The following is a 56,555-nucleotide window of genomic DNA, read 5'->3' on the forward strand; positions in this document are numbered from 1 at the left end:
CACTCTGCCCGCGGAGATCCGGACGGTGTTGCGCCAGCCGCGGTTCAAGCTGTTCTTCAGCAGCTCCTTCACCGTGGACAACGCGACACGGTGGACGCATCCGGTCCCCGTGCTCAGGGGCCCGGAGGACGATCCCGACCTCTGCGTCGACCTGCACGGAATGATCGGTGTGGACGAGACGGCGGTCCTCGCGCTGGACCGGCTCAGAAGGGCACTGGAGGACAACCTTCTGGGAGGGGTTCTGCAGGCGGGCTCGCTGCTGATCGTCGACAACAACGCGGCCGTGCACGGCAGGACGGGGTTCGTCCCCCGCTACGACGGGTCCGACCGGTGGCTCAGGCGCTGCTTCGTCACCAAGGATCTGCGCCGTGTCAGGGGCGACATCGTCCAAGGGCGCATGCTGCGCAGCCGGGAGCGTTCGTCACACGGGTGACGGAGGATCGGCCCGGGCCGGTTTCGGACCGGTTCGGGCCGTCCTCCCTCCACCGGTGCAGGAGCCGTCGACCGCGGACGGCTCCTGCACTCGTGTGGGGCTCAACGCCTCGCGGAGCAGGGCCCGTTGTGCTCGATCGGCAGGCCGGGCCAGACCCCGCGACCCCCGGCGAGATCCAAACGAGAGGCCCTACGCCTTTCCGATCGCCTGCTTGTCCTTGGCATGTGACGTGCCGCCCGGACCGCCCGGCATGTCCTGCTCCTCGAGGATGCCGAGCAGGGTGTCGGCCGACGCGTGCAGCGCTCGACGGCCCTTGCGCGTAATGGCGATCTGGTAGGCGCGGCCGTCGGAGTCGGCGCGGTGCCGCTCGACCATCCCGCGCTCCTCCAGCTGGCTGACGAGCCGGGAGACGCGTGGCTGCGACCTGTCGATGTCCTTGCAGAGCTGTGTCAGAGGGGTCCTCCCGCGCTGGGACGCCAGGAGATAGAGGACTTCATAACCGGTGATGCAGAGCGAGTGGCGCAGGGTGAGTTCGTTCTCGATGCGGGCGTTCAGCTGCTCGATCGGCCTGACAATCGCCTTCCAGCGGCCGAGCGCCTCATACGCCTCATCCTGTGACTCCATGGCGACCTCCTTACGCGCTGGGTGTGCCGCGCATTGACGCCAAGGATACCGCCAACTCGCCCCGGTACAGGTGGCCCCATGAGTAGTATGCTCGGGCATGGAGTTCCATGCGCGGGTATGTAGTTGGCTTCGTGGTGCGGATGTGAATGGAGAGTCTGATGTCGGTGGAACCTGAGGAAGACACCCGGTCGCTCACACAGGACGCGCCCGACCGTGTACCGGATCAGCCGTGGAGCGCGCTGGCGGTCGTCGGCCTCGCGCAGATGCTGGTCATGCTCGACTCGACCGTGGTCAACGTGGCGTTACCGTCGATCGGCGACGACATCGACGCGGGCGCCAAGGCCTTGCAGTGGACGATCAGCGGATACGTCCTCACCTACGGTTCCCTGCTGCTCTTCGGAGGGCGCCTCGCCGATGTCCGAGGCCGGCGCGCGATGTTCCTTCTCGGCGTCGCGATCTTCTCCCTCGCCTCCTTCGTCGCGGGCCTGGCCGGGAACGGCGCCGTCCTTGTCATGTCGCGCGTGACGCAGGGCGTCGGTACCGCGGTCCTCTCGGCGGCGGCCCTGTCGATCATCATCGCGACGTACCGGTCGGAACGTCAGATGAAGATCGCACTCACCGCGTGGAGCGGACTCGGTGTCATCGGGGCGGGCATCGGCGTCATCGCGGGCGGTGTCATCGTGGAGTACGTCTCCTGGCGCTGGGTGTTCCTGATCAACCTCCCGATCGGAGCCGCCCTCACCCTGGCCGCGATCCGTGTGGTCGCGCCGATGGCGCGGCAGTCCGGCGCCCCCGCCCTGTCGCTGCGCCTGCCCACCGCGGCCCTGGTGACGATCGCTCTGAGCTGTGTCTCCTACTCCTTCATCGGTATGCAGGAAGGGTTCGACGACCTGACCTCCTGGATCTTCCTGGCCGCCGGGATCGTGCTCCTCGCCGTCGTGATCCGTTTCGAACGTCGCGCCGAGGACCCCCTGTTGCCGCTGTTCCTGATGAAGATCAAGACCTACGGCCTGGCCTGCGCGGGCATGGTGATGGCCGCGACGCTGCTGCTCGGCTCCATCTACCTGGGGAGCAACTACTTCCAGCGGGCGGCCGAACTCTCGCCGCTGGAGACGGGCTTCGCCCTGCTCCCGCTGTGTCTGGGGTCGCTGGTCTCCGCCTTCGGGATCCCGCATCTGGCAGGCAGGATCGGCATGCCGAAGATCTATCTGTCGGGTGTCGTGGTCCAGCTCGTGTGCAGTGTTGTACTCGCCGCCCTCGCCTGGAGTGCCGACGAGTCGGTCCCCGTCGCCGTCGTGATCGTGGTGCTCGGCGTCTTCGGCCTCGGACTGCCGTCGATGTTCGTACCGCTCTACACCTTCGGGGCCGCCGAGATCCCCGCAGAGCACAGCGGAACCGGATCCGGGCTGCTCAACACCTTCAACGAGGCGGGCGCGGGCATGGGTCTCGCCATCGTCGCGCCCCTCGCCGCGTACATCGGCAGCAGTGAGCACGACGACGGAACAGCACGGACCGTCGCCGAGTCCCACGGCATCGGGGTGGCCTGGACCGCTCTCGCCGTGTGCTCCCTCGTCGCGGCGGTCATCGCCTCCGCGATCGTCCGCGCGACCCGCGTCCAGAGCCGTGGGGCGTGAGGCGTGACCGACTTCTTCCAGCAGGTCAAACCGCGTCTGGTGAGCGAGTCCGTGATCACGGGAGTTGGGTACAGGGGGCCCGGCCGGTCGCGCAGGGTGTGTCTTACGTGCGCGACCGGGTTCCCTCGGCGAAGAACCCTTCAGTCGCATCTGTCGTTGATCCACTTCCACAGCGGATAGAGCTGCTCGGCAAGACTGCGACCGGATTCCGTGAGTCCGTATTGGACGCCGGGTGGTCGTGTGTCGAGAACTTCACGGCCTATCAGCCCCTCTTCCTCGAGAAGTTTGAGAGTCAGTGTCAACGTCTTGGTGTTCGTACACTGCATCTCTTTCTGGATCTCGGAGAATCTGAGCTGGCCGGGGAAGAGCGTGAGGAGAATGCTGACCGACCACTTTTTGGCCAGTACGGCGAACAATTTGTGTACGTAGGCCCACTCGCCGCCGGAGGCCGCTTCTGCCGCGATAGCCATCTGCTTCTTCTTGATGTCCACGTGCGGTTTGATGTCCACGTGCGGTAATCCTCGGATCTCGTGGCGGCCGGCAGCCGGCCCGCCCGCGCGTGAGGGCATGCGGGCGGACTTCGGCTTCGCGGGCGCCGGTGGATTGTGGAGGTCGGGGCGCGGGCGGGACCGGATCCGGGCATGCGTCCGGGTCCTCGTCGGCGCCCTCGTCTCGGCTGCGGCCGTATCCGCGGATGTGGTGTCAGCCGGGCCCCGGAACGGAAAGGTGAAGGGGCGACAGCGATCTGTCCGCTGCCGCGGTCACCTGTCCTGCCGGTGCCGTCGGCCCTGCCGCACGGCACGACCGCGCCGCACCGTGCCGACCACAGGCAACCATGCGCGTCCCGCGCACACTGAATGAAGGCCTGGACAACGGCCGATCCCCCCACCCGTTAGAGATCAACTGTGCTCCCACGGAAGCGCATTGAGGCTTCCGTGGCGCCTGATACAGCGTAAAGTTGCTGAAGTCACCGACCAAGCACTTCTCAGCCACCTTGCGAGAATCTCCCCACGATCAATTTGTGAATCCGGGGTCGGTCTGTGCCGGTGGCCCCCCGCAATTCCAGCCGGACGACTTTGTCGATTTCCCGGTACGGGCGGTCAAGGAGGCGAGGTGCGCCAGGCGTTCAGGAACAGCGCCGCAATGCCAGTACCGCATTGTGTCCCCCGAACCCGAACGAACTGCTCAGCGCGACATCCGCAGGCGGCAGCGGACGCGGGGCCCCGGTGACGATGTCCAGGCCGAGCCCCTCCTCCGGGTCGTCGCAGCCGAGGGTGGGCGGGATCAGGGCCTCGCTGAGGGTCAGTGCGGTGACGATGGCCTCCACACCTCCGGCGGCGCCCTGCATGTGGCCGAAGTGGCCCTTGCTGGCGGTCACCGGGACGGGCCCGTAGGAGGTCTGGCCGTCGAGGACTTCGCACATCGCGAGGGCTTCGGCGCGGTCGCCCTCGACGGTCGCCGTCGCGTGGGCGTTCACGTGCGCGACCGAGGCGGCGGGGGCGCCCGCGTCGGCCAGGGCGTGGCGCAGGGCGAGCGCGATCCCGGCGCCGGTCGCGTCGGGGGCCGCGATGTGGTGGGCGTCCGCGGAGAGTCCCCAGCCGGCGGCCTCGCAGTAGACGCGCGCACCGCGGGCGCGGGCGTGCTCCTCCGACTCCAGGACCAGCACTCCGGCGCCCTCCCCGCAGACGAAGCCGTCGCGGTTGCGGTCGAAGGGGCGGGAGGCGCTCGCCGGGTCGTCGTTGCGGGTGGACAGGGCCCGCATGGCGGCGAAGGCGGCCATGACCACCGGGGTGATGACGGCCTCGGCGCCGCCGGCCAGGACGACGTCGAGGTGTCCGTGGCGGATCCGGTCGATGGCCTGGCCGATGGCCTCGGTGCCGGAGGCGCAGGCGCTGGTCACGGTGCGGGCCTCGCCGGTGATGTGCAGATCGAGGGAGATCTGGGAGGCGGCCTGCGAGGGCACGGTCATCGGATTGGTCAGCGGCGAGACCCCGCGCGGGCCCTTCGCGCGCAGCGTGCGGTCGCTGGCCACCATGACCGGTGTGCCGCCGATGATGGTGCCCATGCTGACGCCGACCCGGTCCGGTGCCAGCCCGCTCGGCACCGTCCCCGCCGGGTCGAAACCGGCGTCCTGCCACGCCTCTTGGGCGGCAAGCACCGCGAACTGCGCGGCCCGGTTCATCCGCCGCGCCCGCGAGCGCGGCAGCCGCGACGCCGGGTCGGGTGCGGTGGCGGCGATCCGTACGGGCTGCTCGGCGAACTCCTCGTCGAGCAGGGTGTGCACTCCGCAGTGGCCCTTGAGCATGCCCTGCCAGAGCTCGGCGACCGTCGCGCCCAGCGGGGTCATGGCGCCGAGACCGGTGATCACGACCCTGCGCGGGGGATGCGCCGCGTATCCGGGGGGAGTGTCCGGCAGGGGCCGTACCTTGCTGCGCGCGTTCTCGGCTTCCGGCATCTCACTGCACCTCGCGGTCGTCGCTCGGGGTGAAGGTTGCCCGGTATCGGCATGATGTCACCGTTTGTCGATGCTACTGCGAGCGGCGTGGACCGGCTCTTCGTGGGCCGGGAGCGAGGTTCTGTGCCAGGTGAGCGGGGTGGGGGGCCGGGTCAGTCGACGGGGAAACCGGCGACCCGTGCGGTGATCCGGGCGATACGGCGGGCGGACTCCTCCGGGGAGTCCACCGGGAGCACGATGTGGCTCACGGTGAGTCGCACGATCGTCTCCACCGCGAGGCTGCGCCACTGGGCCTCGACCTCGGGCCAGTATTCGAGCGCATAGGCCTCGAGCATCGCGGTGGCGGTGTTGAAGACCGGCTCGGGCCGGGTCGTCAGATAGGAGAGCAGTTCCTCGTCGCCGCCCCTGGCGTAGGTGAGGATCGCCTTGATCAGGGCGTTGTCCGCGGCCTCGCGGAGGGTGAATCCGACGCCGGCCGTGGCGGCCGCCTGGAGGTCGTTGGCGTGGGGGCGCAGTTCGCGCTCGATGCCCACCAGGAAGCGCTCGGCCTCGCGCTCCACCAGTGCGCGGCCGATGGCTTCCTTGGATCCGAACTCGTTGTAGAGGGTCTGCCGGCTGATGCCCGCCTCGCGTGCGATGCCCGCAAGCTTGAGACCCGCCCAGCCCTGGGCGGTCACGAGTGCGTACGCCGCGTCCAACACCCGCTCTCGGAGGAGGGATCGGACGTTCTCCCGAAAGGTAGTCATCGTGTTCCCACCCTATCGATCGGAGCCTTGTCAAAAGTATTGACGGTCTTCTCGACTGTGCCTACCTTCTGGACACTCCCCCTGTGAAGTGTCCAATGAAGGTGAGGCGGACATGTCAACGACCAGTGGTACGGGTGCCACGGCCGAGGCCACCTGGCGCGATCCCAAGCGCTATCTCTGGCTCCTGGGGCTCATCGTCCCCCTGTTCCCGTTCCTCGCCTGGGCCGCGGTCGAGGCCACCGGCTGGGGAATCTTCTGGTGGAGCGGCATCATCCTGCTCTACGTGATCTTCCCGGTCATCGACCTCGTGATCGGCAAGGACAGCGAGAACCCGCCGGAGGCCGCGCTGGCCTGGCTGGAACAGGACCGCTACTACCGCTGGTGCACCTTCGCGTACCTGCCCGTCCAGTACGGGGGACTCGTCTTCGGCTGCTGGCTGCTGACCAACGGGGATCTGTCCTTCGTGGACAAGCTCGCCGTCGCGACCACCCTCGGTGGCGTCGCGGGCATCGGTATCAACACCGCGCACGAACTCGGCCACAAGAAGGAGTCCGTCGAACGCTGGCTCTCCAAGATCGGCCTGGCGCAGACGTGTTACGGCCACTTCTTCATCGAGCACAACCGCGGCCACCACGTACGGGTCGCCACTCCGGAGGACCCCGCGAGCGCACGTCTGGGGGAGAGCTTCTGGGCCTTCTGGCCACGTACCGTCCGCGGCAGCCTGAGCTCGGCCTGGGGCCTGGAGCGCAAGCGGATGGAGCGCCTCGGCAAGAGCCCCTGGTCGCTGCGGAACGACGTACTCAACTCCTGGCTCATGTCCCTGGTCCTGTTCGGCGCGCTCACCGTGGCCTTCGGACCCGAGCTGCTGCCGTGGCTGCTCTACCAGGCGGTGTTCGGCTTCACGCTGCTCGAAGTCATCAACTACACCGAGCACTACGGCCTGTTGCGCCGGCGCACCGAGAGCGGACGCTACGAACGCTGCGCCCCGCGGCACAGCTGGAACAGCGACAACCTCGCCACCAACGTCTTCCTCTACCACCTCCAGCGGCACAGCGACCACCACGCCAACCCGACCCGCCGCTACCAGGCCCTGCGCCACTTCGAGGAAGCACCCGAACTGCCCACCGGATACGCCGGGATGATCGTGCTCGCCTACTTCCCGCCGCTGTGGCGCAGGGTGATGGATCACCGCGTGATCGCCCACTACGACGGCGACGTCCGGCGCGCTAACATCCACCCGTCCAAGCGTGAAGCGCTGCTCGCCCGGTACGGATCCGCGGTATGAGCCGGTTCGTCTGCCCGGTCTGCGACTACGTGTACGACGAGGAGAGCGGCGCTCCCCACGAGGGGTTCCCCGCGGGTACCGGCTGGAGTGCGATCCCCGACGACTGGTGCTGCCCCGACTGCGGGGTGCGCGAGAAGATCGACTTCGAACCAGAGAACGGCTGAGGACCAGATGAAGAAGTGGCAGTGCCTGGTGTGCGGGTTCATCTACGACGAGGCCGAGGGCTGGCCGGAGGAGGGCATCGCCCCCGGGACCCGCTGGGAGGACATCCCGGACGACTGGTCCTGCCCCGACTGCGGCGCGGCCAAGGCCGACTTCGAGATGACCGAGGTCACGCATGCCTGAGCCCGCTCCGGGTTCCCCGACGCATACGGACGGTGACCGGCCCCTGGTCGTCGTGGGCTCGGGCGTGGCCGGTGCCACCGCCGCCCTGACCCTGCGCGCCGAGGGCTATACCGGCCCCCTCGTCCTGATCGGCCAGGACCCCGAACTCCCTTACCGCAGGCCGCCGTTGTCCAAGGACGTGCTGCGCGGCAAGCAGTCCGCCGAGCGCACCGCGCTGCGGCCCGCGACCGCCTGGGCCGAGCAGGGCATCGAGGTGCGCACCGGGACCACGGTGACCCGCCTCGACCCCGCCGCCCGGACCCTCGTCCTCGAAGGTGGCGGTGAACTGCCGTACGAGCGGCTGTTGTTGGCCACCGGCGGCCGGGTCCGCCGGGTGGCCGCCGCCGAAGGGATCGACGGCGTACACCAGTTGCGCACCCTCGCCGACGCGCTCGCCCTGCGCGACGCGCTGACGGGCGGCGGCTCGCTGCTCGTGGTCGGCGCGGGCCTCATCGGCCTCGAAGTCGCCGCCGTGGCAAGGGAGTCGGGCTGGGAGGTCACCGTCGCCGAGACCGCGCCCGAGCCGCTCGGCCGTGTGCTGCCTGCCCGGCTCGCCCGCGCGGTGACCGCCCTGCACGCCTCGCACGGGGTTGAGGTACGCACCGGAGTCCTTCTCGACCGCTTCGAGGCCCACGAGCAGGGCGTGGCCGCCTACCTGGGGCAGGACCTGTTCCACAAGGCCGACCGGGTCGTCGTCGCGGTCGGCACTAGTCCGGACACCGCACTCGCCGAGCGCGCCGGACTGGCCGTGGACGACGGCATTCTGGTGGACGCGTACGGGGCCACCAGTGACCCGTACATCCACGCCGCCGGTGACGTGGCCCGCCGCCCGCACCCGTTCGGCGAGGGAACCTGCCGCGCCGAGAACTGGACTCCCGCACAGGACCAGGGTGCCGCGGTCGCCCGCAACATGCTCGGCAAGGGCGTCCCGTACACGGCGGTGCCCTGGTACTGGACCCACCACTACGGCCTGAATCTCCAGGTGGCCGGGTACCCGCAGCTCGCCGACCGGATCCAAGTCACCGGAAGCATCGAGGAGTTGGACTTCGCCGCCCTGCTGTGGCGCGGTGACCGGCTGGTCAGCGCCGTCTGCGCCAACCGTCCGCGTGCCTTCCGCCCGCTCAAGGACTTGGTGGGCGGCGGGCCGGGCCCGGGCCGCGAGGAACTCGCCGAGTTCCGGGCCGTGCTGGCAGAACCGCTCGGCTGATACGAGGGCCCGACTGCGACGATCGGACTACGAGGGCCCGACTGCGACGGCCCGACTGCGAGGACCGGACTACGAGGGCCTGCAAAAGCGGGGGTGCGGTTCCGTCAGCCGGAACCGCACCCCCGCTCGCCTCTCCGTCCGCTCAACTCCCTTACTGTGTCCGGCCGTTCAGCGCTCCGCGTCGCTACCGGCCGCCGCCTCCAGGACGATGCCGGACACCACGAAGCCGCCGCGCACCAGCCACCGGCCGTGGAACACGCCGACCCGTTCGCCTGTCACCAGCGGCCCCGGCACCAGGAGCCGTGCGCTGAAGGTGCCCGTGTCCGGATCGATGTCGAGTTCGGCCTCGTCGAAGTCGAGCTCCTCGCCGGTGAGCGGGTACCAGGTCTTGAAGACCGACTCCTTGGCGCTGAACAGCAGCCGGTCCCAGGACACTTCGGGCCGCAGCTCGGCCAGCCGGGCGAGCTGCCGTGCCTCGGCCGGACGCGTGACGACCTCGAGAACGCCCTCGGGCAAGGGCAGGTTGGGCTCCGCGTCGATGCCGAGCGAGGTGACGTCCTCGGCCCGGGCGACGGCCGCGGCCCGGAACCCGGCGCAGTGGGTCATGCTGCCCACCACCCCGGACGGCCAGGCGGTGGCGCCGCGCTTGCCCGGCACCAACGGCACCGGTTCGACGCCCAGTTGCTTCAGGGCGCGCCGCGCGCAGATCCGTACCGTGGTGAACTCCTGGCGCCGCTTGGCGACCGCCCTGGTGATCACGGCCTCCTCGGCCGGGAACAGGGTCCCGGGCGCCTCGTCGGCCAGGTCGCCCAGCGACGAGGCGCAGGCCACTTTTCCGGGCAGGATGTCCTCGATCATGTCCGCCGCCTCCTCACGCGGGCTCGGGCAGAATCTGCCGCAGCGGCTTGCGCGGCGGCCTGGGGCGCCACTCGCGCGGATAGCCGATGGACACCTCCTCGAAGCGCACCCCGTCGTGCCAGGTGACCCGGGGGATGTGCAGGTGTCCGTAGACCATCGCCGCGGCGCGGAAGCGGACATGCCAGTCGGCGGTCCGCTCGGTGCCGCACCACTGCGCGAACTGCGGGAAGCGCAGGATCCGGGTGGGCTCGCGGACCAGGGGATAGTGGTTGACCAGGACCGTGCGGTGCTCCGGATCGATGGCGCCGAGCCGCTTCTCGGTCAGCGCGATCCGGTCCTCGCACCACGCCTCGCGGCTCGGATACGGGTCCGGGTGCAGCAGGTACTCGTCGGTGCACACGACCCCCGAGTCGTGGGCGATCTTCAGCGACTCCTCCTTGTTCCGCGCCCCGGGGGCGAGGAAGGAGTAGTCGTACAGGGTGAACAGCGGGGCCACGGTCACCGGGAACGCGCCGCCCTCCCAGACCGGGTACGGGTCCTCGGGGGTCACCACGCCCACCCGGCGGCACATCTCGACCAGGGCGTCGTAGCGCTCCACGCCGCGCACGGTGACCGGGTCCTGGGGGTGTGTCCACAGTTCGTGGTTTCCGGGCGACCAGATCACCTTGGCGAATCGGTCGGCGAGCAGCGTCAGCGCCCATTCGATGTCGGCGAACTTCTCGGCGACATCACCGGCCACGATCAGCCAGTCCTCGTCCGACTCGGGCCGCATGGACTCGGTGATCCGGCGGTTCTCCGCATGGGTGACGTGCTGGTCGCTGACCGCGAGCAGTTTTCCTCCGGGCACTAGGACCTCTCGTTTGGATCTTGTTGGGGGTCGCGGGGTCTGGCACGCACTCCCCCAGCCTTCGGCCGGGAGGTGCCCCCAGCGGCGTTGTCGTCAATCACCATGGCTCCGCCATGATTCAATCCTCCGCCTTGCAGCTGCACGCACCAGACCCCGCTCGGGTTGGACATAGAGTGCTGTTGGCCACACCAACCAGATCCAAACGAAAGGTCCTGGGCTCCTTTCGCCGGTATGGACGCCGCCTCCGGTCGGGCGGCGTCCCTGCTGTTGTGGGGGCCGGGGCTCAGGCTCAGGCCGACAGAAGCCGCTCGGTGACGCTCTTGTTGATCGCCGCCTGATGGTTGACCAGGTAGAAGTGGCCGCCGCGGTAGACGTCGAGGGCGAACGGGCCGCTGGTGTGCTCACCCCAGGCGCGGGCCTCGTCCTCGGTCACCATCGGGTCGTCGTCGCCGGTCAGCGCGTACACCGGGCAGGTCAGCGAGCGACCGGGACGGTAGCGGTAGGTCTCGGCGGCCTTGTAGTCGCCGCGCACCGCCGGCAGGGTCAGCCGCAGCAGTTCCTCGTCTTCCAGGACCTGGGAGTCGGTGCCGCTCAACCCCTTGATCAGCGCGATGAGTTCGTCGTCCGTGCCGAGGTGCACCGTGCCGCCCTCGCGCTGCCGGGACGGCGCGGGACGGGCCGAGGCGAACAGCGCCCGGGGCGCCCGACCGGCCTCCTCCAGACGGCGGGCCACTTCGAAGGCGAGGGAGGCGCCCATGCTGTGCCCGAACAGGGCGAAGGGGCCCTCGAGCCGGTCGAGGAGCAACGGGAAGAGCTGGTCGGCCAGTTCGTCGACCGATTCGAGGAGCTTCTCGGAGCGGCGGTCCTGCCTGCCCGGGTACTGGATCGCGAGGACCTCGACGCGCGGGGCCAGTGCCCGGGACATCGGGAAGTAGAAGGTGCCGCTGCCGCCCGCGTGCGGCAGGACCACCAGTTTGGGCGCGCCGGGATCGGCTGGGTGGTAACGGCGTATCCACAGCTCGTCGGTCTTCTCGGTGGCCGTCATGAGGTGGGCATTTCCTTCCGTGCGGTGCGGCGCCCCGCCGTCCGGGTCGGGGCGGACAGTGGCGGTTTGGCGGTCACCGGAGTGCCTCGGGGGCGATCCGGGCGTACGCGTCCTGGAGTTCGGTCACCGCGGGGTGGTCGGCCGGGAAGCGTACGGACCCGATGGCGGCCAGCGGGCGGACGCCGACGGCGGCGTTGGTCGCGAACGCGGCGCGCAGGGAGGGGAGTTGGGCGAGGGTCACCGGGCCGGTGTGCTGCACCACCGTGGTGCGGCTCAGCAGTTCCCGGGTGGTCCCGGGGAGTTGCTCGGCCTGCGGCCAGAGCACCCGTTCCCCGTCGTGGAACCCGATGTTCCAGGTGGCGCCCTCGCTGATCTCTCCGTCCGGGGAGACGAACAGCGCGTCGTCGAAGCCCTCCAGCTGTGCGGCCCTGCGCAGATGCAGGGACTCGAAGAGTCCGGTGTGCTTGACGGCGGCGACCTGGCGCAGATAGGTCACCGGCCGTACCCGCAAAGGGGGTTGGGGCACCTCGGGTGCGGGGCGGGTGGTGACCAGGACGCGCGGGTGGGCGGGCGCCGCCGGATGGGCGAGGCCGAGCGCGGGGTCGAAGACCGTGACCCGGGCGATCACCGTGCCCTCGGCGTCCGGCAGGGCGTGCCGCAGATGCGCGCGTACCGCGTCGAGGTCGAGTGCGGTGCCGAAGACCGCCCGGCAGTCCCGCGCCAGACGGTCGAGATGCAGACCGAGTCCGCGTACGGCGCCGTTCTCGACCCGCATGGTGGTGAAGTGGCCGTAACCGGTCAGCGCGAGCGACGCCAGCGCGTCGGTGCTCACCGGCCCCCCGTCGAGCTCTCCCATGCCCGCCAGTGTTCCACCTGGTGGGCGCACCGGGTGGCAGGTGACGGTGATGATTGTCACGCGCCGCCGGGAGCGGTGGCGCGGGCCCGGGGCATACGACACGATCACGCTCCACGGGCGGGCGCGGCCGAGGCCCCGAAGCGAAGGCGCGGACGGGGGTCTTCGGGTGGTGACAGGGCTTCGTACTACCGGCGTGCGCCGCGCCGCACGCCCTCCGCGCCCCGGCACAATCCAGACGGCCGGATTGCTCCGCTCCCCGGCTTCCGGGCCGCTGCAAAGCGCCTTTTCTCAGACCCGTTCAACTTCCTTAATGGGTAAGGAAATTGGGGATGAGCTGCGACGATGCCACCCGTCCAGGGGGCTGCGAGCAAGTTTGAGTCAACTGCAACGCTCGCAAGCGGGAAGTGCCCTTCCCCGGTGGGTAGCATGCCCGGAACCAGCCGGAGGTTTCCGCGTACCTGACCACTCACGGAGCGTCAATGGCCAAGCAGGACCGTGCAGTCCGTACCCGTCAGGAGTTGATCCGCTCCGCTGCCGAGACTTTTCTCCAGGGCGGTTTCGCCCTGGCCTCGCTGAACGGGATCAGCGCCAGGTCGGGGGTCAGCACGGGGGCCCTGCACTTCCACTTCAGGAGCAAGCGCGAACTCGGGCAGGCCGTCGAGGAGAAGGCCGCGAGCACACTGCGGCAACTCCTCACCGCGGCCTCGCGCGGCGGTTCGCCGTCCCTGGCGCGACTGGCGGAGACCTCGCAGCGGCTGGCCGACCTACTGGTCGACGACGTCGTTCTGCGCGCCGGGTTCTGCCTCGGCGTGGACGCGACCTGGCACTCCGAGTCGCTGCTCTGGGAGATCTGGCGCGACTGGGTCAGATCCGTCCTGGTCCGCGCCCGGCACGAGGGCCGTCTCGCCGTCGACGTGGACCTGGAGGACACCGTCTTCGCGGTGACCGCCGCGGTGGTCGGATTCGAGGTGCTCGGCCGCCGGGACGCCGCCTGGTCCTCGCCCCGGGTCCTGGACGGCTACTGGCAGATCATGCTGCCGCGACTGTCCGGCAAGCCGCCGGGTCAGGCGGTGCCCGGTCCCTGTCCGGCCACCGCGCCCGCACCGAGAAAGCCGCCGACGGTTGTGGTGAAACCGGCCGGGTCGTCCAGCCACGGGTAGTGCCCCGCCCCCGGCTGGACCACGAGCTCGGAGTCCGGGAACAACTCCGAGATGTGAGTGGCCACTTGAGGAAGCGGTCCGCTGTAAGGCAGCTTTGGCGCGCGCAACGCACAGACGCTGTGACGAGCGCGACATTTGTTGCTCCGTGCCGTCGCGCCCCTTAGGGTCGGCGCCGACACAGCTCGGTGGACTCGTCCCGGTCCACGCAGGGCTTCCCGGAGTGCGAAGTGAGTCGGTGACCAGGTGAGTACGGCGTGCGCACTCTGCTGATCGACAACTACGACTCCTACACCTACAACCTGTTCCACCTACTCGGACAGGTCAACGGCGAGGAGCCGGAGGTGCTCCGCAACGACGCTCCGGACCTGCCCGACTTCGACGCGTACGACAATGTCGTCATCTCGCCGGGCCCTGGACACCCGGCCCGCCCCCGCGACTTCGGCATCTCGATGGACGTGCTGCGCAAGACCGACCTGCCCGTCCTCGGCGTGTGCCTCGGCCATCAGGGTCTGGCCGTCTCGGAGGGCGGCGAGGTGGTGCAGGCCCCCCGCGCGCGGCACGGACACGTGAGCACCGTCCGCCACGACGGCGACGCCCTCTTCGCGGGCATACCCGAGTCCTTCGGCGCCGTGCGCTACCACTCGCTGTGCGTCACCGAGCCGCTGCCGCGCGACCTGGTGGCGATCGCCCGTTCCGAGGACGGCGTGATCCAGGCACTGCGGCACCGCCGACTGCCGCGCTGGGGCGTGCAGTTCCACCCCGAGTCCGTGGAGACCGAGCACGGGCTGCGGATGATGGCGAACTTCCGTGATCTCACGCGCGCCGAGCGGGGCGGCGCGGGGCGCGTGGTCGTTCCCCGCCCGGCGGCGCACACCGGAACCGGGACCGCTCCGTCTCGTAACGCGTCTACGGTGGCCAACTCCCTTTCTCCGAAGCTCCGTTACCGGCTTCACGTACGGGAGATCGACGGTGCCGTGGACACCGAAGCGGCGTTCGCGGCGCTGTACGGGGACTCGCGTCACGCCTTCTGGCTGGACGGTGCGCACATCGAGGGCGGGCGTTCCCGGTTCTCCTTCCTCGGGGACGCGGCGGGTCCGCTCGCCGAGACGGTGCGTTACCGCGTGGGCGAGGGCGTGGTGCGCGTGGAGACGTCCGCGCCGTCTTCGTCGGCCACGGGGGCAGGTGGCCGTGAGCCCGTGTCCAGCCACCCAGAGTCCGTATTCGACTACCTCAAACGGGAGTTGGAGCGGCGCGAGATCGCCGCCCCGCCGCTGCCGTTCGCGTTCACCGGTGGCTACGTCGGCTACTTCGGCTACGAACTCAAGGCGGACTGCGGCGCGTTGGAGCACCACAGCGCCGAAACCCCGGACGCCGTCTGGCTGTTCGCCGACCGCTTCCTCGCGGTCGACCACGAGCAGGGGCGTATGTACGTCCTGGCGCTGAGCCGCGAAGACGGCTACGGCGCCCAACAGGCCGACGGGGCGGGCCACTTGAGTGACGACGCGGACGGCACCGAGGCAGCCGCCCTCTCCTGGCTCGACAGGACGGCCTCCGGACTTCGCGACCTCGGCACTGCCCCGGCCACTGGAGCCCCGAACCTCGACGGCACCCTGTCCGCCGAGCCGTATCTGGCGCTCGACCGGGCGGCGTACACCAAGCGAGTGGCCGCCGCGCAGGACTTCCTTCGCATGGGCGAGAGCTACGAGATCTGCCTCACCACCACGGCCGAGATCCCCGCGACCGACAGCGGCTGGGACACGTACCGCAGGCTGCGCAGGCTCAACTCGGCGCCGCACGCGGCCTATTTGCGGCTCGGCGAGGTGGAGGTGGCCTGCTCCTCGCCCGAGCGGTTCCTCAGGATCGGCCCTGAGGGGGACGCCGAGGCGCGGCCCATCAAGGGCACCGCGCCCCGCGGGGCGACCCCGGCCGAGGACGAGGCGGCGCGTGCCGGGCTCGTCTCCGGGGCCAAGACCCGCGCCGAGAACCTGATGATCGTCGACCTGCTGCGCAACGACCTCGGCCGGGTCTGCGAGGTCGGCAGCGTCGAGGTGCCCGCGCTGATGGCGGCGGAAAGCTACGCCACCGTGCACCAACTCGTCTCCACGGTCCGCGGCAGGCTCAAGGACGGGGCGCACGCCGTCGACTGCGTACGGGCCTGTTTCCCCGGCGGCTCCATGACCGGCGCGCCCAAACTGCGCACCCTGGAGATCATCGACTCGCTCGAAGAGCGCGCCCGGGGCATCTACTCCGGCTCGCTCGGCTACCTCGCCTGCAACGGCAGCGCGGACCTGAACATCGTCATCCGCACCCTGGTCCTCACACGCGGCCGCTGGCTGCTCGGCGCGGGCGGCGCCCTCGTCCTGGACTCCGATCCCGGCGAGGAGTACGACGAGATGCTGCTCAAGGCCGACGCCCCGGCCCGCGCACTGCGCGACCCCGGCGAACTGCCGTACTGATCAACCCTGTTCGGCCCGGCTCAACTCCCAATGGCCGAGGCCGCGACGTGCTCCCTCACCTGCTCGGGCGTCAGATAGGCGTCGGTGAACTCGAAGTCGCGCAGCCGTGCGGGGGAGCGGGCCTGGAAGCCGATGCGGACGTAGTCGTCACCGGCGGTGGCGTTCAGGAGCCAGTTGGTCAGGGTGCGGACCTTGGCGACGCCGGTGCGCAGCGCCATCAGGTGGTAGCCACGGGCCACCGCCTGCGCGGGCAGGCCGGTGAGCTGGATGCCGAGCGGTTTGGACACCGCGTCCTTGCCGCCGAGGTCGACGACGAGCCCCAAGTCCCGGTGCACGTAAGGCCGCAGGGACCGGCCGCGCAGTCGCGCGAGGACGTTGTCGGCCACCGCCCTGCCCTGCCGCTGGGCGTGCTGGGCGGTCGGCGGGCAGACCGCGTCCTTGCCCTGGGCCAGGTCCGGTACCGCGGCCGCGTCGCCGAGCGCGAAGACACCGTCCCGTTTCGGCACCGCCATGGTGTCCGCGACGACCAGGCGGCCCTTGTGGGTCTCGGCGTCCAGGGTGCCGATGAGGGGGCTGGCGGCGACGCCCGCCGTCCACACCAGGGTGCGGCAGGGCAGTACCCGGCCGTCGGTGAGGCTGACCTGCTCGGCCTCCACCTTCTCGACGGAGACGCCGAGCGAGACCTCGATGCCCCGCGCGCGCAGCAGGGCCAGCGCGTCCGCGCCCAGTTTCTCGCCGAGTTCGGGCATGAGCTGCGGGGCGATGTCGACGACGTGCCACTTGATCTGCCGCGGATCGAGCCGCGGGTAACGGGCCGCGGCCGCCGCGGTGATCCGCTGCAGACAGGCCGCCGTCTCGGTGCCCGCGTAGCCGCCGCCCACCACGATGAACCGCAGCCGCGACTCCCGCTCGCGCGCGTCCGGGGTGGACGCGGCGAGATCGAGCTGGGCGATGACCCGGTCGCGCAGATAGGCGGCCTCGGCGAGCGTCTTCATGCCCAGTGCGTGTTCGGCCAGGCCGGGGATGTCGAGGGTACGGGTGATGCTGCCGGGCGCGAGGACGAGCTGGTCGTAGGGTTCGGTGACGATCTCGTCGGTGATCTTGCGGAGCACACAGACCTTGGCCGCCGTGTCCACTCCGATGCAGCCGCCGGGGATGATCCGGGTCCGGCGCAGCCCCCGCCGCAGCGAGACCGCGACCGACTGCGGAGTGAGCATGCCGGAGGCGACCTGCGGCAGCAGCGGCAGATAGAGCTGGTAGCCGAAGGGCGTGGCCAGGGTGATCCGGGCCTCCGCGTGCCCGAGCCTGCGTTCCAGCCGGCGCGCGCACTCCACGCCGGCGAAACCGCCGCCGATGATCAGGATCCTGGGTGGTGTCATGCGGAACTCCTCCGGAACTCCTTGTCGGAACATGTGCGGTGCTTGCCGTAGGGGAAATCGAGCCCTCACCAACTCGCTTCTCACGAGCGCGTTCTCACGAGCCCGGTCGTGCGGACCGGGTCACGAACCGGCGTCCGTGTCACGGGAGCCGCGGGTGTCGTAGCGCCGCCGGGCCCAGGCGGGCAGGGCGAACCAGGTGAGGACGAACATGAGGGCGACTCCGGTCGCGATGTAGGGGACCGCGTCGTTGTGCAGGGCCACTCGCAGGATCAGCAGCATCGCCGCGGTGAGCGTGCAGAGCAGCAGGACGAGTCCCGCGATGGTCATCCGGGAGGCCCAGATCACCGTCTGCGGCTTGAGCTGTCTGCCCGTGAGGAGCCGGTGGAAGGAGACCGGGCCGATCAGCGCCCCGGTCGAGGCGGCGCCCAGGAGCGCCGTGGTGACGTACAGGTTCCGGTCGAAGGTGGACAGCTCGGGAAAGCGCGGCGTGAACGCCACCGTCAGCAGGAAGCCGAGCAGGATCTGTACGCCGGTCTGCGCCACCCGGACCTCCTGGAGCAGTTCGCCCCAGCGCCGGTCGGCCCGTTCCTCGGGGGTCTCGTCGCGGCCCGGTGTGGTCGAACCGTCCCGATTCCGCATGAGAGGGCTCCTGTCCTTCGGTGTGTGCCGTGGTGTGCGGTCCTTCAAGTACGTCTGGTCCGAGGGCTGTTGGGGATGCGCGGTCCAGCGGTGGCGGGGCTGCTCAGGTCCACGTCCAGTCGCGGACCTCGGGCATGTCCTGGCCGTACCGGACGACGTACGCGCGGTGCTCGGCGCGCTTGTCGCGCATCCGCTGCCGTACGGAGATGGCCGACTCGGCGAGTCCGGGGACACGGTCGATGACGTCCATGACCAGCTGATAGCGGTCCATGTCGTTGCGGACGACCATGTCGAACGGCGTGGTCGTGGTGCCCTCCTCCTTGTAGCCCCGGACGTGCAGGTTGTCGTGGCCGTGGCGGCGGTAGGCGAGCCGGTGGATCAGCCACGGATAGCCGTGGTAGGCGAAGATCACCGGCCGGTCCGCGGTGAACACGGCGTCGAAACCGCGGTCGGACAGGCCGTGCGGGTGCTGGTCGGGTGGCAGCAGCCGCATCAGATCGACGACGTTCACCACCCGGACCGCGAGGCCCGGCAGTTCCGCGCGCAGCAGCTTGGCCGCCGCCATCACCTCGGTGGTGGGTACGTCGCCCGCCGCCGCGAGCACCACGTCCGGCGCCCGCCCCGTGTCCGTACCGGCCCAGTCCCAGACGCTGATCCCGCGTTCCACGTGGTGGACCGCGTCGTCGATGCCGAGCCAGTCGAAGGTGGGCTGTTTGCCCGCGACGACGAGGTTGATCAAGTCCCTTGAGTCAAGGGTGCGTTGGGCCACCGCGAGCAGTGAGTTGGCGTCCGGCGGCAGATAGACACGGATGGTCGCCGGGTCCTTGTTGACCATGTGGTCGACGAACCCCGGGTCCTGGTGCGAGAAGCCGTTGTGGTCCTGGCGCCACACATGCGAGGTGAGCAGGTAGTTCAGCGAGGGGATGGGCAGCCGCCACGGCAACTCCCTGGAAACCTTGAGCCACTTGGCGTGCTGGTTCGCCATCGAGGTCACGATGTGGATGAACGCCTCGTACGAGGAGAACAGGCCGTGCCTGCCGGTGAGCAGGTAACCCTCCAGCCAGCCCTGGCAGTTGTGCTCCGAGAGCATCTCCAGGACTCGGCCGTCGCGGCTCAGGTTCTCGTCCGTGCCGAGGAACTCCTCCTGCCAGCCCTTGCCGGTCGCCGCGTACACGTCCTGGAGCCGGTTGGAGGCGGTCTCGTCGGGGCCGAAGAGCCGGAAGTCCCTGCGCTCGGCGGTGAGTTCGAGCAGATCGCGCAGGAGGCCGCCGAGCACGCGGGTCGGCTCGTGCACCGTCACCCCGCGCGCGGCGACCGGCACCGCGTACTCCGCGATCTCGGGGACCGGCAGGCTGCGCACCAGGCGGCCGCCGTTGGTGTGCGGGTTCGAGCCCAACCTCCGGTCGCCGTGCGGGACTTGGGTCAGCAGGCCGGGGCGGGGGCGGCCGTCCTCGTCGAAGAGCTCCTCGGGCCGGTAGCCGCGCAGCCACTCCTCCAGCTGGGCGAGATGACCGGGGTCGTCGCGTACCGCGGACAACGGCACCTGGTGGGACCGCCAGGTGTTCTCGACCGGCTTCCCGTCCACCTTCCGCGGGCCGGTCCAGCCCTTGGGGGTGCGCAGCACGATCATCGGCCACCGGGGGCGCTCGGTGACGCCTTCCTCCCTGGCCGCGCGCTGGTACGCCGCGATGGTGTCCAGGCAGTGGTCCAGGGCGGCGGCCAGCGCGTGATGAACCCGCACGGGGTCGTCGCCGCTCACATACACCGGCTCGTGCCCGTATCCGCGCAGGAGGTGGTCCAGCTCCTCGTGCGGCAGCCGGGCGAGCACGGTGGGATTGGCGATCTTGTAGCCGTTGAGGTGGAGGATCGGCAGCACCGCGCCGTCGTGCACCGGGTCGAGGAACTTGTTGCCGTGCCAGCCCGTGGCCAGCGGTCCGGTCTCCGCCTCGCCGTCGCCGACGATCGCGGCGACCACCAGGGACGGGTTGTCGAAGGCGGCGCCGTAGGCGTGGCCGAGCGAGTAGCCCAGCTCGCCGCCCTCGTGGATCGAACCGGGGGTCTCGGGCGCGACATGGCTCGGGATCCCGCCCGGAAACGAGAACTGCCTGAACAGCCGCGCCATCCCCGCCCCGTCCCGGGACACGTCCGGGTAGACCTCGCTGTAACTGCCGTCGAGCCAGCAGCAGGCCACCGTGGCCGGGCCGCCGTGGCCCGGGCCCGTGATGTGGATCAGGTCGAGGTCGCGCGCCGAGACGACCCGGTTGAGGTGTGCGTAGAGAAGGTTCAGGCCCGGACTGGTGCCCCAGTGACCGAGCAGCCGTGGCTTGATGTCGCCGCTCGTCAGCGGCTCGCGCAGCAGCGGATTGGCGAGCAGGTAGATCTGGCCGACGGTCAGGTAGTTCGCCGCCCGCCAGTAGCGCATGAGGACCGACAGCTCGTCCTCGGACAGATACGTGGTGGTGGCCTCACTCATCGGGGTCGCGCCCTTCCCCTCGCGAACGTGTGACGGGTACGCCTTCCCAGCCTGGTGCCCGCCTCACGTGTTCGCGCGGGGAAAGTTCCGCGGGGCGCCGTCGACCCGGCGCGGAACCGGGCCTGGGGAGAGCCGAGTACGGCAGGTCGGCGCCCGCGTACGGAGCGTTCACACGTCGCTCCACGACGGCCGCCGGTCCGTACCGAACGGCTTGGAGTGGTGCATGACACGACCCGGCTCCGTGTCGCAGTTGGGCCGATCGGGTGAGTACGCGTAAGAATTGCGCCGTGCAGACAACCGGGACGAGCCAGGACGGGGTGGGGAAGTGAACGGTCACGACGTCACCGACGAACAGTGGGAGGGCCTCGCCCAGGTGGTGCCGCTGCGCAACGGCGGCGACTGGCCTTCGTGGCCCGGGCACCCCGCACTCGTCGACCCGGGCCGGGACACCGAACTGCGGCGCAAGTTCGTCGTCCTGCGGGTGAACGTTTTCTCAGATGCCCGCGACGTCGCGCAGACCCTCATGGCGCAGATCCCGGTGCTGCTCGATCTGTCCGGCGCGGAGACCGCGGTGGCGCGCCGCGTCCTCGACTTCAGCAGCGGTGTCGTCTTCGGTCTGGGCTGTGGCATGCACCGCGTCGACCGCAATGTCTTCCTGTTGTCCCCGGCGGGCACCGAGGTGCAGGGGCTGATCGATGACGCGAGCGCGCCGGGCGAGTGAGGCCGTCGGTGCCGGGGCATCGGTGTCGCGGTGGATGCCGCGCCCGGCGGCGTGGTGTGAGGCGCGAGGGCTGGGCGTAAGGCGCGCAGGTTGGGCGCGAGGCGTGCGGGACCGGCGTGAAGTGCCGCTTGTGCGCCGGGGGTTGGAGCTGTGTGCCCGCCCGAGGTCGCGCCGGTGCGCACGCGTGAACGGCTTTCGCGCGGGAGCGGGTTCCGCACAGAACACCGGGCTGTCGCCTCTTCGTGGGACGCAACGAGGGCAAAACGGTTCGCCTCGCCGCGCCACGCCTACCGTCCGGGCATGACCTCGACCCCCACCTCCCTCGCGCCGCCCCCACCGGCCGTGCCGCCACAGGCGACGCGAGCGGACCGGCCCACGCTCACCGAGCTGCGGCTGTCCGCTTTCGCCGGTCACCGGCGCACCACCATCCCCCTCGCGCCCCTCACCTTCCTCGCCGGTCCCAGCGGCAGCGGCAAGACCAGCGCGCTGCGCGCCTGCGCCGCCCTGGCCCAACTCGCCTCCGGCACCGAACTCGCCGAGGTCTTCGCGGACCCGGGCGCCTGTGTGCCGGAAACCGCCCGCGCCGACGCCGGTGGCCGCCGCGGATTCCGGATCGGCTGCACGGTCGACGGCCCCGCCGGGCCGGTCCGCCTCGACCTCGCCGTACAGGCCGAACCCGAACTTCGCATCGTCGGCGAACGCCTCAGCCGCGGACCGCTCACCCTCCTGGAGACCGCCCTGCGCGACCCGGGACGCCGCTCGGTCCAGGCCGCCTGGCACACCGCGGGCTCCGCGCCGGTCACGCGCGGACCACTGCCCGACGACCTCCTCGGCACCGCGCTCCTGCCGTTACGGGTGGCCGGAAAGACCGCGGGCCAGCGCACCGTGCTCGCCGCGGCCGAACAGGTGGTGGTCGCCCTGCGGTCGCTCTTCCCCTGCGACCCGTTGCCGCGGCGGATGCGGCGGGTCGTCCCGCTCGGGCCCGGCCGCCTCCTGCCCGGCTGCGACAACCTCGCCGAGGTCCTGCGCCGCACTCACAGCGAGTGCGCCATCCGGTACGGCATCCTCGTCAAGGCCGTGGACTCCGGATGCGCGGGCCGCACCGTGAACGTGCTCACCGAGGAACTCGGCGACGGCCTGGTGCGGGCCCTCCTGGACCGGGGCGAAGGCATCCGCACGCCGGTGGAGCGCCTCGGCGACGGCGAACTGCGCTTCCTGGCCCTCGCCCTCGTCCTGCTCACCGGCCCCGGCGTACTGGACGTCGACCCCGCGGCCGAGGTGCCCGAGGCCCTTCAGACGCTCACCGTGCTCGCCGACGGATTCGACCGGGGCCTGGACCGGCGGCAGTTCGCCCTGCTGCGCGACCTGGCCCTGCAGACCGTCGCACGCGGCCACATCCGGCTGCTCGCCACGGTCACCGACACCTCGTGGGCGGCCGCCGGGGCGGGCGAGCCGAGGGCCGGGGGGATCGCCGTGGTAGACCTGGGGCGGTGAGCGCATCCGAGACACCGACCGGGCCGGGCCTGCCCGAACTGCAGCGTAGACTGGCCGAGTTCGCCGCCCGGCGCGACTGGGAGCCCTTCCACACGCCCAAGAACCTCGCCGCCGCGCTCAGTGTCGAAGCCTCCGAACTCCTGGAGATCTTCCAGTGGCTGACGGCGGAGGAGTCCCGCGACGTCATGCGGGACCCCGGCTCCGCCCACCGGGTCCGCGACGAGGTGGCCGATGTGCTCGCCTATCTGCTCCAGTTCTGCGAGGTGCTCGGCATCGACGTGCTCGCCGCGCTCGAAGCGAAGATCGAGCGGAACGAGGAGCGCTTTCCGGTGGAGGAGCCGGGCGCGTAGGGCCGGAGCGGCGTCCGGCCGCTGGTCGGTCGCCGGTGGGTTGCCGGTTGGTTCGTGCGTGTTCCGGAGCGCGAAGGCCGCGGGTTCCGGGCAGGTCGGGGGTGGTCTCCGGTGGGCGGAGGCCGCTGTCGGCCGGGCCTGGCCGGATCCCAACTGCCTTGTGGGCAGGGGTTCTTACCACATTCGGCAACGGAGAGTAGTCAATATATGTCACTCTCCGGAGTCACAAAGTTGTCCACAAGCAAGATTCTGTCCACAGATTTAGGACGAGCTCTGGCTTTTTGCCGAATGAGCTCTCACTCTGGGTAGTGGCAGGGCGAGTTCGGGTAAACGCTCAGTAAGCATGCGGACAGGGAGAGACGGGGCAAGGCACATGGACGCGGTGCGGCTCATTGGAGTGGGCAGGCGTGCCCTGGCTGAGAGCCACGAGGCGCCGGACATCATGGTGGAGGCCTGGCAGGCGCAATCGCTGGCACAGGCCATCGGAAGCAGACTGGCGGTGGCCGGACCGCCGGAACTGCGCGGCGAGGCACTGGGGTTGAGCGAGATCGGCGGGCGCGGCTGCGGGGCTCTCACCTCGCCGCTGTTCGGCGTCGATCAGATACGCGCGGCCCAGCTCTCGGAGATCTCGGACCCCCGGGAGACGCTCACCGGCCTCGGCGGGCTGCTCGGTGACGTGGGCATCGCACTGGTCCAGGTCGCCTCGACCGCCGACGAGGAGCGGATGTACTGGCAGTGCATGGAGGCCATCGACGCCGCCGACGAATGCCGGGACCGGGTCCTGGAGATGCTGCGCCGTCTGACGGACCGCGAGCAGTCGATGACGAAGTCCGGTCCCGAGCCGGGAGAGGGGCCGCGGTTCGTCTCCGGGGTGCGGACCGTCTCGGGGCGGCTGCCCGGTGACGGCGGGCGCCGCGGGCGCGCCCGCGGCGCGGCACCGGAACGCGAGGAGGCGGTGGAGGTGGAAATGGGGGCGGTGATGGACATACGGCCAAGTGCCGAGCGGGACTGGGTGAGTTGAGGGACACCGCGCCACGCGCCGGTTCACGGCCCCGGGGCGGCGGGCGCCGGAGTGCAGGATGGAGGTATGGATCTCCGCATCTTCACCGAACCGCAGCAAGGCGCCACCTACGACACTCTTCTCACGGTGGCCAAGGCGACCGAGGCTCTCGGATTCGACGCCTTCTTCCGTTCCGACCACTACCTGAGCATGGGCGACTCCGACGGTCTGCCGGGGCCCACCGACGCCTGGATCACGCTCGCGGGACTCGCCCGTGAGACCGAGCGGATCCGGCTCGGCACCCTGATGACGGCGGGCACCTTCCGGCTCCCCGGAGTACTGGCGATCCAGGTCGCACAGGTCGACCAGATGTCGGGCGGCCGCGTCGAACTCGGCCTGGGCACCGGCTGGTTCGAGGCGGAGCACACGGCGTACGGGATCCCGTTCCCGAAGGAGAAGTTTGCCAGGCTGGAGGAGCAGCTGGCCATCGTGACCGGCCTGTGGGGCACCGAGATCGGCGAGAAGTTCCACTACGACGGCACCCACTACCGGCTCAGCGACTCGCCGGGGCTGCCCAAGCCCGCGCAGCCCAAGGTCCCGGTACTGATCGGCGGCCACGGCGCCAAGCGCACTCCGCTGCTCGCGGCCCGGTACGCCGACGAGTTCAACATCCCCTTCGCCTCGATCGAGGACACCGAGCGCCAGTTCGGCCGGGTGCGGAAGGCGGTCGCCGAGGCGGGCCGAGCCGCCACCGAGATGACGTACTCCAATGCCCTCGTCGCCTGCGTCGGCAAGGACGACGCCGAGGTCGCCCGCCGCGCCGCACGGATCGGCCGCCAGGTCGACGAGCTCAAGGCCAATGGGCTCGCGGGCTCACCGGCCCAAGTGGTCGACAAGATCGGCCGGTACGCGGAGGCGGGCTCGCAGCGGATCTACCTCCAGATCCTGGACCTCGACGACCTGGACCACCTTGAACTGATCGCGGGTCAGGTTCAGTCGCAGTTGGGGTAAGCGCCTTCGCGTCTGCCCGATTCACCGGTGTTCTCGCCCGGGCGGTCGCGGGGGGTGGTTCCCGCGGGCCGCTCGGGTCGGTGCCGACCTCGAATGCCGACCCCGAATCCCGCCCCCTATCCCGACCTGGGGTGCCGACCTCGAAATCCGACTCCGGGAGTCCCGCCCAAAAGGTGGCGTAAGAGCCGTATCGGCTGGTGACAGCCCTGAACTGGAGCCGGGTGGGCAGGAGTTCACACCACAGGGTGCTCTCGGGAGCGTGGGCTGTCGCGGCGAGCGGTAATGGTCCGGCAAGGTCATAGTGTGCCCGCGAAAGTACACACTGTGACTCCGTATCACTCCCGTGACTCCGGAGCTGATTCGCCTGGAACAATCGAGCTAGTCGTCCGAGCTGTCCTGTCCACCCCGGCCGCTGCGGCGGCCACGTCCCGCCGCGCGAGCCAACTCGCCCGCCGCCAGGGTCGCCCCGGCCACCGCACGCACCCAGCGTGGCCCGCCTCGGGACGCCCACACGACGCAGACGCATCCTCCGACGGCGAGTACGAGAACAGCGGACAGTACGAGCAGAGTCATGGTCGTCCCCCTTCTTGGTCATCGGTCCACCGCATCCTCTCAGGCGGCGTGCTGGCCGGAACCGATCGCACGGCGCGGTCTCGTTCGATGCGTTCGCCGGGTCGCGAACGCGGCGGCCGTGGTTCGGCGCTTACGGAGTCTGCGTCGGTGAGACGGAAGACTTGCGGTGAGACTCCCCGTGACCCGTCGGACACCCGTGATTTCCGGGGTCTGACCCGGAAGTTTCCGTCGGAAGCCTGCACGGGGCGGGTTCAGGCGGGGAATATGGAGCCATGGGATTTCACGTCGACTCCGAGACAGGGCGGCTGAGCCGCGTCATCCTGCACCGACCGGATCTGGAGCTGAAACGGCTCACGCCCAGCAACAAGGACGCCCTGCTCTTCGACGACGTCCTGTGGGTGCGTCGGGCGCGGCAGGAGCACGACGGCTTCGCCGATGTGCTGCGCGACCGGGGCGTGACCGTACACCTCTTCGGTGATCTGCTCCGCGAGACCGTCGCGCTGCCCGCGGCGCGCGGTCTGGTCCTGGACCGGGTCTTCGACGAGAAGGAGTACGGTCCGCTGGCCACGGACCATCTGCGGGCGGCCTTCGAGACGATGGCCCCGGCGGAGCTGGCCGAGGTGCTGGTCGGCGGGATGACGAAGCGTGAGTTCCTGGAGCAGCACCCCGAACCCACCTCGGTGCGCTTCCACGCCATGGAACTGGACGACTTCCTGCTCGGCCCGCTGCCCAACCACCTGTTCACCCGCGACACCTCGGCCTGGATCTACGACGGGGTCTCCATCAACGCCATGCGCTGGCCCGCCCGTCAGCGCGAGACGGTGCACTTCGAGGCGATCTATCGGCACCACCCGCTGTTTAGCGGCGCGCAGGCCGACCCCTTCCAGACGTGGTCGGAGGGGCAGGCGGACTATCCCTCGACGATCGAGGGCGGCGACGTCCTGGTGATCGGCAACGGTGCGGTGCTGATCGGCATGAGTGAGCGGACCACACCGCAGGCGGTGGAGATGCTCGCGCACAAGCTCTTCGCGGCCGGTTCGGCGCACACGATCGTCGCGCTGGACATGCCCAAGCGCCGTGCCTTCATGCACCTGGACACCGTGATGACGATGGTCGACGGCGACACCTTCACGCAGTACGCCGGACTCGGCATGCTGCGCTCCTACACCATCGAACCGGGCGCCGACGCCAAGGAGTTGAAGGTCACCGACCACCCGCCGGAGCACATGCACCGCGCCATAGCGGCGGCGCTCGGCCTCAGCGAGATCCGGGTGCTCACGGCGACTCAGGACGTGCACGCCGCCGAACGCGAGCAGTGGGACGACGGCTGCAATGTGCTCGCGGTCGAGCCCGGGGTGGTCGTCGCCTACGAGCGCAACGCGACCACCAACACCCATCTGCGCAAGCAGGGCATCGAGGTGATCGAGATCCCCGGCAGCGAACTCGGCCGGGGCCGTGGCGGCCCGCGCTGCATGAGCTGCCCGGTTGAGCGGGAGGCCGTCGTCTGACGGAACGGCGAGAACAGCGACGGCGGTGAGGAAGGCGACGGCGTCGAGGAAGGCAACGGCGGTGACGGCGCTACGGCGCCGACGCGACGGCGGCGACCGGGACCACTGACCGCCGCACATACCAGCCTGCTGCCGCCGCGCACCGCCCTGCTGCCGCCGCACACCGGCCGCCGGCCGGGCGGCGGCAGCGGGGCCGGGCTGCGACTCTGGGAATGGCGTGACGACGGTCACGCGAGCGTTGATGAATAGAAATGTGGATCCCTGTATAGAATTCCAGGGTCCTCAGTCACGCGACCCAGGAGCGCCCGATGGCGACTGCTCTGCCCGACCTCGTCGGCCGCCACTTCCTCAAGGAGCTGGACCACGACGCGACGGAGTTCCGCGCCCTGGTCTCGCTGGCCGCCGAGCTGAAGGCGGCGAAGCGCGCGGGCAGGGAGGAGCGCGCGCTGACGGGCCGGAACATCGCGTTGATCTTCGAGAAGACGTCCACGCGTACCCGGTGCGCCTTCGAGGTCGCCGCGGCCGACCAGGGCGCCTCCACCACGTACCTGGATCCCTCGGGCTCGCAGATCGGGCACAAGGAGTCGGTGAAGGACACGGCCCGGGTGCTCGGGCGGATGTTCGACGCGATCCAGTACCGCGGGGACAGCCAGGCCAAGGTCGAGGAGCTGGCCAGGCATGCCGGGGTCCCGGTCTACAACGGCCTCACCGACGACTGGCACCCCACCCAGATGCTGGCCGACGTGCTCACGATGACCGAGCACAGCCCCCGGCCGCTGGACGAGACCGCGTTCGCCTACCTCGGCGACGCCCGCTTCAACATGGGCAACTCCTACCTGGTCACCGGGGCGCTGCTCGGCATGGACGTCCGTATCGTCGCGCCCGAGGCGTACTGGCCCTCGGCCGAGGTCGTCGCCACGGCGCGCGCCCTCGCCGAGCGCAGCGGCGCCCGCCTCACACTCACCGAGGACGTGACCGAGGGCGTACGCGGCGCCGACTTCGTGGCCACCGACGTCTGGGTGTCGATGGGTGAGCCGAAGGAGATCTGGGACGAGCGGATCGCCGACCTGGCACCGTACGCGGTGACCATGGACGTGCTGCGGGCCACCGGAAAGCCGGACGTGAAGTTCCTGCACTGCCTGCCCGCCTTCCACGACCTCGGTACGGCGGTGGGCCGCGACATCCACGCACGGCACGGGCTGACCTCGCTGGAGGTCACGGACGAGGTGTTCGAGTCGGCGCACTCGGTGGTGTTCGACGAGGCGGAGAACCGGCTGCACACGATCAAGGCGGTACTGGTGGCCACGCTCGGCGGCGGTCGGTAGGGCCGACGGCTCGAATCGACCGACCGCTCAGATCAGCGGCTGCCGCTGATGCGGGATCGCGGGCAGCGTGAACCACACCGCCTTGCCGGAGTCGGTGGGGCGGTGTCCGCAGGACAGGCTCAGGGTGCGGATCAGGAGCAGGCCGCGGCCGTGTTCGAGCCAGGGATCGGGCTCCTCGGCCGGGCCGGGCCGGGACATGTCGCCGGGCGGCTCGGGATTGCGGTCGTGGACCTCCACCTGGCAGCCGGTGGGCAGGACCTCCACGACGAGTTCGATGGGGGCGTCCCCGGTGGTGTGCTCCACCGCGTTGGCCACGAGCTCGGCCGTGAGCAGTTCCGCGGTGTCGCAGTCGGCGCCGTGATCGAGCTGCGCCAGCGCCTTGCGCACCAGGGAGCGAGCGACCGGCACCGCGGCGGCGGTGTGCGGCAGCTCGACGCGCCACGAGGGCGGGCTGGTGAGTTCGTACAAGGCCATGGGTCCGATCAGGAAGAAAACATTTCTGGTACGGGCAAACCTTCGCCCACCTTACGAACCCCGCCGAAAGGGCGGGGAGAGGCTCCCGTCACACACTCGCCGGGACTTTGGTCCCTCCGTCCCCGACTGCTCGTCGCCGGTACGGCACACACGGTCAGAACGCCCTGACGAGCGGCGTACGGTCGCGGCGGTGGTCCGGCCGCCGTGCCGCGCCATCGGCCGGGTTTGGTGGTCCGGCTCACATGTCGCGGCTCCGGCTCCCGCCACGCACCGTGTCCGGGCGCGTACGCAAACATCCACACCGCCCCCTCTCCCGGTCCCGGCCACGAGGAGCCGCACCGGCGCCGCCCCGCTCAGTCCCGCAGCGGGCTGCTGTCCAGTGCCGCGAGCAGCCGGGCCGGGTTCTCGTACACCGCGACGGCGCCCGCCTCGACGAGTTCGGCCTGGCTGTTGCCGCCGGACAGCAGGGCCACGCACTCCACCCCGGCCCGCTCCGCCGCCTCCACGTCCCAGATGGAATCGCCCACGAAGCGGGCATGCTCGGGCCGCACCCCCGCCGCGTCGAGCGCGGCCTCGATCGGCTCGGGTGCGGGCTTGCCCTCGCTGACGTCCTCGGCGGTGGTGGCGCCGAGGATCGCGTCGTCGGCGTTGATCGCGCGGCGCAGGGCGGTCAGTTCACCGCCCTTGGCCGAGGTGGCGAGGTAGATGCGCCAGCCGCGTCCGGCCAGGGTGCGCAACAGGGCCGCGGCGCCGTCCAGGGCCTGGAGCCGCTCGTGCCACTGGGCGTAGACGACGGAGTGGGCCGTGGAGATCGCGTCGCCCTGCTCGTCGGCGCACTTCGGCCCGACCAGGCGTGCCGTCAGACGGCCCGACGGCAGGCCGACGCAGTGGTGGATGGCGGACATCGGCACCTGATGCCCGTACTGCCGGAAGGCCTCCCACCAGGCCACCGTGTGCAGGTGGTTGCTGTCCACCAGGGTGCCGTCCACATCGAAGACCGCTGCCCGCGGCGGATTGCCGCGCCCTGGGTGACGTACTCCGTCGGCGTTCACCTGACCACCTCCCGAGCCCGGGCGGAGGGCACCCGCGTCCACGGCGCACGCGCCGGGCGGAGAGCCTCCGCGGCAACCCCGTGTGCGCCGGGCGGGGGCGCGCCCGGGTCCGCCCTGCCGGACCGTTGTTGTCGTACCCGTCGTGTCGTACCCGCCCTTCGATGGTGCAGGACCGGGGGCCGCCCTCGCACGGCGAATCCGGTGTTCTCTGCCGACGTGCAGGCGGGGGCGGTTGTCCCGCTCCACGGCCCCGCCGTCCCGCGCCCGCCCGACTGCGAGGGCCGGACGGGCATGCGACGGTGGAAAGGAGGCCTTCGGCGCGGGTCCCGGGCGTCCGCCGATGCCCGTCGGTCCCGCAGTGGCTGCCGCCCACGGCCCCAACGGCCCGCCGCAGAGCTCCTGGAGGACACGTGCCGGAAGGACAAGCACCGACTCCGCACCGTCCCGGCCGCCCCGGGCCCACCCGGCCCGAGCCGACACCGCCGTCACCGCCGAAACCGGTGCCCGACGGGCCCGAGCCGGGGCCAGGCCCGGGCCCGTTGCCCACCCCGGACCCGGGTACGGGGCCGCCGCGCCCCGACCCCCATCCGGTACCGCCGGGACCGGACCCCGACCCGGGGCCGGTCCCGCCACCCGAGAAACCGCCCTCGCCGCCACCTGCCCCCCGCCCGTACCGGACCGGCCACAACGACAACGGCAATTGAAGGCGACACAGGCGACACAGGCGACGAAGACGACGAGACGACGAAGACGACGAGACGACGAGACGAGGAAGATGACGAAGTCCAAGGAGTTGATGACGACGACGGAGCCGACAGCGGCGGCCAAGACGATGGACCACCGCAGGGCCCCGGTGTTCGAAGCGCTCAACCGGTACCGCGACGAGGACCAACCGGCCTTCGGCCCACCGGCGCACATACAGACCCGGGGCGCCGATCCGGAAGTGGTGGCGCTGCTCGGGGAGACGGCGCTGCGCGGCGAGGAACTCCTGGGTGAGGCGCTGGAGTTGGCCGCGCCGACCACGGCGGCCATCGAGGAGAGCGACGGGCTGCACGTCAACGACCGTACGGACTTCTGGAGAGGGACATGGCGGACTTTGGCTACACGATGCTGACCGAGCAGGCCGGGCCGCGTGAGCTCGTCGCGCACGCGGTACAGGCCGAGGAGGCCGGATTCGACTTCTCCGTCACCTCCGACCACTACTCACCCTGGCTCGCCGAGCAGGGACACGCCCCCTACGCCTGGACCGTCCTCGGCGCCGCCGCGCAGGCCACCTCACGCCTGCCGCTGATGACCTACGTGACCTGCCCGACCACGCGTTACCACCCCGCCGTCGTGGCACAGAAGGCCGCCACCCTCCAACTCCTCTCCCAGGGCCGGTTCCGCCTCGGGCTCGGCTCCGGCGAGAACCTCAACGAGCATGTGGTGGGCGGAGGTTGGCCCGGTGTCGTGGAGCGACAGGAGAAACTCGCCGAGGCCGTACAGATCATCCGGCAGCTCTTCGCGGGCGGCACCCTCAACCACCACGGCCCGCACTACGACGTGGAGTCCGCGACCCTGTGGGACCGCCCCGAGGAGCCGCCCCCGATCGGCATCGCGGCCTCCGGCAACGCCTCCTGCGAACTGGCCGGTGAACTCGGCGACTTGCTGATCGCGGTCGAGCCGAAGCCCGAACTCGTGCGCGCCTTCGAGCGGTTCGGCGGCGAGGGCAAGCCGCGAGTCGGTCAGCTGCCGATCGCCTACGACCCCGACCGGGACACCGCCGTCAAGCGCGCCCACGCACAGTTCCGCTGGTTCGGTGGCGGCTGGAAGGTCAACTCCGAACTGCCCACCACGGAAGCCTTCGCGGGGGCCACCCAATTCGTACGTGAGGAGGACGTCGCGAAGTCCATCCCCTGCGGCGACGACGTGGATCTCTTTGTGGAGGCCGTACGCCCGTACGTCCGGGCCGGGTTCACCGAGGTCGCCCTGATTCAGATCGGGGGTGACACACAGCCCGCCTTCCTCGACTGGGCCCGCCGCGAACTGCTGCCCGCGCTGCGGCGCCTGTAGCGGCGTGCCCGCCTGTTCAGGAGTGATCGCATGAGCCGCAGTTCCGCAGCCGATGCGCCCGGGCCGCCGGCGCCGCTCAATGGCGCGGGCGCGGTGCTCGTCGACGCCTGGGGCTGCCTCAGGCAGTGGACCGCCTCGGCCGCCGAACTGCTCGGCTACCCGGACGAGGAACTCGGCGGCATGCCGGCCCGCCGTCTGCTGCTGCCCCGGCCACCCGGGCACCAGCGGCCGGACGGCGGCCCGCCGGGGCTGCGTCATCTGTGGCTGCGGCACCGCACCGGCGCCGCGGTGGGGATCTGGGCCCTGCCGATACCGCTCGCGGGCGGGGCGGGCACGCTGGTGCTCGGGCTCACCGAGGAGCAGACGGCCCGGTGGAGCGACGAGACCGCGACCGGCCGCGCCCTGCTCACCCAGGACAGTTGGCAGGTCGCCGTGCACGACCTGGATCTGCGGATCCGGCAGTCCAGCCCGCAGGCGCGCCGCGCGGGCCGGACACCGACGGCGGAGACGGACCCGATCTGCGAGGTCGGCGCCCTGGAGCGGGAGGGCACCGTCGGTGACCTGCTGCACGGGCTCGTGACCAGCGGCGAGCCGGTGGTGGACGCCGGGGTGCTGCTCGCGAACCGGCCCGGTGAGGCGGACCGCTACTTCTCGCTGACCGCCGTCCGGCTCGACGACCACGCGGGCCGCGCCACCGGCGTCACCACCTCACTCGTCGACGTCACCGGACGGTTCCGGGCCCGCCGCCGTCTGGACCATCTCCACCGCGCGGCCCGCGGCATGGGCAGTTCCCTCGACCTGGACCGGACCGCCCAGGACCTGGTCGACGTCCTGGTGCCCGAACTCGCCGACCTGGCAAGCGTGGAGATCGTGGATGCCGTGGCCCGTGGCGCCGAGCCGCCCGCCCGCGCGATCGGCACCGACATCCAGGTACGCCGGATCGCCGTGGCCCACGCCTTCGGACCCTGGCCGACCGAACTGCTGCAGCCGGGCGAGCGCCTGCCACGCCTCGTATCGGGCCCCGCGCTGCGCGAGATGGAGGCGGGCGAAGCGCTGATCACGCGCAGCCGCGCCGAGCATGTCGAGCTCCTCGGCGGAACCGCGGAGAGCGCGGGCATGATCCCCGCGGACATGCACACCGGGATGGGCGCCGTTCTGCTGGCGCGCGGGCGCCTGCTCGGTTACGTCCAGGTGCAGCGCACCCGTACCCCGCTCGGCTTCGAGGAGGAGGACGCCCGGCTCTTCCTCGACATCGTCGCGCGGGCCGCCCTGAGCATGGACACCGCCCGCCGCTACACCCGTGAACACAACCTCGCCGTGCTGCTCCAGCAGAGCCTGCTGCCGCCCGTCACCTCCAGCACACCCGCCGCCGACACCGCGGGCAGCTACCTGCCCGCGGCCGGAACCGCCAGCGTCGGCGGCGACTGGTTCGACGTACTGCCGCTGTCCTCGCTCCGTACCGCCTTCGTGGTGGGCGACGTGATCGGGCACGGCCTCGCCGCCACCGCCACCATGGCCCGGGTCCGTACGGCCGTGCAGACACTGTCCGACCTCGACCTGCACCCCGACGAACTGCTCGTCAGAGTCGACGACTTGATGGCCCGCATCGCGGAGGAGGCCGAGCACTCCGACACCGTCGGCGCCTCCTGCCTCTACGTCGTCTACGACCCGGCCACCGGCCGCTGCCGGCTGGCGAGCGCCGGACACCCCGCGCCCGCGGCCGTCGCCCCCGACGGAACGGTGCGCCTGCTCGACGTCGAACCAGGGCCGACCCTCGGCGTCGGCGGTATGCCCTTCGAGGTCACGGAGGCCGAACTCGCCCCGGGCAGCGTGCTCATGATGTACAGCGACGGATTCACCGACTACCTGCACGGACGGCCCGGACCCGGCGGCGCCGACCTGCTGAGTCAGCTGGCCGCCGCGGACGGTCACGAGCGGTCCCTGCGGGAGATCGGGGACCGCCTCCTCGCCCCGGTACGCGCGGCCACCCGCCGCCAGGACGATGTGACCCTGCTGCTCGCGCGCACCCGCCGGATCCGCCAACAGGACACCGCTGCCTGGCAGTTCCCGCCGGAGCCCGTCGCCGTCGCCGAGGCCCGGGAGGCGGCGCTCGGGCAACTCGACGTCTGGGGACTGAACGCACTCGCGTTCAGCACCGAACTGGTCGTCAGCGAACTGGTCACCAATGTCGTCCGCCACGCGGAGGGCCCCGTCGGTCTGCGCCTCATCCGCGACCAGGTCCTCGTCTGCGAGGTCACCGACACCAGCAACAGCCAGCCCCGGTTGCGCCAGGCACGCAGTACGGACGAGGGCGGCCGCGGCCTGTTCCTCGTCGCCCAGCTCACCCACCGGTGGGGCAGCCGCTACGGCGACTCGGGCAAGACCATCTGGACCGAGCAGAGCATTCCGGAGGACACCTCGGAAGACGACCCGGAGGGCGGGGCGGGCTGACGGCGGCAGCGGGTCAGCGGGTCAGCGGCAGAGCAGCGGGCCGAGCGGCAGGTCGAGCACCGTCGTACAGGGCTTCTCGCCGGACTTGCCGTCGCCCGTGCCGTCACCCTTGTCGGCGTCCTTGTGCTCACCCTTGCGCTCGCCCTTGCCCTGGTCCGGGTTCGCGGGCCGGTCCGATTCCGTGTCGGTGTTCTCGTCGCGGGGCGGCGCCGAGTCGGCGGGCCTGTCGTCGGACGGCTCGGAGGGCTCCGTACGGGACTGGGGACCGCTCCGTCCCTTCTCCCGGTGGGCCCCGTCATCGTCCGTGGCCGCTTCCTCGGCGGCTTCCGGCGAGGGAGAGGCGGTGGCCGGAGCGGCCTTGCCGTCCTGGGGTGCGGGTTTGGTGTCGTGGGGGTGGGTGGGGCTGGGTGCGGGTGTGGGGGTGGTGGTGCGGGTGGGGCGGTGTGCGGTGGTCGGCTGTGGTGAGGGGATCAGGGCCCAGGCGATGAGGGCGAGGGCGGCGGCGAGGGCCAGGGTGAGGAAGGCGGCGCGGCGGCGTCGGCGGGTGAGGCGTGCGGCGAACGCGGCCCGGGTCTTCTCGGGGACGTAGCGGCGGATGAGGAAGCCGAGGAGGGAGCTGAGGAGTTGCCAGCAGATGAGGAGGACGCCGACGAGGGGGAGCAGGAGCAGGATGATCTGCAGGAGGGCGGAGGCGACGCCGAGGACGGGGTGGGGGTTGTTGAGTGCTTCGTCGGCGAGGTTGTGGGTGGAGTCCAGGGCTGAGGCTGTCCATTGGGGCAGGCGGGTGAGGACGATGGCGAGTTGGACGGCGAGGGCGGGCAGGACGGTGAGGACCCAGACGGTGACGACGATTTGGGGCCAGCGTTTGAGGGCGTCGAGGCGGGCGTCGGCGGGTTTGCGCAGGACGGCGTGTTTGAGGATGGGGCCGATGTATTTGAAGAGGTCGGGGATGCCGACGAGGTCGGAGACGATGTAGTAGCCGTCGAAGCGGAGGGTGGGCAGGAGTTGTTGGGCCATCTCGAGGTTGGTGAAGAGGATGGCGGCGAGGATGACGGGGTTGTGGGTGTTGAGGTAGGCGGCGATGAGGGCGAGGACGAAGATCCCGTTGAAGTAGACGCCGCCGAGGTCGGTGCGTAGGCGTCCGGCGCGGCCCAGGCGGTAGGAGTTGGTGACGTCGGTGTAGAAGGCGGGCCAGACGAGGTAGATGCCGCAGCCCATGACGCCGGGTTTGACTTTGCCGTAGCGGCAGGCGGCGGCGTGGCCGCATTCGTGGAAGGCGGAGGAGGTCAGGGTCAGGGTGACCACGATGAGTACGGAGTTGGGGCTGGCCATCGAGGTCGCGACCGCGGTGCCGACGTCCTGGGAGAGGAACACCCACACCTCGCCGACCAAGACCGTGGCCACGACCGCCATCAGTACCAGTGGTGTGAACAGCCAGGCGAACAGGCCCGCGATGAACCACGTCGCCCGCTCGGAGAGCACCGCTTTACGGAACCGCAGGGTCAGGAAACTGTTCGCCTTCGGAATCTCCGGCGGCGAACCGTCGCTGTACCGCGTGATCCCCAACGGCGCCAACTTCTTGTCCATCAGGAAGACGATGTGGTCGGCGGTGAACTCGCGCCCCGTGGCCCGGCCGAGCTGAGCGGCCACCTGCGCCATCGCCGTACGCCCGTCGCCCGAGCCCGTCCGCAGGTGCCGCCGTTCCTCGCGCCCGATCAGTTTGGTGACCTGGTACAGCAGCGGCGGCAGATGAATGACCTGCCCGTCGAAACGGTGCACCAGATGGGGCGGGACGCGGTACCCGGAACCGGTGAACTCGCCGACCAGTTCGGTGCCTTCGGTCAGTCCCGGTACAGGAAGGGCGGCGGGCCGCGTGTTCGGGGGACTGGGCGCTCGCGTGGCGATGGCGATCTCCAACGGTAACGGTGGGTCGGCGCAGACGCGGGCGCGCACACGGCATCGACGCGAACGGGCCCCGGTGAAGAGCCTCACGCCTCGGAAGGAAGGGGGCTTCGGGCAAGCGCATGCGATCCGGCCCCCGGGTCCGTTACGACCCGTGGCCCGAGGCGCTGCTCGGTGCGGGGTCGACGGACGCCGTCAACTACATGCTGTCAGGCCCGCGTTCATCGCCGCGGGGGCCGGTGAGCAACCGTCAGTTGCTGGTTACTGCTGCGGGTACACAGGTGATGGTGCTGCTCGGCGGCTGGCCGAGACCCAGGGCCCCGATGAGACCGCCGGTGCCCTGAGTGGTGGTCGCCTGGCAGGCGTAGGACACCGTGGTGTTGGTGTCGCCCTGGCCACCTCCTTCCGGCGTCGGCGAGTCGGAGCCGGGCGTGGCGTGGCCGGGGCCGTCGAAGCCCAGGTCGACAAGTGAGAGAAGAACCCGCGGGGGGAGCAACTCGCAGTCCAGCGACTCGAGTTCTCCGTAGCTCACGGCGGTCATGTGGAGTTCCTCTGATTCCAGTGGGTCATGAGGTGTTGGGACCGAAGTCGGTCCCAACGGGGCCGGGGAAGGCCCGACGTCGCCGTCGTGCCTTCCCCGGTTTCAAGAGGACCGTCAGTGCGTGGCCGTGGCGGCCGGCACGCAGGTGAGGCTGTTGCTCGGGTTGTTCGAGCCGAGGCCCAGGGCGCCGATGAGGCCCGGGGTTCCGTGAACCTGCTGAGCCTGGCACGCCGAGGTGGAGATGGCGCCGCCGCCGTCGCCGTGGCCGCCGCCAACGGCAGCAGCGCTGGAGCTCGAGCCGCCGTCCGCGCCGCCGCCAACGTTGTTGAACGGAATGACGGTGGACAGGACAGCGCGCTCGGGCAGGAGCTCGCCGGTAAGGCCGTCCAGCTCCTCGAAGGTGATCGCGTTCATGCTTTTCCTTTCCTGGGTCCTCAGGCGGCTTGCCCCGCCCGAGGCTCTGACGCCGTGTGAAACGGACGTAAATGCTGTGCGGTCACGGGCGGTTCACAAGGTTTCACTCTCCTACGCAAACTTGCTGGTCAGCGGCGTTTCGCAAGCAGAATGCGTTGTCTGTTCGTGAAGAGTCGGACGATATGACAAATCTCGCGATAAATTTTGCAACGAAATATTGAAGAGGAAATGAATGCTCAGTGGCCTAACTCATGGGCGGGGAATTGTTAAAGCGCCCGGTGGGGTCATTGCCAGATATTGGCGAATGTGCGGGGCGTGAACGCGGGCGCGCGATTGTGAAGACTCTGCGCCGGGTGCTCCGCGTGCGCCCCGCCCCTTGGTCCAAGGCACTCCGCCGCCTGGGCTGACCTGCGTCGCTCCAGCGGCCGCGCCCTGTCCGCCGCCGTGGTGAGCCGTACGGGACAGCCCGCCGCCCGCGGCCCGGGCGATCGGCGCTCGCCCCCGGTGCGCGCCTGCGCGCTCACCCGCCCCGGGTGAGGACGCGGACCGCCCGGGGCGGCGAGCCTTGGTCCCGAGAGGCTGTGTTCCGGCAGCCGAAGCGACTGGAGGTGCCTCCATGACCGCCACTGCCAAGCCGCACCAGCATTCGGGCAGCCCAGCCGCCTTCGGGCTGACCCTGTTCGCCGCCGTGATGCTGTTCGTCGCGGGTGTCCTCGACCTTCTCCGCGGCATCATGGCCATCGCCGAGGACAAGGTCTTCGTGAGCACCCCCGACTATGTCTTCCAGTTCGACCTCACCGGCTGGGGCTGGATCCAGCTCATTCTCGGCGCACTCGCCGTGATCGTGAGCCTGGGGCTGTTCTCGCTGGCCACCTGGGCCAGAGTCCTGGCCGTGGGCCTGGCGGCGTTGCTGCTCATCGCCAGCTTCCTGTCCATTCCGTACTACCCGGTGTGGTCACTGGCGCTGATGGCCATTTACGCGTTCGTCATCTGGGCGCTCTGTGTGGTCCGGCCCTCGGACTCCTGACGGGTCGGCGCGACCATGGACGGGCTGAGGACTCTGCCGCTCGCGGTCACGATGATGATGGGACCGCAGATCGTCTCGGCGATCATCTTCGTGACCGTGCGCCGAGCGGTCCGGGTCTCCCTGGCCTTCCTGCTCGGCGTCGCCCTGGCCACCACGGCGGGCCTCGCGGTCATGCGCGGCCTCGCGTCCCTGCTGGGCTCGGCCGTGGACCTCGGCGGCTCCTCGGACGCGGGGTCGGTGGGGCACATCGTGCAGTACGTGCTTGTCGGCCTCCTGGTCCTGATGGCGATCCGGAACTGGCGCGGACGTGCGACGGCGAAGCCCCCGGCCTGGCTCGGCACGTTGATGAACGCCTCGCCCCGGCGGGCGTTCGAGATCGGCCTGATGGTCATCCTGCTGATGCCCTCGGACCTGGTGGTGATGGCGACCGTCGGCGTTCACCTGGAACAGGCCGACGCGAACTTCGCCGAGGCGCTCCCGCTGATCGGCCTGACCGTCCTCATCGCCGCACTGCCGCTCCTGGCCTACCTGCTCTTCCGGCGCCGCGCGGAGCACGCCATGCCGAGGATCAGGGATTGGATGTACGGGCACAGCTGGCTGATCAACATCGTGGTCGCGCTCGTCTTCATCGTGCTCATCCTGGCCTGAGGGCACAGACCGCTACCGCTCCGCAGTGCCTCCGCGCCGGTCGCGGAGGCACCCCGGTCGCCCGGCAGCGGCGCCTCACCCGTGCCGGGTGAGCCCCCGGCGCTCCCGCCCGGCGCACGCTGACCTCGTCAACCACCGACCCCTACCCCCGCACACCGAAGCCGGTGCCCGAGCGGCACCCGGGTGGGCGGGCTCGTGAAGCGGAGGCCGTCATGGACGACTATCCCCTGCTCAACGGATTCCTGACCATGCTCTGGTTCTTTCTGTGGATCCTGTGGTTCATGCTCCTGTTCCGCGTGATCGCCGACATCGTCCGGGACGACAGGCTCAGCGGCTGGGGCAAGGCGGGCTGGATGCTCTTCGTCTGTGTGCTGCCGTTCCTGGGCGCCTTCGTCTACCTGGGCGCGCGGGGGAAGGGCATGGGCCGCCGCGAGGCGCGCGAGGTGCAGGCCAATGAGCGGGCGTTGCGCACCTACATACAAGAGGCGGCCGCAGAGGGGGCCGGCGGCCCCACACAGGCGGAGGAACTCGCCCAGCTCGCCGGGCTGCACGATCACGGCCATCTGACGGACACCGAGTACGAGAAGGCCAAGTCGCGAGTCCTGGCCGCCTGAGGGCCACGCGGGCGGGGCCTCGGGGACCGTGAGGGGAGTCGACGTATGCGGTACGAGATCCGTATCGACGGGGTCATGTCCGACACGTTGGCCCAGGCCTTCCCGGAGCTGCGCCGCTTCGTCGAACCGGACCAGACGGTGCTCGTCGGCCAGATCATCGACGAGGCCCATCTGTACGGCCTGCTCAACCGCTGTCGTTCGCTGGGGCTGCGCGTGGTGGAACTGCGGCAGCTCGCCGAGTGAGGTGTGCGGTGGTCGCCGGTACGGGACTTCGCGGAGGCGGCCTACAGCAGGTCCAGCTCGCGGGCTCGGCGTACGGCCTCGTTGCGCCGGGTCGCGGCGAGCTTCCGGTAGACGTTCTTGAGGTGCGTCTTGACCGTGTTGACCGACAGATGCAGTTCGGCGGCGATCTCCTCGACCGACAGCAACCGGGCCAGCAGACACAGCACTTCGTGTTCGCGTGGGGTGAGGGTCTCGGTGGGGACGCTCTCTTCGCGGCTTCCCGGTGTGCTCCGGGGAGGGTGCCCCGTGACCGACTCCGGCAGCCAGTCGTGCCCTTGGCCGAGGGAGGGGCTTCGGCGCATCAGCCGTACCAGCCAGGGGCCCGCGTCGAGGAAGGGGCGCCGCAGCCGTTCGGGCCGGGCCAGTGCGAGGGCTCGTGCGACGAGCCGCCCGGCCGTGTACTCGTCGTCCAGCGCGTCGGCCGCCCGCGCCCGTACGAGCAGTGTCGCCACGGTGACCTTCGGCCCCTGCCCCGGTTCCGAGGGGATCGAGTCGAGCAGCCGCAGGGCCTCCTCGCGTTCGCCGTCGCCGAGACCGGCGTGGGCGGCGGCCAGGGCCGTCTGCGGTCCGGCCGCGCCGCCGTGCAGGACCCGCGCCGCGGCCTCCCGGCGGCCCCCGGCACGGTGCGCCGTGAACGTGGCGAGCGCGATCCGGTCCTCCACCCACGGTGAGCGCCGGACCACCGGCGAGGGCTGCTCCAGCACATCCAGCGCGTGCAGCGCCCCGCGCGGATCGCCCTGCGCCAGGCGCAGCCGCGAGCGCAACAGCGGCAGTTCGGCGGTCACGATGGGGTCGTGCGGCGCTGCGGCGGAGGCCGCGGCCCGGTCGAGATGGGCACCGGCGGCAACGAGTTCGTCCCGGTCGATGGCGACGGCCGCCCGGACCAGCTCGGCGAGCCCGGTCCGCGCGGCGGGCTGCAGACCGGAACGCTCCGCCTGTGCGACCGCCTCCAGGGCGTGCGCCTCGGCGCGGCGCGGCCAGCCGCGCAGGAAATCGATCAGGGCCAGTCTGCTCAGGCACTCGTGGTGCGGATACGCGGTCGCGGGCGCGACATCGACACGGGCCGCTGCCACCAGGGACCGACGAGCCGCCTCGAAACGACCCGCCCACAACTGCGCCGAGCCGAGATCCGTGAGCATCAGCGCCGTCAGCTCCGGGTGCCGCGCCAGACGCTCCTCGGGCAGGTCCCGCCGTGCCGCCTCCATCTCCCGCGCCGCGGCCTCGGCCCGGTCCGCGGCACCCGTCATCCGCGCGGCGAGGACGCTCAGCAGCGCGCAGCCGAGCCGTACCGTCGCCGACGCGCGCGAGCCGTCCGCGCGCAGCCGCTCCCGCACCCTGCGCAGGTGGCCGAGGCCCCGGCCGACGTTGTGCCGGGCCAGTTCGCGCGCGGCCCGCACCAGGTCCGGCGCGGGCCCCGCGGCCGCGTGCGGCATACGGGAGAAGAGCTCGTCGAGCCGTGCGGCGTCCACGCCCGTGAGCAGCCGTCCGAGCGCCAGGTCGTCGACGAAGCGGTGCGCGAGCAGCTCCCAGTCGGCGACGTCCACGGCGTGCGGCAGCGCCTCGGTGACCAGGCCCGCCCCGCCCAGCCACCGGGCCGCCCGGTGATGCAGCTCGGGTTCCAGGCCGGGGCTGCGGACCCGCAGATGGGCCCGGAGGATCTCGGCGAACAGCGGGTGCAGCCGGTACCAGGAGTCACCGATGGCCTCGACGAAGGCGTTCGCCCGCTGGAGCCCGGCGAGGACGGGCGCTCCGTCGGCCCGGCCGGTGAGCGCGTCGGCCAGCCCGGGGTGGACCCGTTCCAGCACGCTGCTGCGCAGCAGCAGATCCTGGGTCTCCGAGGGCTGGGCGTCGAGTACCTCCGCGAGCAGGAAGTCCGCGAGCCGGCTCTGCCCCGCCTCGAAGCCCTTCAGATAGGACTCCGGGTCGTCGGCCCGCTGCGCCGCCAGAATGCACAGCCGCAGCCCCGCGGCCCAGCCCCCGGTCCGCTCGGCCACCGTGTCGAGTCCCGCCCCCGACAGCCGGATCCCGTGCCGCCGCAGCAGTTCGGCCGTCTCGGCGGGGCGGAAGGCGAGGTCGCGGTCGCGGATGTCGGTGGCCTCGTCGGCGGCGCGGTAGCGGTGCAGCGGCAGCAGCGGCTCCGTACGGCTGGTGATCACCAGCCGCAGTCCGCCGCCCGCGTGCCGGAGCACGAAGTGCAGTGCCTCCGCGATCTCCGCCGAGGAGACGACGTGGTCGAACTCGTCCAGTACGAGAACGACGGGCTCGGCCCGCCGGTTCAGCAGCGCAGCGAGCCGCGCGAGCAGGGAGTGGTCCACCTTGTCGGAGCGGGCGGGACTGCCGACGTCGTCGAAGCGGTCCGGGCTGTCCGCGTCGTCGAAGCCCCCCGCGAGGTCCGCGTACCTCACCGCCGCCTGGCGGCGCAGTGCCTCCAGTACGTACGTCCAGAACACGCCCGGCGCGGTGTCCTCGGGCTCCACGGACAGCCAGGCCACGGTGTTCCGTGCGGTCACGGTGCCCGCCCAGTCGGCCACGAGCAGTGTCTTGCCCGCTCCCGCCGCCCCGCTGACCAGCGTCAGGGGCCGCCGCACCCCTTCGTCGAGCCGTTCGAGCAGCCGCGCCCGGCGCAGGAACGTCTCCGGCGGTACCGGAATGCGGAACCGGGTGGCCAGGAGCGGATCACCGGTCGGCGTCAGCGGCCCCGCCAAGGTCTTCCCACGCCCACCGGCAGCCGGTCCGCGCGGGCCGCTCACGGCCGAGTCCGGGTCCCGGCGCCGGAAGGAACGTCCACTGTGTGATCGTCTCGCGGTGGCGGGGGAGCCGCAACGGGCGGGGGCGGCCGCCCGGCGTCGGGGCGCAGAGGACCGGCTCGGTCTCACCGTCCGAGAACACCTGTGTTCGGACACCGGCGGGGCAAGCCGGTGTCCGCCGCGGTGACCGCCCGACCCGAGGTCAGGAGGTCACAGCGCTGCGGGGCCGACCGTCTGGTCGCCCCGCAGCGCCGAGGCGACCGAGGCGGGGTCAGTCCCCGACCTCCAGCCGCCACTCCTGACTCGCCTTGCCCGACGCGGGCATCTGCACGACCTTCGCCCCGTCGTCCTCGGAGGCACCCTCCACGTCCAGGTACAACTCGCTGGAGACATTGACCAGTTGGTAGCAGCCCTCGGTCTCGGCGGGTACGAGATTCCACCACTGGTTGGGGGCGCGGGTGTCCGACCACTGGTCCAGTGCCTGGCCGTGGGTGGTGGAGGCGGCCGGGTTGTCGAGGACCTTGCCGCTGTGGACGTTGAGCAGGCGGAAGGAGCCGTCGTGGTTGGGGAGCAGCGTCCAGCGCTGGTTGCCGCCGCCGGACCAGGGCCACTGGATGACCTGGGCACCGTCGTGGGTCGAGGCGTTCGACACGTCCAGGACCTTGCCGCTGGCCCGGTTGGTCAGGCGGACGGTGCCGGTCAGCAGGCCCACGGTGATCCGGGTGCTCTTGCCGGCGGTCAGAGAGATCTTTCTGGCGTGCCGTCCCAGCGGGGATGCGGCCACCGGCACCGTCGTGGACACGGAAGCCATGCCGTGACGGCAGACCAGGGTGAGCTCCTGGGTGATGTCCGAGGTGAGGGTGACCGTCGCGGTGCGGGCCGCGGTGTCCCAGCTCAACTCCTCGACCAGGGTGCGGTTGCGGCCGCGTACGCCCTTGATGGCGCCCTTGGCGAACTGGCCCGGGAGGGCGGGCAGGAGTTCCAGGATGCCGGGTCGGGTGTAGAGGAGGGCCTCGGCGAGGATCGCGGGCAGCGAGTTGGCCGCGTCGCTGTTGTAGATGTGCAGGTCGGGGTTGTGCGACGTCATCAGTGAACGCCACACCATGTTGCTGCCGAGGACCTTGCGCAGGTTGTCGTAGACGCCTGCCCCGTCCTTGAGGCGGGCCCGGGCCAGCGCGCGGTGCAGGCTGCCGTGGGCCGAGTAGTTCTCGTCGCCGCGCAGGTCGAGGGCCTTGGCGGCGGCGTCCACCAGGTCCGGCTCGTCCTCGGGGTTGATCTCGTGCAGCGGCCAGGCGCCGTACAGGTGCTGTACGTGCCGGTGGTTGTAGCGCTCGTCGAGGCCGGGCCAGGACCACTCCGCGAGTGCTCCGTCGCCGTTGACCGTGTAGTCGGGCAGGTCGGCCAGGAGCGCGTTCCAGCGGGAGACACCCTGCCCCGCACCCTGTTCGACGTTGAGTGTCTTCGCGGCGTCGACGGCGGCTTCCAGGGCGTGCCGCGCGGCCATGATGTCGCCCGTGGCGTTGACGGAGAGCATCTGGCCGGTGTTGGAGGGCGAGTTCTCCATGGAGAAGGACGGGACGAACACCTTCTTCCCGTCGGAGTCGGTGCGGGTGAGGAAGTCCTCGTAGAACAGGGCGAGTTCGGTCAGCGCGGGGCCGAGCTTGTCCTTGAGGAACGCGGCGTCGCCGGTGATCTCGTAGTGCTCCAGAAGGGGGTAGAGCAGCCAGTCCGCGCCGCCGGTCCAGCATTGGCCGGGGAAGTCGCCGCCGTTGAAGTGCAGCATGTGGCCGTGCTCGCCGTCGGTGCGGCTCGGGGCGAGGAAGCCGCGGGCGCCGTAGAGGTTCTTCGCGTTGGTGCGCCAGTCGTCGAGCTGCCCGAGGATCAGGTCGAAGTAGCCCTGCATGGCCTTGCCGTCGTGCAGGATGTTGCCGCCCGCGACCTGGAGGTTGACGTTGGCGTCGGTGGTGAAGTCGTCGGCCCAGGCCCCGTTCCAGGCGCCGGTCCACAGGCCGGTCAGGCGTGGCGGCAGTACGCCGCTGGAGCTGACGAACAGGTAGCGGCCCGAGTCGTACATCCGCTCCAGGAGGGCGACGTCGACGGTGGAGCGGTTGCCGTTCTGGCGCGCGAGCAGTTCGCTCGTCGGCAGCTTCCGGTCGGCGTCGCTCACGCCGAGGTCCAGGCTGCTGCCGTCGAACAGTTCCCGGTGCTGCGGAGTGTGCCGGGCGAGCAGCGCCGCGTAGTCGGCCGACAGCGTGGCCAGTTGCTTGTGCAGGGGCCCCGCGTCCCACTCGCCGGACTTCTCGTACCGGTCGAGCTTGGTGAGCAGCAGGACCGAGGCGGCCTTGGTGACGACCAGGGTGGAGTCGGCGGCGGCGACCTTGGCGCCGTCGCCGGTGACCACGACCCGGGTCACGCCCTCGTAGCCGTGGGCGCCCTGGCCCGAGGGGTAGGTGCCGCGCAGGTTGAGGTAGCCGTCCCCGTCGGTGACCGAGGCGAGGGTTTCGTAGGTGACGCTGTCCGGCGCGTCGGGGAGGTCCGTGCCGACCGCGATGGTGGTGTCGAGGGTGGCGCCGCTCGCGGGGAGCAGTTGATGGACGACGACCTTGTCGGCGCGGGAGACGAAGACCCTGCGCTGCCAGGTGCCCGAGCCGTCGGCCCAGGAGTGGGTGACCTCGCCGGTGCGGAAGTCGGTGGTGCGGACGTAGTCGTCGACGGCGTCGAATCCGGGTGTGCTCAGCCGCAGTTCGTACCCGGGGTGGAAGGCCTGCGTCCAGCGCAGCGACCAGTCGCCCGCGAAGGTGGCGGCGGCCCCGGAGTAGTCCCCGGCCAGCGCCTTGTCCTGCACCTCCGCCAGGCGTCCCGCGAGTTCGGGCGCCTTCACGTTGTGGGTGCCGTTGGGGAGCACGAAGCGGTGGTGGGTGAGGACGGTCTTCTCCAGCGCGGGGGCTCCGTAGAGCAGCGCGCCGTACTCACCGTTGCCGGTGACGAAACCGTCGGACCAGTCGTCGGCGGCCGAGGTGTCGTGAATTCCCCGCTCCGGAAGGGCGGTTGGGGCCGGGGCGGCGGCAGCGGACCGGCTGCGGAGCAGGCCGCCGGGCAGCGTGGCCGCGCCGACGGTCAGGGCCGCGGCCGTCAGGAAGTGTCTGCGTCCCAGGGGTGCGCCAGGCAGGCTCATCGCGTTGTCTCCGAACACTGGGGGAGGGGGGGAGGGGGGAGGGAGGTTCGGCCTCGGGGCGGGCGCACATCAGTAGGGGCTCGTACGCCGCGACCAATCCCGGTGAAACAAGGTCAAATACGAAATGGTTACGTAACCATTCCGCGTAGTTCAGCATGGCGTTCAGGGCAGCGTCAATAGCCGTGCAGCAGATGAGCGGCCGCGGAATCCACGGGAGTCACGGCAGGAGACGGAGGCTCGGGGCGGCCTGGCGCGCGCGCCTTCCGTATACGGCGCGAGCCCGGCCGGGGACGCCGCGTCTGCGGTCGTTCCCGGCCGGGCCCGTGCGGTGCTGCGCGGCTCACCACTCCGCGAGGGAGCCGTCCTTGCGCCGCCAGATCGGGTTGCGCCAGCGATGGCCGAGCTCCGCCGCCCGTTCCACCGCCTTCTCGTCCACCTGGATGCCCAGGCCCGGCTCGGTGAGCAGTGCCACGTGCCCGTCCTCGTACCGGAAGACCGAGGGGTCCACCAGGTAGTCGAGCAGGTCGGAGCCGGTGTTGTAGTGGATGCCCAGACTCTGTTCCTGGATCAGCAGGTTGGGGGAGGCGAAGCCGACCTGGAGGCAGGCCGCGAGGGCGATCGGGCCGAGCGGGCAGTGCGGGGCGAGGGCCGTGTCGTAGGCCTCGGCCATCGCGGCGATACGGCGGACCTCGGAGATGCCGCCGGCGTGCGAGAGGTCGGGCTGGGCGACCGCGACGCCCTGGGTGAGGACGTTCTTGAAGTCCCAGCGGGAGTAGAGGCGTTCGCCGGTCGCGATGGGAATGCTGGTGGAACGCACGATCTCGCCGAGGTGGTCACTCAGCTCCGGGACGACCGGCTCCTCGACGAACAGCGGCAGATACGGCTCAAGGAGTGGCAGCACCCGGCGGGCCATCGGCAGCGTGAGGCGCCCGTGGAAGTCGACCGCGACGTCGAACCGGTCGCCAACGGCCTCCCGTACGTTCGCGACACGCTCGACGATGCCGTGCACCGCCTCCGGGGTGTCGATGAACTCCAGGTGCGGGGAGGCGTTCATCTTGATGGCGGTGAAGCCCTCGGACTTGCGGGCCAGCGCTTCCTGGGCGACCTCGGAGGGCCGGTCGCCGCCGATCCAGCTGTAGACACGGGCGCGGTCACGGACGTTGCCGCCGAGCAACTGCCAGACGGGGACGCCCAGGACCTTGCCCTTGATGTCCCACAGGGCCTGGTCGATCCCGGCGACCGCGCTGGAGAGTATGGGCCCGCCCCGGTAGAAGCCGCCCTTGGTGAGGACCTGCCAGTGGTCCTCGATACGCAGCGGGTCCTGGCCGATCAGATAGTCGGCGAGCTCGTCGACCGCGGCCGCCACGGTGTGCGCGCGTCCCTCGACGACCGGCTCGCCCCAGCCGGTGACGCCCTCGTCCGTGTCGATGCGCAGGAAGCACCAGCGCGGCGCGACGAGATGGGTACGCAGGGACGTGATCTTCACTTGGACTCCTTCTTGACGGACCAACCGCCGTCGACGACGAGGTCGGCGCCGGTGATGTACGAGGCGTCGTCGGACGCCAGGAAGGCGACCGCGGAGGCCACTTCCTCGGCGGCGCCGAGCCTGGCGAGCGCGGTTGCCCGGGCGGACATCCGGCGGTCGGCTTCCGGTACGCGGTCCCAGGATTCGGTGAGGATCGGGCCCGGCAGTACGCAGTTGAAACGGACGTCCGGCCCGTACTCGACGGCGAGTTGGCGGATCATGGCGCAGGTGCCGCCCTTGGCCGCCGCGTAGGCGGGATAGCCGGGCAGGCCGAAGTTGGCGTGCACGCTGGAGGTGGCGACGAAGCAGCCGCGGGTGGCGCGCAGATCGCCGAGGAAGGTGCGCACGGCGAAGTGGAGCGCCGTGAGGTTGATCGCGATCTCGCGGTCCCACCCGACGGGTGCCAGGTCGTGCGCCGCCGCGGACAGATGCATGAAGGCGTTGCTGTGGACGACACTCACCGGACCGGCGACGGCACGCGCCCGCTCGTACAGGGTCTGCCAGTCGGCTTCCTCGGCGACGTCGCAGTGGACGTAGGTGGCGAGGCCTCCCGCGGCACGTATCTTCTCGGCCACGGTCTCGCCCGGCTCGTCCGCGATGTCGGAGAGGACGACGTGCGCGCCCTCGGCGGCCAGGCGCCGGGCGGTGGCTGCTCCGATACCGGACGCGGCACCGGTGACAAGGGCGGTCTTGCCCGTGAAGCGTTCCATGGGACGTCCCTGTTCTGGGAGTTGGGGGATTCCGTCGACCGGACGGCCGGACGGGGCGACGGGGCGGCGGCATTGACGGAGGCAACGGGACCGGAAGGGCACCCGGGCGTCAGCGGCGCACGTCGTCACCGGCGAGCAGGGTGAGCTCCTCGCGGCGGGGCAGGCCCTCCCAGTCGCCGTGTACCGCGACGGCGAACGCGCCACAGGTCGCCGCGGTGCGCAGCCGCTCGCGCGGTGCGGCGCCGCTCAGTTGGGCCGCCAGATATCCCGCGACGAAGGCGTCTCCGGCGCCGATGGGATCGACGGCGGTGACCGGTACGACGTCCTGGACGTGCACCTCGCCGTCGACCTGGGCGAGGGCGCCCTGCGCACCGAGTTTGATCACCGCCTGGGAGGGCCCGAGTGCGGCCAGTGCCCCGGCGAGTCCTTCCGGGGTGCTGGCGGTGGAGAAGAGCGAGGCCTCGTCGGTACCCGCGAAGACCACATCCGCCTCGGCCACCAGCGGCCGCAGTTCCTCGGCGGCCTCCTCCCGGGACCACAGCAGCGAGCGGTAGTTGACGTCGAGGGAGACGGCGACCTTTGCCGCGCGCGCGATCCGCACGGCGTGCCGGACGGCGTCGCGCGCGGATGCGCTCAGCGCGGGCGTGATCCCGGTGACGTGCAACAGCCTTGCCCCGGCGACGAGTTGCTCGTCCACGTCGGCGGGCCCGAGGCGTGACCCGGCGAGCCCCCTGCGGTAGTAGGCGGCGAGGGTGCGATCGGCGGTACGGCGCTCGCGCAGCATGAGGCCGGTGGGCAGGCCCTGCTCCTGGCGTGCGCATCCGACGTCGACGCCCTCGGCGCGCAGACCGCCGAGGATCATCGCGCCCGCCGCGTCGGAGCCGACCGTACCGATCCAGGACGCGGGGTGCCCGAGGCGGCTGACCCCGATGGCGACCGTGGCCTCCGCCCCGGCGAAGGAGATCCGCGCCGCCGTCCGCGGGGCGAGCGGGCCCGGCTCGGTCGAGGCCACCACGGCCATCGCCTCGCCGAGGGTCACGAGTCCGGTCATCGGCCCGCCCCCGACACCAGTGCGGTCAGCCGGGCCGCCCGCTCGCGCAGCGCCACCAGATCGCCGCCCTCGCAGGCGTCGCCCACCAGGGGACCGCCCATACCCAGGGCCTTGGCTCCGGCGGCGAGATAGGCCGGCGCCTCGTCCAGTGCGATGCCGCCGGTGGGCACCAGCGGGATTTGCGGGAAGGGCGCGCGGACGGCGCGCAGGTAGGACGGGCCGCCGACCGAGGCGGGGAACAGTTTCACCATGGTGGCGCCCGCCTGCCATGCGGTGAAGATCTCGGTCGGGGTGAGCGCGCCGGGCAGTACGGGCACGTCGAGCCGCTTGGCCTCGGCGATGACCTCCGTCGAGGTGGCGGGGGTGATCAGGTACTCCGCTCCGGCGGCCACGGCGTCCTGGGCCTCCCGGGGCGTGGTGACCGTACCGGCGCCGAGGGCCACTCCGGCCGGCAGGCCCTGCGCGTACTCCCGTAGTGCGTCCAGCGCGCCGGGGGTGGTGAGCGTGAACTCGACGGCGCGGACGCCTTCTTCGCGCAGGGTGTCGGCCACTTCCGGGAAGCGGGCCGCGGAGGAGGCGCGCAGGATGGCGACCACCGGGGTGGCGGTCAGCGCGGATGCGAGCGTGGTCATACGGGTTCCTTTGCTGTGCTGCCGTCGAATGCCGTGCTGCCGTCGAAGGGGACGGCCGAGAGGCCGCGGATGCCGGGGCGGCACACGAACAGGCGTCCCGCGTCGGGCTGTTGGAGCCGCTGCGCCGAGGTCAGTTCCTCGGTGGCGGTGGTGATGAGGAGGGTGTCCAGGCGCGGGCCCGCGAAGGTGACGCTGGAAACATGGGCGGCTGGGACGGAGACGACCGTGTGCGCGCGGCCGTCCCTGCCGTAGGCGCGTACCTCTCCCGCGCCCCAGACGGCCACCCAGACATTGCCCTCGCGGTCGACGGTCAGCCCGTCGGGCACGCCTCCGTCGACCGTGGCGAAGGGGCGACGCCCGCTCGGCGTCGCGGTGTCCTGGTCGTAGTCGTAGACGTCCACCCGCCCGGTCGCGCTGTCCGCGTAGTAGAGGAGGCTGCCGTCCGGGCTCCAGGCGAGGCCGTTGGAGATGGTCACCGACTTCTCGACGGGGGTCAGGCCGTGGTCGTCGAGCCGGTACAGCGTGCCCGCGCCCGGGGTCGCGTCGAAGGCCATGGTCCCGGCGAACAGCCGGCCGCGGGGGTCGCACTTCGCGTCGTTGAACCGTCTGCGGACACCGTCGGAGTCGTCCGGCAGGGCGGCGATCTCCACCAGGGAGCCGTCCGAGCCCATGGTCAGGACCGCGGTGCCGGCGGGGATCACCAACTCGCCGTCGCGGCCGGGGTGGACCGCGCCCGCCGGGGCGCCGAGCGCGTACGTGGCGCGCTTGAGCACGTCCGGTATTCCGCCGCCGTCGCCGCGCGGCACCAGCGAGCCGCGGTGCACCAGGCCCGCGGTGATGTCGACCCAGAGCAGTTCCTGGCGCGGACAGTCCCAGACCGGTCCTTCGGTGAGGCTCCCCGGATCCGGACTGCAGGCAAGGGCCTTCAGGTGGCGCATGTGTCGTCTCCTCGTTCCGTGACGCTCACGCTAACCATTCGTCTAACCCTTGTAAATACGCTCGGCAGGGATTTTCCAGGGGTTCGAATAAGATCGGGGCGGCAAGGAGACGGACAACGACGGAGCACGGCGGAGGAGTGGCACGGGTGGTCAGTCGCACGTCACAGGACATCAGGTGCCTGAACCGTTTCGAGGTGCTCCGGCACCTCTACGGAGGGGACGAGGCACGGTCGCGGCAGGAGCTGGCCACCGCGACCGGTCTGTCCTTCGCGACCGTCGCGAATCTGACCTCGGAGCTCCTGGAGGCAGGGGTCCTCGTGGAGGCGGGCAGAGCGGGCTCGGGCGGCGGCCGGCCGCGCGCCCTGCTCACCCTCAACGCCGAACGCGGCGCGCTGATCGGCGTCGACGTGGCCGAGGCCTCGGTGCGGGTCGAACTCTTCGACCTCGCCCTGCGCGAACTGCACGTCCAGGAACGGCCGTTGCCCCCGGACCTCGTCGAACCCGCCCAGGTGGTCCAGGAGATCGCGGCGGGCATCGACGCGGTCCTCGCCGCGACGGACACGCCTGCCGAGCACGTACTCGGTGCCGGAGTCAGCGTGCCCGGTCTGGTGGAGCGCGAGGGCGGAGTCTCCGCGTACTCGCCGTACTGGGCCTGGCGGCAGGTGCCGCTGCGCGCACTGCTCGCCGAGCACGTCGGCATTCCGCTGTACCTCGACAATCCGCTCAAGGCCAGCACGGTCGCGGAGATGTGGTTCGGCGCCGGACGCGAGGTCGACGACCTGGTCGTGGTGACACTGCGGACGGGCGTCGGGGCGGGCTTCGCCGTCGGCGGCGCGCTGTACCGGGGCTTCACCAACAGCGCGGGGGAGTGGGGCCACACCTGCCTGGAACTGGACGGCCGGCTCTGCCGGTGCGGCAGTCGCGGTTGCGTCGAGGCGTACGTAGGGACCAGAGGGGTCGTCGAGACCTTGCGGGCGGTGGCCCCGGACGACCCGTTGCTCGACACCCCGGACGGGGCCGGTGTGCTGCGGGCGCTCGCCCGGCGGGCCGCCGACGGTGAGCCGGTGGCCGAGGAGGTCGTGGAGCGGACCGGCCGGTATCTCGGGGCGGCGGTCGCGAACCTGGTGAACCTGCTCAACCCCGAGGTGCTGGTCCTGGGCAACCAGGTCGCCGAGCAGCTCGGCGAGCCGCTGCTGGCGAGAACGCGCGCCGCCGTCGACCGCCATGCGCTGGCGCAGCCGCTGCGCGCGGTGGACCTGCGCCTCAGCACCCTGCCGGAGAACGCGGTCAGCCGTGGTGCGGCGACCTTCGCGCTGGAGGGCTTCCTCAACAACCGCGAACTCTTCGGCTCCGTCAGCCGTGCCAGGGCCTCACGCGGGCGGGGCGGAAACCGGACGGCCGGGAAGTAGTGGGGCCCGCGCCGGTGGGTGGGCGGTGCTCAGCCGGTCCGTCGCGCTCGGTCCGGTCCGGCCGTGCTCAGTTGGGTCCGGACGTGGCCCAGTCCTCCCGTACCACCCGCAGCGCCTCGTTCAGCTCGGATTCCGAGGGGAAGTGCGGCGCACCCTCGACCGTCGGCAGGCGGGCGGCGCGGGCCTTGTCGAGGGTGCCGTCCTCGGCCATCACGTCCATCAGGACGGGGCGGGCGTAGTCCACGAGGCGCAGGTTCTGGGCGTGGTCGGTGTACAGGTACTCCTCCCACAGGCGGGCGGCGGCCGGATGTGGAGCGTCCTTGTTGATCGCCTGCGCGTAGTACTGCGAGAAGCTGCCGTCGAAGGGGATCGAGACCTTCCAGTCCACCCGGGTTCCGCGCAGCTCGTCGACGTGCTTCAGGTTGAGGAAGTCCCACTCGATGCTGATCGGGGTGTCGCCCCTGGCGATCGCGGCGGTGTTGGGGTTGCCGGCATTGAAGTTGCCCACCCGCTCCAGCCGGTCGAAGAACTCGATTCCGGGCCCGATGTCGTCGAACGAGCCGCCGTTCGCGAGGGCCGCGGCGTACACGGCGGCGAAGGCCGAACCGGCCGTGGTGGGATTGCCGTTGAGGGCGACCATGCCCCGGTAGCGCGGCTTGAGCAGGTCCGCGAAGGACACCGGGCAGGGCTTGACGCGCCGGGTGTCGCAGCCGATGGCTACGTAGCCGCCGTAGCTGTTGTACCAGCGGGCCTCGGCGTCCTTCTGGCTGTCGGGGATGCGGTCGTAGCCGCGCACGCGGTACGGGGCGAGCAGGTCCTGGCGGGCCGCGGACTGGGCGAAGGAGTCACCGAGGTCGAGCACATCCGGAGCGCTCTTCTTGCCCCGGTTCCGTTTCATACTGTCGATCTCGTCCTGGCTGGAGCCGTAGGGCATGTCGACGACGACATCGATGCCGTACTTCTTCTCGAAGCCCTTGATCAGGCCCCCGTAGTTGGCCCAGCGGGGCAGCAGGGTGGGGGCGTTGAGGCGGCCTTCCTTCTTCGCCGCCCGGACCAGGGCGTCCATACCGCCCACTTCGCTCACCGAGGTCGCCTCGGCGGGACCCACGCGCCGTGGGGCGTCGTCCTCCGAGCAGGCCCCGAGACCGAGTGCGAGCAGAGCGGCGACGCAGCGCAGGGCGGTCGCCCGGGCCCGGTGTGGTGCGGACACGACGCCTCCAGGAAGGCCGGTGGCCGTGCGCGGGGCACGTGACGCAGGCCGTGGACACCGCCACTGGGATCCTGGCGGGACCGTTCTTCGCAGTCAGGTAAGGGCCAGCGTACTCGGCGAATGCGTACATTTCCGCCGGGAGCGGACCGGGCCGGGCAGGCGGGGGAGCGTGCGCGCACCGCGGGCGCGTCACGGCTCCAGGTCGTCCCACTTGCTGAGCACGTCGTCGGCCGACTCGTCCGCGGCGGGCGTCACCTCCAAGCCGTACGACTGCGAGGTCCAGATGGTCTTGCCCCTGGGGGAGTAGCGGGTGCCCCAGTGCTCCGCGTACTGGGCCACCAGATAGAGGCCGCGGCCCCCTTCGTCGGTGTCCTCGGCCCGGCGCAGATAGGGCGAGGTGCTGCTGCCGTCGGAGACCTCGCAGACCAGGGTGCCGGTGTGCAGCAGACGTACGTGGAGGGGCTCCGCGCCGTAGCGGACCGCGTTGGTGATCAGTTCGCTCAGGATGAGCTCGGTGCCGAACGTCAGGTGGTCGAGGCCCCACTCCGACAGGGCACGGGCGCAGGCCCTGCGTACCGGGCCCACGGCCGCGGGGTCGCGGGGGACGTCCCATTCGGCCACGCGCGAGGGGTCGAGCCGCAGGGTTCCGGCCACCAGGAGGGCCACGTCGTCGGCGGGCTTGTCGGGCAGCAGCTCCTCGATCACCCCGGCGCAGAGGGCTTCCGGCGTACGCCGCCCTCCGGCGAGTGCCGCGCACAGTGCGTCGAAGCCCGCGTCGAGGTCGCGCTCGCGGTTCTCGATCAGCCCGTCCGTGTAGAGCACCAGCCGGGAGTTCTCGGGGAGGGTCAGCTGCGCGGTCTCGAAGGGCAGACCGGCGCCGAGGCCCAGCGGCGGCGAGACCGGCGGGCGCCACAACTCCACCGAGCCGTCCGGGTGGACCACGGCCGGGGGCAGATGGCCCGCCGTGGCGACGGCCGCCTTGCCGGACACCGAGTCGTAGACGAGGTACAGACAGGTGGCGCCGGTGATCCCCGGGCCCGCGCCTTCGGGGCTCTCGTCCTGGGCGTCGATCCGTGCCACGAGTTCGTCCAGATTGCTCAGCAGCTCGTCGGGGGACAGGTCCAGGGCCGAGAAGTTGTGCACGGCGATACGCAGCCGCCCCATCGTGGCCGCCGCGTGCAGCCCGTGGCCGACCACGTCGCCGACGACCAGGGCCACCCGCGCTCCCGGCAGCGGGATGACGTCGAACCAGTCCCCGCCGACGCCCGCCTGAGCGGGCAGATAACGAGAGGCCACCTCCAGGGCGTCCTGCTGGGGCAGGCCGCGCGGCATCAGATTGCGTTGCAGGGTGACCGCCATCGCGTGCTCGCGCGTGTAGCGACGGGCGTTGTCGATACACACCGCGGCACGGCTGACCAGCTCCTCGGCGAAGGACAGGTCCTCCTCGTCGAACGCAGGTGAACCCTCCGCGCGCCAGAAGTCGACCAGGCCGAGCACCACGCCGCGGGCCTGTACGGGGACCACGGCCAGGGAGTGGATTCCGTACTCCAGGATGCGGCGGGCGCGTTCCGGGTCCTGGGCCTGCCAGCGCCCGGCCGAGGCGAGTTCCGGCTCCAGCGTGGAGCGGCCGCCCTCGGCGCTCAGGGCCATGGGGGTGCCGGGCCTGAAGCGGATCAGTTCGCCGACCGGGTAGAGGGGATGGCGTTCGGTCAGACCGGAGATCGCCGTCCGCCGCATCTCGGTGCTGGTGCCGGTCGGCTCCTCGCCGCGCAGGACCGGGTCCAGGAGTTCCACGGTGACGACGTCGGCGAACCGGGGAGCCGCCACCCGCGCCAGCTCCTCGGCCGTGCGCACCACGTCCAGCGTGGTGCCGACCTGGGTACCGGCGTCGTAGAGGAGCTTCAGACGTTCCCGGGCCACCTCGGCGCGGCCGGACAGGGACCGCAGCTCGGTGGTGTCACGCAGGGTCACCACGGATCCCGGATGGCCGCCGAAGGGAGTGGTGGAGCGCTTGTTGAGGGCCAGCAGCCGCTCGCCCGCCAGGTGGACCTCGTCGGTGGCCAGCCGGTCCGAGGTGAGGAACCCTGCGGTACCGGCGTCCAGTCCCACATCGGTCACCGGCCGTCCCTCCGCGTCCGGCGGCAGGTCGAGCAGTCTGCGCGCCTCGTCGTTGGCGAGGAGCAGCCGCTCGTCCCGGCCGATGATCAGGACGCCCTCGCGTACCGCGTGCAGGACCGCGTCGTGATGCTCGTACATACGTGTCATCTCGGCCGGTCCCAGGCCATGGGTCTGGCGCCGGAGCCGACGGCTCACCAGTCCCGTCCCGCCCGCGCTGAGGGCCAGCGCCCCGGCCGCGCTGGCCAGGAAGAGCGGCACCTGCTGGTTGACCGAGCTCTCCACCTTCTCCACGGTGACGGGCGCCGAGACGATGGCGACGACGTTTCCCGAGGAGTCCTTGACCGGTGCCGCGGAGATCACGGACCGGCCGAGGGCGCCGTCGAAGGTCCTGGTGAAGGACTTGCCCCCGGCGGCCTCGGCGTACGGGCCGATGACGTGCTTGCCGAGCTGGCTGGTGTCGCTGTGGGTGAGGGTGATGCCGTCGAGCTTGTACACGATCAGCGCGTCGACGCCCGAGGCCTTGCGGGCCTCCTCGGCGAGCGGTTGCAGCCGCTTGGTGGGGTTGTCGCTGTTCAGGGCTTCCACGATCCCGGGGGCGTGGGCGAAGGACTGGGCTGCCGCGACGGTCCGGTGCCGGGCGTCCGTCATGGTGTTGCGGCGGGCCTGGACGACCAGGGCCAGCAGGGCGGCCGCGACGAGCAGGATCACGAGCACCAGTTGGAGGAGGAACACCTCGCGGGCGACGCTGCCTCTGGTCAGCCAGGACATCCAGTGCGCCGGGCCGCTGCCGGGGCTGCTGCCGGATCCGGGGCCGGGGTCAGGGTCGGACGAGCGGGCGTCGTCGCCGGCGCCGTCGAGTGGTGCCGGTTTCGACGCGGCGGATCTTTTGGGCCACCGGATCAGGCGACGGTACACAGGAGCCAGATATCCACCCATATGGCATTTCTATCTCTTTGAGCTGTTTCGGGGCGAAGGTAGCGAAGTGTTCCCCACCCGGATGTGCCCAGAAGCCCCGGAAATACCGGATGGCCGCGCCCTGCGCCGCCCTGCCCCGCGCCAGGTGCCCGCCGCACAAAGTGCCCGGCGGCCGTCCGTGCGGGACGGCCGCCGGGCCTGCGGC

General features: G+C 71.0%; 48 protein-coding genes and 1 pseudogene (1 of these 49 only partly in view). 23 read left to right on the forward strand and 26 right to left on the reverse strand.

The annotated features are described in order from the left end of the window. Positions 1–433: the 3' end of a TauD/TfdA family dioxygenase gene (locus tag HUT18_RS28630; RefSeq protein ID WP_176103420.1), read on the forward strand. It extends 605 nt beyond the left edge of the window; the window shows 433 of its 1,038 coding nt (coding positions 606–1,038); its start codon lies off the left edge, out of view; the stop codon is at positions 431–433. Positions 434–622: 189 nt separating this feature from the next. Here the strand turns inward: HUT18_RS28630 and HUT18_RS28635 are convergent, their stop codons facing one another. Then, positions 623–1,057, reverse strand: a complete 435-nt coding sequence (locus tag HUT18_RS28635; RefSeq protein WP_176103421.1) for a MarR family winged helix-turn-helix transcriptional regulator — start codon at positions 1,055–1,057, stop codon at positions 623–625. 158 nt (positions 1,058–1,215) lie between these two features. On the opposite strand from HUT18_RS28635, the gene HUT18_RS28640 reads away from it, so the two are divergent. Continuing rightward, a complete protein-coding gene (locus HUT18_RS28640) occupies positions 1,216–2,691 on the forward strand; it encodes an MFS transporter (RefSeq protein WP_176103422.1) in 1,476 nt (491 codons plus the stop codon). Between the two features lie 140 nt (positions 2,692–2,831). On the opposite strand, the gene HUT18_RS28645 is transcribed toward HUT18_RS28640, so the two are convergent. The 3 genes from HUT18_RS28645 to HUT18_RS28655 all read right to left on the reverse strand — a co-directional run bounded on the left by HUT18_RS28645 (position 2,832) and on the right by HUT18_RS28655 (position 5,892). Then, a complete protein-coding gene (locus tag HUT18_RS28645; RefSeq protein ID WP_176103423.1) occupies positions 2,832–3,200 on the reverse strand; it encodes a helix-turn-helix domain-containing protein in 369 nt (122 codons plus the stop codon). A 617-nt stretch (positions 3,201–3,817) separates the two neighbouring features. Further along, positions 3,818–5,146 (reverse strand): beta-ketoacyl synthase, encoded by a 1,329-nt coding sequence (locus HUT18_RS28650; RefSeq protein ID WP_176103424.1) that lies wholly within the window; start codon positions 5,144–5,146, stop codon positions 3,818–3,820. Between the two features lie 152 nt (positions 5,147–5,298). Further along, a complete protein-coding gene (locus HUT18_RS28655; protein ID WP_176103425.1) occupies positions 5,299–5,892 on the reverse strand; it encodes a TetR family transcriptional regulator in 594 nt (197 codons plus the stop codon). A gap of 112 nt (positions 5,893–6,004) precedes the next feature. Here HUT18_RS28655 and HUT18_RS28660 point away from each other — a divergent pair, with 112 nt between their 5' ends. Genes HUT18_RS28660 through HUT18_RS28675 form a run of 4 tightly spaced genes read left to right on the forward strand, consistent with a single transcriptional unit; the run spans position 6,005 to position 8,768 of the window. Continuing rightward, positions 6,005–7,177: an alkane 1-monooxygenase gene (locus tag HUT18_RS28660; protein WP_176103426.1), complete on the forward strand. Its 1,173-nt coding sequence runs from the start codon at positions 6,005–6,007 to the stop codon at positions 7,175–7,177. Beyond that, entirely contained in the window at positions 7,174–7,341 is a 168-nt protein-coding gene (locus HUT18_RS28665; RefSeq protein WP_176103427.1) for a rubredoxin, read from the forward strand. Before HUT18_RS28660 ends, HUT18_RS28665 begins: the two co-directional genes overlap by 4 nt. A 7-nt stretch (positions 7,342–7,348) precedes the next feature. After that, the gene (locus HUT18_RS28670) at positions 7,349–7,522 is read left to right on the forward strand and encodes a rubredoxin (RefSeq protein ID WP_176103428.1); all 174 of its coding nucleotides are present in this window, start codon (positions 7,349–7,351) and stop codon (positions 7,520–7,522) included. Continuing rightward, entirely contained in the window at positions 7,515–8,768 is a 1,254-nt protein-coding gene (locus tag HUT18_RS28675) for an NAD(P)/FAD-dependent oxidoreductase (protein WP_176103429.1), read from the forward strand. The genes HUT18_RS28670 and HUT18_RS28675 overlap by 8 nt, the downstream gene beginning before the upstream one ends. A gap of 168 nt (positions 8,769–8,936) precedes the next feature. On the opposite strand, the gene HUT18_RS28680 is transcribed toward HUT18_RS28675, so the two are convergent. The 4 genes from HUT18_RS28680 to HUT18_RS28695 all read right to left on the reverse strand — a co-directional run bounded on the left by HUT18_RS28680 (position 8,937) and on the right by HUT18_RS28695 (position 12,374). Further along, entirely contained in the window at positions 8,937–9,626 is a 690-nt protein-coding gene (locus tag HUT18_RS28680) for a 4'-phosphopantetheinyl transferase (protein ID WP_176103430.1), read from the reverse strand. Positions 9,627–9,639: 13 nt separating this feature from the next. Next, entirely contained in the window at positions 9,640–10,473 is an 834-nt protein-coding gene (locus HUT18_RS28685) for a metallophosphoesterase (protein ID WP_176103431.1), read from the reverse strand. Between the two features lie 289 nt (positions 10,474–10,762). Beyond that, a complete protein-coding gene (locus tag HUT18_RS28690; RefSeq protein ID WP_303246560.1) occupies positions 10,763–11,518 on the reverse strand; it encodes a thioesterase II family protein in 756 nt (251 codons plus the stop codon). 73 nt (positions 11,519–11,591) lie between these two features. Continuing rightward, positions 11,592–12,374 carry an aminotransferase class IV family protein gene (locus HUT18_RS28695; RefSeq protein WP_176103432.1) on the reverse strand — a complete coding sequence of 261 codons (783 nt, stop codon included), beginning with the start codon at positions 12,372–12,374 and terminating at the stop codon, positions 11,592–11,594. Between the two features lie 479 nt (positions 12,375–12,853). On the opposite strand from HUT18_RS28695, the gene HUT18_RS28700 reads away from it, so the two are divergent. Together HUT18_RS28700 and HUT18_RS28705 are read left to right on the forward strand one after the other, a co-directional pair. Beyond that, positions 12,854–13,534 carry a ScbR family autoregulator-binding transcription factor gene (locus tag HUT18_RS28700; protein WP_176103433.1) on the forward strand — a complete coding sequence of 227 codons (681 nt, stop codon included), beginning with the start codon at positions 12,854–12,856 and terminating at the stop codon, positions 13,532–13,534. Positions 13,535–13,788: 254 nt separating this feature from the next. Further along, positions 13,789–15,990, forward strand: a complete 2,202-nt coding sequence (locus HUT18_RS28705) for a chorismate-binding protein (RefSeq protein ID WP_176103434.1) — start codon at positions 13,789–13,791, stop codon at positions 15,988–15,990. Between the two features lie 20 nt (positions 15,991–16,010). Here HUT18_RS28705 and HUT18_RS28710 read toward each other — a convergent pair whose 3' ends face one another. From HUT18_RS28710 to HUT18_RS28720, 3 genes are all read right to left on the reverse strand, one after another. Next, entirely contained in the window at positions 16,011–17,369 is a 1,359-nt protein-coding gene (locus tag HUT18_RS28710) for an NAD(P)/FAD-dependent oxidoreductase (RefSeq protein ID WP_176103435.1), read from the reverse strand. 120 nt (positions 17,370–17,489) lie between these two features. Then, positions 17,490–18,008 carry a DUF6328 family protein gene (locus tag HUT18_RS28715; protein ID WP_176103436.1) on the reverse strand — a complete coding sequence of 173 codons (519 nt, stop codon included), beginning with the start codon at positions 18,006–18,008 and terminating at the stop codon, positions 17,490–17,492. A gap of 103 nt (positions 18,009–18,111) precedes the next feature. Continuing rightward, complete coding sequence (locus HUT18_RS28720) at positions 18,112–20,481, reverse strand: phosphoketolase (RefSeq protein WP_176103437.1); 2,370 nt, start codon at positions 20,479–20,481, stop codon at positions 18,112–18,114. 325 nt (positions 20,482–20,806) lie between these two features. Here HUT18_RS28720 and HUT18_RS28725 point away from each other — a divergent pair, with 325 nt between their 5' ends. The 5 genes and pseudogenes from HUT18_RS28725 (at position 20,807) to HUT18_RS28745 (ending at position 25,057) form a co-directional block, all read left to right on the forward strand. Further along, the gene (locus HUT18_RS28725; RefSeq protein ID WP_176103438.1) at positions 20,807–21,202 is read left to right on the forward strand and encodes a cell division protein SepF; all 396 of its coding nucleotides are present in this window, start codon (positions 20,807–20,809) and stop codon (positions 21,200–21,202) included. Positions 21,203–21,502: 300 nt separating this feature from the next. Continuing rightward, positions 21,503–22,696: an AAA family ATPase gene (locus HUT18_RS28730; protein WP_254878847.1), complete on the forward strand. Its 1,194-nt coding sequence runs from the start codon at positions 21,503–21,505 to the stop codon at positions 22,694–22,696. Continuing rightward, positions 22,693–23,046, forward strand: coding sequence for a nucleotide pyrophosphohydrolase (locus tag HUT18_RS28735; RefSeq protein WP_254878848.1), 354 nt, complete (start codon positions 22,693–22,695; stop codon positions 23,044–23,046). Before HUT18_RS28730 ends, HUT18_RS28735 begins: the two co-directional genes overlap by 4 nt. 373 nt (positions 23,047–23,419) lie before the next feature. Beyond that, positions 23,420–23,869 (forward strand): annotated as a pseudogene (locus HUT18_RS28740) (DUF6099 family protein); the annotation flags it as partial. Positions 23,870–24,133: 264 nt separating this feature from the next. After that, complete coding sequence (locus HUT18_RS28745; protein ID WP_176103439.1) at positions 24,134–25,057, forward strand: LLM class F420-dependent oxidoreductase; 924 nt, start codon at positions 24,134–24,136, stop codon at positions 25,055–25,057. A 378-nt stretch (positions 25,058–25,435) separates the two neighbouring features. Here the strand turns inward: HUT18_RS28745 and HUT18_RS28750 are convergent, their stop codons facing one another. Continuing rightward, positions 25,436–25,630, reverse strand: coding sequence for a hypothetical protein (locus HUT18_RS28750; protein ID WP_176103440.1), 195 nt, complete (start codon positions 25,628–25,630; stop codon positions 25,436–25,438). Between the two features lie 272 nt (positions 25,631–25,902). Here HUT18_RS28750 and HUT18_RS28755 point away from each other — a divergent pair, with 272 nt between their 5' ends. Further along, positions 25,903–27,138, forward strand: a complete 1,236-nt coding sequence (locus HUT18_RS28755; protein WP_176103441.1) for an arginine deiminase — start codon at positions 25,903–25,905, stop codon at positions 27,136–27,138. A 308-nt stretch (positions 27,139–27,446) separates the two neighbouring features. Beyond that, a complete protein-coding gene (gene argF, locus HUT18_RS28760) occupies positions 27,447–28,463 on the forward strand; it encodes an ornithine carbamoyltransferase (RefSeq protein ID WP_176103442.1) in 1,017 nt (338 codons plus the stop codon). A gap of 27 nt (positions 28,464–28,490) precedes the next feature. On the opposite strand, the gene HUT18_RS28765 is transcribed toward argF, so the two are convergent. After that, a complete protein-coding gene (locus tag HUT18_RS28765) occupies positions 28,491–28,937 on the reverse strand; it encodes an ATP-binding protein (RefSeq protein ID WP_176103443.1) in 447 nt (148 codons plus the stop codon). 353 nt (positions 28,938–29,290) lie between these two features. Continuing rightward, positions 29,291–29,989 carry an HAD family hydrolase gene (locus HUT18_RS34010; RefSeq protein WP_254878849.1) on the reverse strand — a complete coding sequence of 233 codons (699 nt, stop codon included), beginning with the start codon at positions 29,987–29,989 and terminating at the stop codon, positions 29,291–29,293. A 775-nt stretch (positions 29,990–30,764) separates the two neighbouring features. On the opposite strand from HUT18_RS34010, the gene HUT18_RS34015 reads away from it, so the two are divergent. From HUT18_RS34015 to HUT18_RS28780, 3 genes are read left to right on the forward strand one after another with little or no spacing between them, the layout of a single operon-like run. Beyond that, entirely contained in the window at positions 30,765–31,103 is a 339-nt protein-coding gene (locus tag HUT18_RS34015; RefSeq protein WP_254878850.1) for a hypothetical protein, read from the forward strand. Next, a complete protein-coding gene (locus HUT18_RS28775; protein ID WP_176103444.1) occupies positions 31,076–32,041 on the forward strand; it encodes an LLM class F420-dependent oxidoreductase in 966 nt (321 codons plus the stop codon). Before HUT18_RS34015 ends, HUT18_RS28775 begins: the two co-directional genes overlap by 28 nt. A gap of 30 nt (positions 32,042–32,071) precedes the next feature. Continuing rightward, on the forward strand, positions 32,072–34,492 hold the full coding sequence (locus tag HUT18_RS28780) for an ATP-binding SpoIIE family protein phosphatase (RefSeq protein WP_176103445.1): 2,421 nt from the start codon (positions 32,072–32,074) through the stop codon (positions 34,490–34,492). A gap of 21 nt (positions 34,493–34,513) precedes the next feature. On the opposite strand, the gene HUT18_RS28785 is transcribed toward HUT18_RS28780, so the two are convergent. The 3 genes from HUT18_RS28785 to HUT18_RS28795 all read right to left on the reverse strand — a co-directional run bounded on the left by HUT18_RS28785 (position 34,514) and on the right by HUT18_RS28795 (position 37,349). Further along, on the reverse strand, positions 34,514–36,409 hold the full coding sequence (locus tag HUT18_RS28785) for a hypothetical protein (RefSeq protein ID WP_176103446.1): 1,896 nt from the start codon (positions 36,407–36,409) through the stop codon (positions 34,514–34,516). 235 nt (positions 36,410–36,644) lie between these two features. Next, complete coding sequence (locus HUT18_RS28790; RefSeq protein ID WP_176103447.1) at positions 36,645–36,935, reverse strand: hypothetical protein; 291 nt, start codon at positions 36,933–36,935, stop codon at positions 36,645–36,647. Positions 36,936–37,049: 114 nt separating this feature from the next. Further along, the gene (locus tag HUT18_RS28795; RefSeq protein ID WP_176103448.1) at positions 37,050–37,349 is read right to left on the reverse strand and encodes a hypothetical protein; all 300 of its coding nucleotides are present in this window, start codon (positions 37,347–37,349) and stop codon (positions 37,050–37,052) included. A 616-nt stretch (positions 37,350–37,965) separates the two neighbouring features. Between HUT18_RS28795 and HUT18_RS28800 the strand changes: the two genes are divergently transcribed. The 4 genes from HUT18_RS28800 (at position 37,966) to HUT18_RS28815 (ending at position 39,881) form a co-directional block, all read left to right on the forward strand. Next, complete coding sequence (locus HUT18_RS28800) at positions 37,966–38,376, forward strand: hypothetical protein (RefSeq protein ID WP_176103449.1); 411 nt, start codon at positions 37,966–37,968, stop codon at positions 38,374–38,376. A gap of 15 nt (positions 38,377–38,391) precedes the next feature. After that, on the forward strand, positions 38,392–39,024 hold the full coding sequence (locus tag HUT18_RS28805; protein ID WP_176103450.1) for a GAP family protein: 633 nt from the start codon (positions 38,392–38,394) through the stop codon (positions 39,022–39,024). Between the two features lie 212 nt (positions 39,025–39,236). Next, positions 39,237–39,638 (forward strand): PLD nuclease N-terminal domain-containing protein, encoded by a 402-nt coding sequence (locus tag HUT18_RS28810; protein WP_176103451.1) that lies wholly within the window; start codon positions 39,237–39,239, stop codon positions 39,636–39,638. 45 nt (positions 39,639–39,683) lie between these two features. Then, on the forward strand, positions 39,684–39,881 hold the full coding sequence (locus HUT18_RS28815) for a hypothetical protein (protein WP_176103452.1): 198 nt from the start codon (positions 39,684–39,686) through the stop codon (positions 39,879–39,881). A gap of 41 nt (positions 39,882–39,922) precedes the next feature. Here HUT18_RS28815 and HUT18_RS28820 read toward each other — a convergent pair whose 3' ends face one another. The 7 genes from HUT18_RS28820 to HUT18_RS28850 all read right to left on the reverse strand — a co-directional run bounded on the left by HUT18_RS28820 (position 39,923) and on the right by HUT18_RS28850 (position 50,698). Further along, the gene (locus HUT18_RS28820) at positions 39,923–42,625 is read right to left on the reverse strand and encodes a LuxR C-terminal-related transcriptional regulator (protein WP_254878851.1); all 2,703 of its coding nucleotides are present in this window, start codon (positions 42,623–42,625) and stop codon (positions 39,923–39,925) included. 313 nt (positions 42,626–42,938) lie between these two features. Further along, on the reverse strand, positions 42,939–45,842 hold the full coding sequence (locus tag HUT18_RS28825) for an RICIN domain-containing protein (protein WP_176103453.1): 2,904 nt from the start codon (positions 45,840–45,842) through the stop codon (positions 42,939–42,941). A gap of 340 nt (positions 45,843–46,182) precedes the next feature. Beyond that, entirely contained in the window at positions 46,183–47,328 is a 1,146-nt protein-coding gene (dgoD, locus tag HUT18_RS28830; RefSeq protein WP_176103454.1) for a galactonate dehydratase, read from the reverse strand. Then, positions 47,325–48,077 carry an SDR family NAD(P)-dependent oxidoreductase gene (locus tag HUT18_RS28835; protein ID WP_176103455.1) on the reverse strand — a complete coding sequence of 251 codons (753 nt, stop codon included), beginning with the start codon at positions 48,075–48,077 and terminating at the stop codon, positions 47,325–47,327. The genes dgoD and HUT18_RS28835 overlap by 4 nt, the downstream gene beginning before the upstream one ends. A 109-nt stretch (positions 48,078–48,186) precedes the next feature. Continuing rightward, positions 48,187–49,128, reverse strand: a complete 942-nt coding sequence (locus HUT18_RS28840) for a sugar kinase (RefSeq protein ID WP_176103456.1) — start codon at positions 49,126–49,128, stop codon at positions 48,187–48,189. After that, entirely contained in the window at positions 49,125–49,760 is a 636-nt protein-coding gene (locus tag HUT18_RS28845; protein WP_176103457.1) for a bifunctional 4-hydroxy-2-oxoglutarate aldolase/2-dehydro-3-deoxy-phosphogluconate aldolase, read from the reverse strand. The genes HUT18_RS28840 and HUT18_RS28845 overlap by 4 nt, the downstream gene beginning before the upstream one ends. Continuing rightward, entirely contained in the window at positions 49,757–50,698 is a 942-nt protein-coding gene (locus tag HUT18_RS28850) for an SMP-30/gluconolactonase/LRE family protein (RefSeq protein WP_176103458.1), read from the reverse strand. The genes HUT18_RS28845 and HUT18_RS28850 overlap by 4 nt, the downstream gene beginning before the upstream one ends. Before the next feature lie 146 nt (positions 50,699–50,844). Here HUT18_RS28850 and HUT18_RS28855 point away from each other — a divergent pair, with 146 nt between their 5' ends. Beyond that, on the forward strand, positions 50,845–52,107 hold the full coding sequence (locus tag HUT18_RS28855) for an ROK family protein (protein WP_176103459.1): 1,263 nt from the start codon (positions 50,845–50,847) through the stop codon (positions 52,105–52,107). A gap of 67 nt (positions 52,108–52,174) precedes the next feature. Here HUT18_RS28855 and HUT18_RS28860 read toward each other — a convergent pair whose 3' ends face one another. Both HUT18_RS28860 and HUT18_RS28865 read right to left on the reverse strand, forming a co-directional pair. Next, positions 52,175–53,317, reverse strand: coding sequence for an ABC transporter substrate-binding protein (locus tag HUT18_RS28860; RefSeq protein ID WP_254878852.1), 1,143 nt, complete (start codon positions 53,315–53,317; stop codon positions 52,175–52,177). A 189-nt stretch (positions 53,318–53,506) separates the two neighbouring features. Beyond that, the gene (locus tag HUT18_RS28865) at positions 53,507–56,203 is read right to left on the reverse strand and encodes a SpoIIE family protein phosphatase (protein WP_176103460.1); all 2,697 of its coding nucleotides are present in this window, start codon (positions 56,201–56,203) and stop codon (positions 53,507–53,509) included. Positions 56,204–56,555: the final 352 nt, after the last annotated feature.

It is taken from the genome of Streptomyces sp. NA04227, assembly GCF_013364195.1.
In the GTDB taxonomy this organism is placed as follows: domain Bacteria; phylum Actinomycetota; class Actinomycetes; order Streptomycetales; family Streptomycetaceae; genus Streptomyces.

What these genes read in the sequence shown, in the direction of transcription:
- HUT18_RS28765 (WP_176103443.1), bottom strand. Translation starts at nt 28,937, where the DNA reads ATGGCCTTGTACGAACTCACCAGCCCGCCCTCGTGGCGCGTCGAGCTG.
- HUT18_RS28780 (WP_176103445.1), top strand. Translation starts at nt 32,072, where the DNA reads ATGAGCCGCAGTTCCGCAGCCGATGCGCCCGGGCCGCCGGCGCCGCTC.
- HUT18_RS28680 (WP_176103430.1), bottom strand. Translation starts at nt 9,626, where the DNA reads ATGATCGAGGACATCCTGCCCGGAAAAGTGGCCTGCGCCTCGTCGCTG.
- HUT18_RS28635 (WP_176103421.1), bottom strand. Translation starts at nt 1,057, where the DNA reads ATGGAGTCACAGGATGAGGCGTATGAGGCGCTCGGCCGCTGGAAGGCG.
- HUT18_RS28810 (WP_176103451.1), top strand. Translation starts at nt 39,237, where the DNA reads ATGGACGACTATCCCCTGCTCAACGGATTCCTGACCATGCTCTGGTTC.
- HUT18_RS28660 (WP_176103426.1), top strand. Translation starts at nt 6,005, where the DNA reads ATGTCAACGACCAGTGGTACGGGTGCCACGGCCGAGGCCACCTGGCGC.
- HUT18_RS28775 (WP_176103444.1), top strand. Translation starts at nt 31,076, where the DNA reads ATGGCGGACTTTGGCTACACGATGCTGACCGAGCAGGCCGGGCCGCGT.
- HUT18_RS28850 (WP_176103458.1), bottom strand. Translation starts at nt 50,698, where the DNA reads ATGCGCCACCTGAAGGCCCTTGCCTGCAGTCCGGATCCGGGGAGCCTC.
- HUT18_RS28845 (WP_176103457.1), bottom strand. Translation starts at nt 49,760, where the DNA reads ATGACCACGCTCGCATCCGCGCTGACCGCCACCCCGGTGGTCGCCATC.
- HUT18_RS28840 (WP_176103456.1), bottom strand. Translation starts at nt 49,128, where the DNA reads ATGACCGGACTCGTGACCCTCGGCGAGGCGATGGCCGTGGTGGCCTCG.
- HUT18_RS28690 (WP_303246560.1), bottom strand. Translation starts at nt 11,518, where the DNA reads ATGACGGCCACCGAGAAGACCGACGAGCTGTGGATACGCCGTTACCAC.
- HUT18_RS28720 (WP_176103437.1), bottom strand. Translation starts at nt 20,481, where the DNA reads ATGAGTGAGGCCACCACCACGTATCTGTCCGAGGACGAGCTGTCGGTC.
- HUT18_RS28695 (WP_176103432.1), bottom strand. Translation starts at nt 12,374, where the DNA reads ATGGGAGAGCTCGACGGGGGGCCGGTGAGCACCGACGCGCTGGCGTCG.
- HUT18_RS28670 (WP_176103428.1), top strand. Translation starts at nt 7,349, where the DNA reads ATGAAGAAGTGGCAGTGCCTGGTGTGCGGGTTCATCTACGACGAGGCC.
- HUT18_RS28800 (WP_176103449.1), top strand. Translation starts at nt 37,966, where the DNA reads ATGACCGCCACTGCCAAGCCGCACCAGCATTCGGGCAGCCCAGCCGCC.
- HUT18_RS28825 (WP_176103453.1), bottom strand. Translation starts at nt 45,842, where the DNA reads ATGAGCCTGCCTGGCGCACCCCTGGGACGCAGACACTTCCTGACGGCC.
- HUT18_RS28650 (WP_176103424.1), bottom strand. Translation starts at nt 5,146, where the DNA reads ATGCCGGAAGCCGAGAACGCGCGCAGCAAGGTACGGCCCCTGCCGGAC.
- HUT18_RS28750 (WP_176103440.1), bottom strand. Translation starts at nt 25,630, where the DNA reads ATGACTCTGCTCGTACTGTCCGCTGTTCTCGTACTCGCCGTCGGAGGA.
- HUT18_RS28755 (WP_176103441.1), top strand. Translation starts at nt 25,903, where the DNA reads ATGGGATTTCACGTCGACTCCGAGACAGGGCGGCTGAGCCGCGTCATC.
- HUT18_RS28710 (WP_176103435.1), bottom strand. Translation starts at nt 17,369, where the DNA reads ATGACACCACCCAGGATCCTGATCATCGGCGGCGGTTTCGCCGGCGTG.
- HUT18_RS28790 (WP_176103447.1), bottom strand. Translation starts at nt 36,935, where the DNA reads ATGACCGCCGTGAGCTACGGAGAACTCGAGTCGCTGGACTGCGAGTTG.
- HUT18_RS28745 (WP_176103439.1), top strand. Translation starts at nt 24,134, where the DNA reads ATGGATCTCCGCATCTTCACCGAACCGCAGCAAGGCGCCACCTACGAC.
- HUT18_RS28730 (WP_254878847.1), top strand. Translation starts at nt 21,503, where the DNA reads ATGACCTCGACCCCCACCTCCCTCGCGCCGCCCCCACCGGCCGTGCCG.
- HUT18_RS28640 (WP_176103422.1), top strand. Translation starts at nt 1,216, where the DNA reads ATGTCGGTGGAACCTGAGGAAGACACCCGGTCGCTCACACAGGACGCG.
- HUT18_RS34015 (WP_254878850.1), top strand. Translation starts at nt 30,765, where the DNA reads ATGACGAAGTCCAAGGAGTTGATGACGACGACGGAGCCGACAGCGGCG.
- argF (WP_176103442.1), top strand. Translation starts at nt 27,447, where the DNA reads ATGGCGACTGCTCTGCCCGACCTCGTCGGCCGCCACTTCCTCAAGGAG.
- HUT18_RS28805 (WP_176103450.1), top strand. Translation starts at nt 38,392, where the DNA reads ATGGACGGGCTGAGGACTCTGCCGCTCGCGGTCACGATGATGATGGGA.
- HUT18_RS28795 (WP_176103448.1), bottom strand. Translation starts at nt 37,349, where the DNA reads ATGAACGCGATCACCTTCGAGGAGCTGGACGGCCTTACCGGCGAGCTC.
- HUT18_RS28865 (WP_176103460.1), bottom strand. Translation starts at nt 56,203, where the DNA reads ATGTCCTGGCTGACCAGAGGCAGCGTCGCCCGCGAGGTGTTCCTCCTC.
- HUT18_RS28655 (WP_176103425.1), bottom strand. Translation starts at nt 5,892, where the DNA reads ATGACTACCTTTCGGGAGAACGTCCGATCCCTCCTCCGAGAGCGGGTG.
- HUT18_RS28675 (WP_176103429.1), top strand. Translation starts at nt 7,515, where the DNA reads ATGCCTGAGCCCGCTCCGGGTTCCCCGACGCATACGGACGGTGACCGG.
- HUT18_RS28835 (WP_176103455.1), bottom strand. Translation starts at nt 48,077, where the DNA reads ATGGAACGCTTCACGGGCAAGACCGCCCTTGTCACCGGTGCCGCGTCC.
- HUT18_RS28665 (WP_176103427.1), top strand. Translation starts at nt 7,174, where the DNA reads ATGAGCCGGTTCGTCTGCCCGGTCTGCGACTACGTGTACGACGAGGAG.
- HUT18_RS28715 (WP_176103436.1), bottom strand. Translation starts at nt 18,008, where the DNA reads ATGCGGAATCGGGACGGTTCGACCACACCGGGCCGCGACGAGACCCCC.
- HUT18_RS28815 (WP_176103452.1), top strand. Translation starts at nt 39,684, where the DNA reads ATGCGGTACGAGATCCGTATCGACGGGGTCATGTCCGACACGTTGGCC.
- HUT18_RS28700 (WP_176103433.1), top strand. Translation starts at nt 12,854, where the DNA reads ATGGCCAAGCAGGACCGTGCAGTCCGTACCCGTCAGGAGTTGATCCGC.